The 57,671-nt window shown below is 64.2% G+C and carries 49 protein-coding genes and 1 pseudogene (1 of these 50 running past the window's edge); 24 read left to right on the top strand and 26 right to left on the bottom strand.

Annotated elements, in window-relative coordinates:
* A protein-coding gene (locus ABM562_RS22720) for an SDR family oxidoreductase (protein WP_460423400.1) crosses the window boundary here: on the top strand, positions 1–599 show its 3' portion. Its footprint begins 226 nt before the window's first position; only the last 599 of its 825 coding nucleotides appear in the window; the start codon falls outside the window, past its left edge; it ends in the stop codon at positions 597–599.
* On the opposite strand, the gene ABM562_RS22715 is transcribed toward ABM562_RS22720, so the two are convergent.
* The 5 genes from ABM562_RS22715 to ABM562_RS22695 form a co-directional block, all read right to left on the bottom strand.
* Entirely contained in the window at positions 596–1,390 is a 795-nt protein-coding gene (locus ABM562_RS22715) for an SDR family NAD(P)-dependent oxidoreductase (protein ID WP_115085381.1), read from the bottom strand. The two genes, ABM562_RS22720 and ABM562_RS22715, sit on opposite strands and share 4 nt — an antisense overlap.
* 37 nt (positions 1,391–1,427) lie before the next feature.
* Positions 1,428–2,882 carry an efflux transporter outer membrane subunit gene (locus ABM562_RS22710; RefSeq protein ID WP_460423398.1) on the bottom strand — a complete coding sequence of 485 codons (1,455 nt, stop codon included), beginning with the start codon at positions 2,880–2,882 and terminating at the stop codon, positions 1,428–1,430.
* Entirely contained in the window at positions 2,879–3,949 is a 1,071-nt protein-coding gene (locus tag ABM562_RS22705; protein WP_115085379.1) for an HlyD family secretion protein, read from the bottom strand. Before ABM562_RS22705 ends, ABM562_RS22710 begins: the two co-directional genes overlap by 4 nt.
* A 23-nt stretch (positions 3,950–3,972) precedes the next feature.
* The gene (locus tag ABM562_RS22700) at positions 3,973–5,514 is read right to left on the bottom strand and encodes an MFS transporter (protein WP_115085378.1); all 1,542 of its coding nucleotides are present in this window, start codon (positions 5,512–5,514) and stop codon (positions 3,973–3,975) included.
* Positions 5,515–5,624: 110 nt separating this feature from the next.
* Positions 5,625–6,530, bottom strand: a complete 906-nt coding sequence (locus ABM562_RS22695) for a LysR family transcriptional regulator (protein WP_460423396.1) — start codon at positions 6,528–6,530, stop codon at positions 5,625–5,627.
* A 162-nt stretch (positions 6,531–6,692) separates the two neighbouring features.
* Between ABM562_RS22695 and ABM562_RS22690 the strand changes: the two genes are divergently transcribed.
* On the top strand, positions 6,693–7,145 hold the full coding sequence (locus tag ABM562_RS22690; protein ID WP_115085376.1) for a universal stress protein: 453 nt from the start codon (positions 6,693–6,695) through the stop codon (positions 7,143–7,145).
* Positions 7,146–7,152: 7 nt separating this feature from the next.
* On the opposite strand, the gene ABM562_RS22685 is transcribed toward ABM562_RS22690, so the two are convergent.
* Genes ABM562_RS22685 through ABM562_RS22670 form a run of 4 tightly spaced genes read right to left on the bottom strand, consistent with a single transcriptional unit; the run spans position 7,153 to position 11,930 of the window.
* Complete coding sequence (locus ABM562_RS22685; protein WP_115085375.1) at positions 7,153–8,019, bottom strand: efflux RND transporter periplasmic adaptor subunit; 867 nt, start codon at positions 8,017–8,019, stop codon at positions 7,153–7,155.
* 11 nt (positions 8,020–8,030) lie between these two features.
* Positions 8,031–8,231: a DUF1656 domain-containing protein gene (locus ABM562_RS22680; RefSeq protein WP_028943216.1), complete on the bottom strand. Its 201-nt coding sequence runs from the start codon at positions 8,229–8,231 to the stop codon at positions 8,031–8,033.
* Positions 8,221–10,407 carry an FUSC family protein gene (locus tag ABM562_RS22675; RefSeq protein ID WP_115085374.1) on the bottom strand — a complete coding sequence of 729 codons (2,187 nt, stop codon included), beginning with the start codon at positions 10,405–10,407 and terminating at the stop codon, positions 8,221–8,223. Before ABM562_RS22675 ends, ABM562_RS22680 begins: the two co-directional genes overlap by 11 nt.
* On the bottom strand, positions 10,404–11,930 hold the full coding sequence (locus ABM562_RS22670; protein ID WP_233674208.1) for an efflux transporter outer membrane subunit: 1,527 nt from the start codon (positions 11,928–11,930) through the stop codon (positions 10,404–10,406). Before ABM562_RS22670 ends, ABM562_RS22675 begins: the two co-directional genes overlap by 4 nt.
* Before the next feature lie 186 nt (positions 11,931–12,116).
* On the opposite strand from ABM562_RS22670, the gene ABM562_RS22665 reads away from it, so the two are divergent.
* Together ABM562_RS22665 and ABM562_RS22660 are read left to right on the top strand one after the other, a co-directional pair.
* Positions 12,117–13,064, top strand: a complete 948-nt coding sequence (locus ABM562_RS22665) for a LysR family transcriptional regulator (RefSeq protein ID WP_045197201.1) — start codon at positions 12,117–12,119, stop codon at positions 13,062–13,064.
* 73 nt (positions 13,065–13,137) lie between these two features.
* On the top strand, positions 13,138–14,109 hold the full coding sequence (locus tag ABM562_RS22660; RefSeq protein ID WP_115085372.1) for a 2-hydroxyacid dehydrogenase: 972 nt from the start codon (positions 13,138–13,140) through the stop codon (positions 14,107–14,109).
* A 14-nt stretch (positions 14,110–14,123) separates the two neighbouring features.
* Here ABM562_RS22660 and ABM562_RS22655 read toward each other — a convergent pair whose 3' ends face one another.
* Positions 14,124–14,504, bottom strand: a complete 381-nt coding sequence (locus ABM562_RS22655; protein ID WP_460423393.1) for a hypothetical protein — start codon at positions 14,502–14,504, stop codon at positions 14,124–14,126.
* A 172-nt stretch (positions 14,505–14,676) separates the two neighbouring features.
* Here ABM562_RS22655 and ABM562_RS22650 point away from each other — a divergent pair, with 172 nt between their 5' ends.
* Positions 14,677–15,186: a DUF2165 family protein gene (locus ABM562_RS22650; protein ID WP_460423391.1), complete on the top strand. Its 510-nt coding sequence runs from the start codon at positions 14,677–14,679 to the stop codon at positions 15,184–15,186.
* Between the two features lie 87 nt (positions 15,187–15,273).
* On the opposite strand, the gene ABM562_RS22645 is transcribed toward ABM562_RS22650, so the two are convergent.
* Positions 15,274–16,176: a DMT family transporter gene (locus ABM562_RS22645; protein ID WP_460423390.1), complete on the bottom strand. Its 903-nt coding sequence runs from the start codon at positions 16,174–16,176 to the stop codon at positions 15,274–15,276.
* Positions 16,177–16,313: 137 nt separating this feature from the next.
* Here ABM562_RS22645 and ABM562_RS22640 point away from each other — a divergent pair, with 137 nt between their 5' ends.
* The 3 genes from ABM562_RS22640 to ABM562_RS22630 all read left to right on the top strand — a co-directional run bounded on the left by ABM562_RS22640 (position 16,314) and on the right by ABM562_RS22630 (position 20,112).
* A complete protein-coding gene (locus ABM562_RS22640; protein ID WP_134061398.1) occupies positions 16,314–17,189 on the top strand; it encodes an AraC family transcriptional regulator in 876 nt (291 codons plus the stop codon).
* A gap of 329 nt (positions 17,190–17,518) precedes the next feature.
* Positions 17,519–19,603, top strand: a complete 2,085-nt coding sequence (locus ABM562_RS22635; RefSeq protein WP_460423388.1) for a YadA family autotransporter adhesin — start codon at positions 17,519–17,521, stop codon at positions 19,601–19,603.
* Positions 19,604–19,677: 74 nt separating this feature from the next.
* Positions 19,678–20,112 (top strand): outer membrane protein assembly factor BamE, encoded by a 435-nt coding sequence (locus ABM562_RS22630; RefSeq protein ID WP_460423386.1) that lies wholly within the window; start codon positions 19,678–19,680, stop codon positions 20,110–20,112.
* A 61-nt stretch (positions 20,113–20,173) separates the two neighbouring features.
* Here ABM562_RS22630 and ABM562_RS22625 read toward each other — a convergent pair whose 3' ends face one another.
* From ABM562_RS22625 to ABM562_RS22595, 7 genes are all read right to left on the bottom strand, one after another.
* Entirely contained in the window at positions 20,174–22,576 is a 2,403-nt protein-coding gene (locus ABM562_RS22625; protein WP_460423384.1) for a TonB-dependent siderophore receptor, read from the bottom strand.
* A 105-nt stretch (positions 22,577–22,681) separates the two neighbouring features.
* On the bottom strand, positions 22,682–23,656 hold the full coding sequence (locus ABM562_RS22620; RefSeq protein WP_115085365.1) for a FecR family protein: 975 nt from the start codon (positions 23,654–23,656) through the stop codon (positions 22,682–22,684).
* Positions 23,653–24,216 carry an RNA polymerase sigma factor gene (locus tag ABM562_RS22615; protein WP_115085692.1) on the bottom strand — a complete coding sequence of 188 codons (564 nt, stop codon included), beginning with the start codon at positions 24,214–24,216 and terminating at the stop codon, positions 23,653–23,655. Before ABM562_RS22615 ends, ABM562_RS22620 begins: the two co-directional genes overlap by 4 nt.
* Before the next feature lie 22 nt (positions 24,217–24,238).
* Complete coding sequence (locus ABM562_RS22610) at positions 24,239–24,565, bottom strand: DUF3325 domain-containing protein (RefSeq protein ID WP_115085364.1); 327 nt, start codon at positions 24,563–24,565, stop codon at positions 24,239–24,241.
* Positions 24,565–26,124, bottom strand: coding sequence for a PepSY-associated TM helix domain-containing protein (locus ABM562_RS22605; RefSeq protein ID WP_460423382.1), 1,560 nt, complete (start codon positions 26,122–26,124; stop codon positions 24,565–24,567). Before ABM562_RS22605 ends, ABM562_RS22610 begins: the two co-directional genes overlap by 1 nt.
* Positions 26,121–26,426 (bottom strand): DUF3649 domain-containing protein, encoded by a 306-nt coding sequence (locus ABM562_RS22600; protein WP_045197184.1) that lies wholly within the window; start codon positions 26,424–26,426, stop codon positions 26,121–26,123. The genes ABM562_RS22605 and ABM562_RS22600 overlap by 4 nt, the downstream gene beginning before the upstream one ends.
* Before the next feature lie 75 nt (positions 26,427–26,501).
* The gene (locus ABM562_RS22595) at positions 26,502–28,469 is read right to left on the bottom strand and encodes a ligand-gated channel protein (protein ID WP_233674200.1); all 1,968 of its coding nucleotides are present in this window, start codon (positions 28,467–28,469) and stop codon (positions 26,502–26,504) included.
* A 219-nt stretch (positions 28,470–28,688) separates the two neighbouring features.
* On the opposite strand from ABM562_RS22595, the gene ABM562_RS22590 reads away from it, so the two are divergent.
* From ABM562_RS22590 to ABM562_RS22575, 4 genes are all read left to right on the top strand, one after another.
* Positions 28,689–29,183 carry a sigma-70 family RNA polymerase sigma factor gene (locus tag ABM562_RS22590; protein WP_233674199.1) on the top strand — a complete coding sequence of 165 codons (495 nt, stop codon included), beginning with the start codon at positions 28,689–28,691 and terminating at the stop codon, positions 29,181–29,183.
* Complete coding sequence (locus tag ABM562_RS22585) at positions 29,180–30,112, top strand: FecR domain-containing protein (protein ID WP_460423379.1); 933 nt, start codon at positions 29,180–29,182, stop codon at positions 30,110–30,112. Before ABM562_RS22590 ends, ABM562_RS22585 begins: the two co-directional genes overlap by 4 nt.
* A gap of 90 nt (positions 30,113–30,202) precedes the next feature.
* The gene (fecA, locus tag ABM562_RS22580; RefSeq protein ID WP_460423377.1) at positions 30,203–32,542 is read left to right on the top strand and encodes a TonB-dependent Fe(3+) dicitrate receptor FecA; all 2,340 of its coding nucleotides are present in this window, start codon (positions 30,203–30,205) and stop codon (positions 32,540–32,542) included.
* A 178-nt stretch (positions 32,543–32,720) separates the two neighbouring features.
* Positions 32,721–33,125, top strand: coding sequence for an HPF/RaiA family ribosome-associated protein (locus tag ABM562_RS22575; RefSeq protein WP_115085358.1), 405 nt, complete (start codon positions 32,721–32,723; stop codon positions 33,123–33,125).
* Positions 33,126–33,305: 180 nt separating this feature from the next.
* Here the strand turns inward: ABM562_RS22575 and ABM562_RS22570 are convergent, their stop codons facing one another.
* Positions 33,306–33,773 carry a phosphate-starvation-inducible protein PsiE gene (locus ABM562_RS22570; RefSeq protein WP_093379589.1) on the bottom strand — a complete coding sequence of 156 codons (468 nt, stop codon included), beginning with the start codon at positions 33,771–33,773 and terminating at the stop codon, positions 33,306–33,308.
* Positions 33,774–33,944: 171 nt separating this feature from the next.
* Positions 33,945–35,126, bottom strand: a complete 1,182-nt coding sequence (hmpA, locus tag ABM562_RS22565; protein WP_134061388.1) for an NO-inducible flavohemoprotein — start codon at positions 35,124–35,126, stop codon at positions 33,945–33,947.
* 153 nt (positions 35,127–35,279) lie between these two features.
* Between hmpA and norR the strand changes: the two genes are divergently transcribed.
* The 4 genes from norR to ABM562_RS22545 all read left to right on the top strand — a co-directional run bounded on the left by norR (position 35,280) and on the right by ABM562_RS22545 (position 38,950).
* The gene (gene norR, locus ABM562_RS22560; protein ID WP_134061387.1) at positions 35,280–36,833 is read left to right on the top strand and encodes a nitric oxide reductase transcriptional regulator NorR; all 1,554 of its coding nucleotides are present in this window, start codon (positions 35,280–35,282) and stop codon (positions 36,831–36,833) included.
* Between the two features lie 80 nt (positions 36,834–36,913).
* Entirely contained in the window at positions 36,914–37,813 is a 900-nt protein-coding gene (locus tag ABM562_RS22555; RefSeq protein ID WP_115085351.1) for a chemotaxis protein, read from the top strand.
* A gap of 79 nt (positions 37,814–37,892) precedes the next feature.
* On the top strand, positions 37,893–38,204 hold the full coding sequence (locus ABM562_RS22550) for a hypothetical protein (RefSeq protein WP_115085350.1): 312 nt from the start codon (positions 37,893–37,895) through the stop codon (positions 38,202–38,204).
* The gene (locus ABM562_RS22545; protein WP_115085349.1) at positions 38,183–38,950 is read left to right on the top strand and encodes a YkgJ family cysteine cluster protein; all 768 of its coding nucleotides are present in this window, start codon (positions 38,183–38,185) and stop codon (positions 38,948–38,950) included. The genes ABM562_RS22550 and ABM562_RS22545 overlap by 22 nt, the downstream gene beginning before the upstream one ends.
* A 6-nt stretch (positions 38,951–38,956) precedes the next feature.
* On the opposite strand, the gene ABM562_RS22540 is transcribed toward ABM562_RS22545, so the two are convergent.
* Positions 38,957–40,000: a methyl-accepting chemotaxis protein gene (locus ABM562_RS22540; RefSeq protein ID WP_415842521.1), complete on the bottom strand. Its 1,044-nt coding sequence runs from the start codon at positions 39,998–40,000 to the stop codon at positions 38,957–38,959.
* Between the two features lie 258 nt (positions 40,001–40,258).
* Positions 40,259–40,540: pseudogene (locus tag ABM562_RS22535) on the bottom strand (PAS domain-containing protein); the annotation flags it as partial.
* A 269-nt stretch (positions 40,541–40,809) separates the two neighbouring features.
* Between ABM562_RS22535 and ABM562_RS22530 the strand changes: the two are divergent.
* From ABM562_RS22530 to ABM562_RS22500, 7 genes are all read left to right on the top strand, one after another.
* Positions 40,810–41,976, top strand: a complete 1,167-nt coding sequence (locus ABM562_RS22530; RefSeq protein ID WP_115085347.1) for an efflux RND transporter periplasmic adaptor subunit — start codon at positions 40,810–40,812, stop codon at positions 41,974–41,976.
* Positions 41,973–45,065, top strand: a complete 3,093-nt coding sequence (locus ABM562_RS22525; protein WP_460423373.1) for a multidrug efflux RND transporter permease subunit — start codon at positions 41,973–41,975, stop codon at positions 45,063–45,065. The genes ABM562_RS22530 and ABM562_RS22525 overlap by 4 nt, the downstream gene beginning before the upstream one ends.
* Before the next feature lie 9 nt (positions 45,066–45,074).
* Complete coding sequence (locus ABM562_RS22520) at positions 45,075–45,749, top strand: heavy metal response regulator transcription factor (RefSeq protein WP_115085345.1); 675 nt, start codon at positions 45,075–45,077, stop codon at positions 45,747–45,749.
* Positions 45,724–47,106 carry a heavy metal sensor histidine kinase gene (locus ABM562_RS22515; protein ID WP_115085344.1) on the top strand — a complete coding sequence of 461 codons (1,383 nt, stop codon included), beginning with the start codon at positions 45,724–45,726 and terminating at the stop codon, positions 47,104–47,106. Before ABM562_RS22520 ends, ABM562_RS22515 begins: the two co-directional genes overlap by 26 nt.
* 218 nt (positions 47,107–47,324) lie before the next feature.
* On the top strand, positions 47,325–47,540 hold the full coding sequence (locus ABM562_RS22510; protein WP_115085343.1) for a hypothetical protein: 216 nt from the start codon (positions 47,325–47,327) through the stop codon (positions 47,538–47,540).
* A 206-nt stretch (positions 47,541–47,746) separates the two neighbouring features.
* Complete coding sequence (locus ABM562_RS22505) at positions 47,747–49,078, top strand: OprD family porin (protein WP_115085342.1); 1,332 nt, start codon at positions 47,747–47,749, stop codon at positions 49,076–49,078.
* A 194-nt stretch (positions 49,079–49,272) separates the two neighbouring features.
* Entirely contained in the window at positions 49,273–50,766 is a 1,494-nt protein-coding gene (locus ABM562_RS22500) for a GGDEF domain-containing protein (protein WP_134061419.1), read from the top strand.
* Here the strand turns inward: ABM562_RS22500 and ABM562_RS22495 are convergent.
* Complete coding sequence (locus tag ABM562_RS22495) at positions 50,763–51,239, bottom strand: PA2169 family four-helix-bundle protein (RefSeq protein WP_115085341.1); 477 nt, start codon at positions 51,237–51,239, stop codon at positions 50,763–50,765. The genes ABM562_RS22500 and ABM562_RS22495 overlap by 4 nt on opposite strands.
* Before the next feature lie 203 nt (positions 51,240–51,442).
* Here ABM562_RS22495 and ABM562_RS22490 point away from each other — a divergent pair, with 203 nt between their 5' ends.
* Positions 51,443–51,673, top strand: coding sequence for a DUF3820 family protein (locus ABM562_RS22490; protein ID WP_233674192.1), 231 nt, complete (start codon positions 51,443–51,445; stop codon positions 51,671–51,673).
* Here ABM562_RS22490 and ABM562_RS22485 read toward each other — a convergent pair whose 3' ends face one another.
* From ABM562_RS22485 to ptsP, 3 genes are read right to left on the bottom strand one after another with little or no spacing between them, the layout of a single operon-like run.
* On the bottom strand, positions 51,674–53,410 hold the full coding sequence (locus ABM562_RS22485) for a PTS fructose-like transporter subunit IIB (RefSeq protein ID WP_460423369.1): 1,737 nt from the start codon (positions 53,408–53,410) through the stop codon (positions 51,674–51,676). It lies immediately after the preceding gene.
* Positions 53,407–54,357, bottom strand: coding sequence for a 1-phosphofructokinase (pfkB, locus tag ABM562_RS22480; protein ID WP_460423367.1), 951 nt, complete (start codon positions 54,355–54,357; stop codon positions 53,407–53,409). The genes ABM562_RS22485 and pfkB overlap by 4 nt, the downstream gene beginning before the upstream one ends.
* Complete coding sequence (gene ptsP / locus ABM562_RS22475; protein WP_460423366.1) at positions 54,357–57,215, bottom strand: phosphoenolpyruvate--protein phosphotransferase; 2,859 nt, start codon at positions 57,213–57,215, stop codon at positions 54,357–54,359. The genes pfkB and ptsP overlap by 1 nt, the downstream gene beginning before the upstream one ends.
* Positions 57,216–57,671: the final 456 nt, after the last annotated feature.

Here is a 57,671-nt window from a genome sequence, read left to right as displayed (position 1 = left end):
TGATCAACAACGCCGGCTACGGCGCCATGGGCCCCCTGCTCGATGGCGGCGTCGAGGCCATGCGACGGCAGTTCGAGACCAATGTGTTTGCCGTGGTCGGTGTCACCCGCGCACTGTTCCCGGCCTTGCGTCAGAACAAAGGCCTGGTGGTGAATATCGGCAGTGTCTCCGGGGTCCTGGTCACGCCGTTCGCCGGTGCCTACTGCGCCTCCAAGGCTGCGGTGCACGCCCTGAGCGAAGCGTTGCGCCTGGAAGTGGCGCCGTTTGGTGTGCGCGTGATGGAAGTGCAACCCGGGGCGATTGCCTCGCAGTTCGCCAGCAACGCCGGGCGCGAAGCTGAGCAATTGATCGAAGAACACTCGCCCTGGTGGCCGCTGCGCGAAGGCATCCGTGCCCGCGCCCGCGCCTCCCAGGACAAGCCGACCCCGGCCGCCGACTTCGCCCGGGGCGTACTCAAGGCCGTGCAGCAGCCAGAGCCCACGGCACTGGTGCGCCTGGGCAACGGCAGCCGCGCCTTGCCGCTGCTGCAAGCCTGGCTGCCCCAGGGCTTGCTGCAACGGGTGCTGAAAAAACGCTTCGGCCTGGACCGCGCGCTCTAGGCGATTGAACGCACCACGCCACCATCGACGCGCATGGCCGCGCCAGTGGTGGCGCTGGCCTGGCGCGAGGCCAGGTAGATCACCAGGTTGGCCACTTCTTCTACCGAAGCCAGGCGCTGGATGATCGAACTGGGACGGTGTTCGGCAATGAAGCCGGCCTCCAGTTGCTCCACCGGCACACCCTGCTCCTCGGCCATCTTGGCGAAGAAGCCGCCGACTCCTTCGGAGCGGGTCGGCCCGGGCAGCACGGCATTGACCGTGACGCCGGTGCCGGCGAGGGTTTCCGCCAGGCCGCGGGACACTGCCAGCAGTGCGGTCTTGGTGGTGCCGTAATGGACCATCTCCACCGGAATCTGCAAGGCCGATTCACTGGACAGGAACAGCACCCGGCCCCAGCCGCGCTCGGCCATGCCCGGTGCGTAATGCCGCGCCAGGCGCACCGCGCTCATGACGTTGACCTCGAAAAACAGCTGCCAGTCTTCATCGGTCAGCTCGAAAAAGCCCTTGGGCTCGAAGATGCCGAGGTTGTTGACCAGGATGTCGGTCTGCGGCACTTCGGCAAACAGCCGGGCGGCGCCTTCGGCACAGCCCAGGTCCGCGGCAAGCCCCGAGACGCGAGCGCCGGGCAGCTTCAGGCGAATGTGCTCCAGGGCCTGATCGACCCGTTCCTGGCTACGGCCATTGATCACCACGTCGGCACCCGACTCGGCCAGGCCTATGGCAATCGCCAAACCGATACCGGCGGTGGAGCCACTGACAATCGCGCGCTTGCCATGCAATGAAATGTTCATACCTGTGTCCTTACGCTGGATGAAAAAAACTGACAGATCAGCCCTGTGCGGCGGTCTGCAACGGCGCACTGAACGGCTGCCATCCGCCCCCCAGCGACTTGTACAAACCGACCAGGGCCTGGGACACCGCCGCCGAGCTTTCGACCCACTGCTCCTGGCTGGCCAGCAAGGCGCCCTGCACGCTGAGCACATTGAGAAAGTCCACGGCGCCCTCGACGTATTGCTGCTGGGCGGTCTGCAGGGCGATGCGGTTCTGCCGCACGGCCTCTTCAAGCAGGTCGCGGCGCAACTGGCTGGCGTTGTACAGGCGTAGCACATCGTCGATTTCGTGCCAGGCGCGCAGCACCACCTGCTGGTAGCGCAAGGCGGCTTCCTGCTGCTGGGCTTCGCGCAACTTGAGCACTCCGCGCAAGCGCCCGCCTTCGAAAATCGGCAGGTTCAACTGCGGGCCGATTGCAAACCGGCGTGAATCCCAGCTTCCGAAATCAGACAACTGCATCGACTGAAAACCAACATTGCCCGACAGACGGATGCTTGGATAAAAGTCGGCCTTGGCCACACCGATGCTGGCGGTGGCGGCATGCAATTGTGCCGCGGCCTGGAGAATATCCGGGCGGCGCTCGGCCAGCTCCGACGGCACGCCGATGGCAAAGCGTTGCTGTGGCGTCGGCATCGCCGCAGGTTCCAGCAGCTCGGCCTGCAAGCTGCGCGGCGGCTCAGCCAGCAGCAGGCCCAAGGCGTTGATCAGTTGCGCCTGGCGCTCTTCCAGGGTTGGCAGGCGTGCCTCGATCGAGGCGACCTGGGCACTGGCCTGAGCCACATCGAGGGCGGTGGCGACACCGTCGCGCAAGCGCATCTGCGACAGGCGCAGGCTGTGCCGGGAGACCTCGAGGTTTTCCCGGGTAACAGCCAGGTTGCTCTGCACGGCGCGCAACTGGATGTAGTTGCCAGCGGTCTCGGCCAGCAGTGACAACAGCACACCACGACGGTCATTCTCAGCCACTTCGACCACCGCATCGGCGGCTTCGACCTGGCGGCGCACGCGGCCCCAGAGGTCGAGTTCCCAACTGGCGGTAAAGTCGCCCTGCCAGAGGTTGAAGGCCGACTTGCCGCTGTTGCCGGACGGGTCATTGAGGCCTTCGGCACTGTTGCGCGCACGGCTGTAACCGCCGCCCAGGTCAACCGATGGGGTCTGCTCGGAAGCGATGCTCATGCGTAGCGCACGGCTTTGCAGCAAGCGCGCACTGGCGATCTGCAGGTCGAGGTTGCGCTGGCTGGCGCGCTCGATCAGGGCGCTGAGCTTGGGGTCGTGAAAGCTTTCCCACCAGCGTTGCTCCAACGGGTCGGCCTGGGCCTGGCTGGCGGCGGGCGTTTCCTGCAGCGCTGCCCAACTGGCGGGGGCATGACTGTCAGGCTTGTTGAAATCCGGGCCCAGGGTGCAGCCGGCCAACAGGCTCAGCAACAACGGGCAAAAGGCGAACGCAGGTTTCATCGGGCGCTGACCTCTTCACCGGTAGCCAGGGTCGCGCCAGTGTCGATCTTCGCCACGACCGACATGCCGACCCGCAGGCGCTCCAGCAATGGCTGGTTGGCGTCGAAGACAATCTTGACCGGAATGCGCTGCACCACCTTGGTGAAGTTGCCGGTGGCGTTGTCCGGTTTGACCGCAGCGAAGGTGACGCCGGTCGCCGGGGCGATACTTTCGACCCGCCCGTGCAGGTATTCATCGGCGAAGGTATCCACACGGATTTGCACCGGCTGCCCGGGCTGCACGTGGGTCAGCTGGGTTTCCTGGAAGTTGCCGACCACATAGGCGTGCTCCAGCGGTACCACCGACAGCAAGCGTGCACCCGGATTGACGTAGGCTCCGACGCGCAGCGCACGCTCGCCGACCATGCCGTCGATGGGCGCGACGATGCGGGTGTAGGACAGGTCCAATTGCGCCCGATCCAGGCTTGCCTGGGCATGCTTGAGGCCACCTGCGGCACTGTCGACCTGAGCGCTGAGAATGTCCACCTGCTTGCGCGCCGCGGCCAGCGCGGCCTGTGAGTTGGCCAGCCGCGCCCGTGCCTGATCGACCCGGCTGCGCGCCTGCTGGGCGTTCTGCACGGTACCGGCACCCTGCTCGGCCAGGCGGCTGTGACGGGTCAGTTCGTGGTTGGCAAAGGCCAGCTCGGCCTGATCGGCGCTGACTGCGGCCTGAGCCTGATCAATCAGTGAAACCTGACGTTCGAGGGTCGCCCGGGCATTGTGGCTTTGCGCGGTGGACACCAGCAGTTGCGCCTGGGCCGCCGCCAGCGCGGCCTGGTAGTCACGGTCATCGATCAGCGCCAGCAACTGGCCGGCCTTGACCTGCTGGTTGTCTTCCACCAGTACCTGTTTGATGAATCCGGCCACCTTGGGCGCGATCACCGTGTAGTCGGCAGACACATAAGCGTCGTTGGTGCTCTGCTCGCTGTCGTGGCCCAGCAGCATCGGGCCGAGCACGCCCGCCAGCCCGGCAACGACCAGGGCGGCGACGAGCAAGGCGGTTTTTTTATGGTTTGTTGTAGTGGTCATGTCTTTCTCTCAAGTCCGCAAACCTAGGCCACCGCACGCGGTGGGTAGATCCGGGTAGGCACAAAAGGAATCAGCACAATCAGCGCCGCGGCCAGCAGCGCCATGCACAGGTAGAGGTCGGCCGAGGTCAGCACCAGGGCTTGTTCGTGGATGCGCCTGGCCAGGCCCGGCGCGCTGCTGTCGGCCAGCGGCGAATTGCCCAGGCTGTCAACCAGCGCGTTGGAATGAAAATGCCGGCGCACGGTAGTCAGCGCCTCGATCAGCCCGGCGGCGACCACCGAGGCCAGGCCCTTGACCGTGTTGAACCAGGCCGAGGCGAACGGCCCGTCCTGCGGGGTCATGCCGCCGGTGGCCAGCATCAGCAAAGGGATCACCGACATCGGCTGGCCAAAGATGTGCAGCAGTTGCAGCAGGTAGAAGTTGTCGCGAATCCACACGCTGGTGAGCTGGGTGCCCAGCGCGCACGACAACGACAGCATGCCCAGCCCCGTCGCCAACACCCAGCGGCAATCCACCGCGCGGATGTTGCACAGCGCCGCTACCAGCGGCAGCGCCAGCAATTGCGGCAAGGCCACCAGCAGCATCAGCGGGCCGGTCTGCGCCGGGCGGTAACCCTGGATCTGCGCGAGGTAGCTGGAGGGGATGATGATCACCGCAGTCAGCACGATCAGCACACCGAACAGGGTCACCAGGGCGTGGGTCAGGTTGCGCACCTTGAGCATCTGCAGCTTGAAGAACGGCAGCGGCTCGGACCACTCGTTGCACAGGAACAGCACCAGCAGTACCAGGCCGCCACCGAGCAGCCAGCAGATCAGCGTCGAGTCGAACCAGCCCATGCGGTCACCCAGGGTCAGGCCGATCACCAGCGTGCAAATGGCCGGCAGGCCGAGCAGCAGGCCGCGCCAGTCGAACTGCTTGAAGCGTTCAAGGCGCAGCGGGTCCTGAGGCAAACCCCAGGACACACAGGCCATGGCCAGCAACGACGGCAGGATGATCTGCCAGAACGCCCACTGCCAGCCGACATACTCGGTCCACAGCCCGGCCAGCGGCGTGCCCAGGTTGGGCCCGAAGGTGGCGGTCAGGGCGTAACCGGCCAGGCCGTAGACCTTGATCCCCGGTGGCAGAAAGCGCAGGGCGACGCTCATCAGCATCGGTGGCAGCGCCCCCGACGCCAGCCCCTGCAACGTGCGCAACAGGAGCAGGCTGGACAGGTTCGGTGCATAGGGCTGCAGCAGGCCGAGCAGGGCAAACACGCCGATGGCACAAAGGGTGAAGCGGCGCAGGGAAAAGGTCGCCGCCAGCCACGGCGAAAAGGCCATGGCCGAGACCGACGCCGCCGAATACACCGCAATCAGCCAGGCGCCTTCATCGGCGCCAATGAACATGCCGCCACGGATATCGGCCAGCGAGGCCTTGGTGACCATCTCGTTCAGGCCGGCGCACAGCACCGCCAGCAGCACCCCGAGCAGGCCGACCAGAATGCGCGTGCCGAAAGCCGCCGGCGCCGCAGCGGCGGCAGCAGGTGGGGGCAGCACAGGTAAGGGAGTCGCGATCAGCGAACTCATGACAGACATCTCCGGACAGACAAGGAACCGGCAGAAGTCTATGAAGGGTCAATGCTAACGAAAACTGACATATTGGCAGTTTACTAGTGCAGCAAACGCAATCGGCCGGTTCAGCGCTGCTCGCTGCAGCAGGCCTTGAGGATCTGGCGCAGCCAGCGGTGCGCCGGATCGTTGTCAAAGCGTGGGTGCCAGGCCTGCATCACCGTCACCCGCTCCATCGGCAAGGGGATGTGGAACGAGCGCAGCGGCAGGCCGAGCTTGGTCACGCTGCTGAGGATGTTGGCCGGCATCGGCAGCAGCAGGTCAGAGTCCGGCAGGGAGAACATCGCCGAATGAAAGCTCGGGGTGATCAGCGCCACCCGCCGCTGCACCTTGTAATTGGCCAGCTCGACATCGATCGGGCCGTTGGCCCGACCACGGCGCGACACGCTGATCTGCGGGTAGGCGGCAAAGCGTTCGGGGGTGATCTCGGCCTCGAAGATCGGGTGATCGTGGCGCGCCAGGCCGACGTAGATGGTGTTGAACAGGCTCTGAATCTTGATCTCGGGACCCAGGTCGATGGTCGAGCTGACGATCAGGTCGGTACCACCGTCGCGCAGTACCGCATCATCGTCGCCACCGCTTTCGGGGACGAAGCGCAGCACGGTATGCGGCGCCTGCTCGTGCATCATCTGCAGCAGTTGCGCGCCATACAGGGCGATGAACAGGTCATTGGTGCGGATGTTGAAGGCCCGGTCGAGGGTCGCCAGGTCGACTTCTTCACGGCTGCGAAACACCAGCCCGGCCTGCTCGACCAGGGCCCGCACCTGCTCGTGCAGGGCCAGCGCCCGCGGTGTCGGCACCAGGCCGCGGCCGGCGCGAACCAGGATCGGATCGCCGATGGCCTCGCGGATCCGCCCCAGGGTCCGGCTCATTGCCGCCGGGCTGAGGTTCATGCGCCGCGCCGCGCCGACCACGCTGCCTTCATCGAGCAGGGCATCGAGGGCGACCAACAGGTTCATATCCGGGATCTGCATTGCCAGGCATCCATGACGTGTAAACAAGGGGCGATCTTAACAGCTCGACAGCGGCCTTCGGTTTGCGCCGCACGCAACTACACAGTGCAGGCCAGGCCATTTATCCGCAGGCCGGGAATCCCCAACAATAGCCGGCTCGACTGTCGCCCACAGGAGCCGCCCATGCTCAGCCCCGTATTGATTGCCATCGATGGATCGCCCGCTTCCCAGCGCCTGGTCGAACTGGCGCAGCAGTACTGCCTGCCCAACTGCCATCGCCTGCTGGTGGTGCTGGCCATCGACAGCGCCTTTGCCCTGAGTGACGGGCCGGGGGCGATCAGCCTGTACGAGCAGCAGGAGTATCCGGCGGCCACCGATGAGCAGCGCCATGCCACCCAGGCCGTGCGCCAGGCCCTGGAGAACCTGCGCGCGCTGGGGTTCGAGAGTGAAGGCAAGCTGGTGCAAGGCGAGCCGGTGGCGGCAATCGTTGCTGCCGCCCGCGAGCTTGAGTGCGAGCTGATCATCGTCGGCCACCGGCACTTGAACCGCCTGGGGCGCTTGCTGGATCCGTCGATCAGCAACAAGGTGATCGATCAGGTCAGTTGCCCGGTGCTGGTGGATTCGCGCCAGGACTGAGCCGCTTTTAACCCTCTTTCTGACCCGGCTTGACCACCACCGTACAGGTGGTCCCCGCCGCCAGCAAAAAGCCCTCCGGCACTTCATCGATATGAATCCGCACCGGCACGCGCTGGGCCAGCCGTACCCAGTTGAAGGTCGGGTTGACGTCGGCGATCAGCTCGCGGCTTTCCGGGTTGTCGCGGTCATAGATGCCGCGCGAGATGCTCTCGACATGCCCCTTGAGCCTTTCGCCGCTCATCATCTGCAGCTCGGCCTGGTCACCCACCCGAACATGCGGCAGTTTGGTTTCCTCGAAGAAGCCGTAGACCCAGAACGAGTCCTTGTCGACCACCGCCATCTTCGGCTCGCCGGTACGCGCGTAGTCACCGCGATGGACGTTGAGGTTGGTGACGTAGCCATCGACCGTGGCAAGGATCCTGGTGCGCTTGAGGTCGAGCTCGGCCGCCGCCAGTTGCGCCTGGGCCTGCTGGTAATCGGCCAGCGCCGAGTTGGCGATGTTGCTGGCATCGTCACGGTTCTCCCGCGAGATCACCAGGTTGTCCATGTCGGCGCGGCGATGGGCGTTGACCTTGCGCATTTCCCAGGTGGCCTTGCGCGAAGCGACCAGCGCCTGGGCCTGGCGGACCGCCACTTCGTAGTGCTCGGGGTCGATCTGCAGCAGCACATCGCCCTTCTTCACCAACTGGTTGTCGCGCACCGGCACATCGACCACATAACCCGGCACGTCGGCAGCAACGTTGATGATGTCGGCGCGCACGCGCCCGTCGCGGGTCCAGGGCGTGTTCATGTAATGCACCCAGAGCTGGCGACCGATCACCACGGCAGCGGCCAGCACGAGCAAGGTGGCGATCAGGCTGAAAAACTTTTTCATCAACAGGGGTCTCAACGGTAGAGAGTCAGGGCCATGGAACCGAACAGGCAGATAAACAGGCACAGGCGCAGCAACGCCGGGTGCCAGAAGAAGCGGTAGCCGTCATGGCTGGCGATAAACCGGTCCAAACCCCAGGCAAGCCCGGCGGCGAACAGGAACATCAGGGTCATGGTCGGCATGTAGACGCCATGGAAGGCGATTTCACGAGGCATGGGGCAGTCCTTTGGCCGGGGCCAGTTCGGCCAGCGGCGACTGAGGGTCGAGCAACGAAGTACGGATGAAATGCAGGTAGCTCTGCACCCGGCGCAGGGCCGAGGTGTCGAAGTGGCGGGCGAACGGCTCGTCGGTGGCCTGCACCCGGCTGATGGCGTGATCCACCGCCACCAACGCACGCTCGTGGTTGCTCGCGCTCGGCTGCATGAACAGCCGCGCCAGCGCCCGGCCCATGACCCGGATGGCCTGGCGCCAGGGCTGCGATTCGGCGTAGCACGGGTGCACCGGCAAAATCGCCTGCTCCTTGCGCAGCTCGATGATCGCGTGACCGACCTCAAGCACCACGAACATCCAGCGCAGCAACTTGCTCTGCACCCGCGGCTGGCCGACCGCCAGGCCATAGGCCTGGTGCAGCAGGTCGCGGGTGCGGCTTTCGAAGCTCGAACCCAAGCCGCGTAGGCGCCCGGTGATCGCATACAGCACCTGGGCACGCAAATCCTGCTCCAGGCGGCTCCACAACCAGCGGCTGTTGGGCGGCAGGATGATTGCCCCGGCAGCGGCGCAGACCAGCATGCCGATGACCATGGCGATGTAGTCGTTGATGAAGTTGTAGGGGTTGTAGATGGTCAGGTTGTCGGGCACGGAACCGGTGGCAAAAAAGATCAGCAGGCCCAGCCCGTAACCGGCATAGGCCGGTCGCGAAGCGAGGAACGCGCCGAACACGAACACCGGCGCCAGCACCAGGCACAGCAGCGGGAAACCGTCGATCCAGGGGAACACGAAGAAGGTTTCGAAGAAGCCGACAAAGGCGCCGAACAAGGTCCCGCAGGCCATCTGGAACGACATGCGCTTGGGGTTTGGCGTGGCCGCCGAGAGGCCGACGGTGGCCGCGGCGATCAGCGTCATCATCGCCCCGCTCGGCCAGGCGGTGAGTATCCAGAAGCTGCCCAGCACCAGCAGGATGAACGAGGCGCGCACACCGGCGGCCAGTGAGGCCATCCAGTTGGTCTGCGCCACATAGGGCTCATCCCACTGCTCGCGGGCATGGTTGTGCTCGGTCAGCGAAGCGTGGGTCTGGGCGTAGCTGTGCATGTCGTCGACGAAGCGGTACAGCAGTTCGTAGGCGGTGTGGAAGTCCAGCAGGTCGGCATCGCTCGGGCCGCTCTCGACATACGCCGCACGCAGGGTGCGCACGCGCTCCGGCAAGCCTTCCTTGTAGGCGGCCAACTGCTCGGCCAGGCGCGCCGCATCACCCTCGGTAAGTCCGCGACCGGCATAGCCGTCGAGCAGCTCGGCCAGGGCGGTGAGCCCCGGCTCGATGGCGGTGACGATCTGCAGCGGCCCACGCAAACGCAAGCGCTCCAACAACTGGTGCAAGGCGTTGAAGCGCGTGGTGATGGCCATGAATTCGCTGTTCATCCGCCCCAGGCGCCCGTTGCGCCGGCGCATGTGCGGGTCTTCGAAGGCGGTGACACTGCGCAGGCTTTCCAGGCCCACGGCCTCGGCGATAAAGCGCACGTTGCTGCTTTCGAAACGGTCGCGCTGGCTGTCGCCGCGCAGGCCCTCGGCAACGAAGCCGGCAAACACGCCGAAGCGTTGGTACAGGGCGTTGCGCATCGAGGCGCTGGCCGACTGCGGCAAAATCGCGGCGCTGACCAGGGTCGAAACCAGAATCCCCAGGGAGATTTCCAGCACCCGCCACACCGCGGCCATGAACGCGCCGTCGGGATGCTGCAGGGCCGGCAGGCCGACCATCGCCGCGGTGTAACCGGCGAGAACGAAGCCATAGGCGCGGAAGGTGCGGTAGCGCATGGCGCCGGCCGAACACAGGCCGACCCAGATCGCCAGACTCGGCAGGAACAGCTCGGTGTTCTGCGGAAACAAGGCGATCAGCGCGACCATCATCGACGAGCCGGCCAGGGTGCCCAGCAGCCGGTAGAAGCTCTTGGCGAACACATGGCCGCTCTGCGGTTGCATGACGATGAACACGGTGATCATCGCCGTGCGCGGCTGCGGCAACTCCAGGCGCATGGCCAGCCACAGGGTCAGGAAGGCGGCGCTGAGAACCTTGAAGATGTACACCCAGGTCACCCCGTCGGTGCGCACCCATTCAAAGAACCCGCGACGCCACTCCAGGGTGGCCAGCCAGCGAAACGGCAGAGTCAGTGCGCTCATTCGGCATGGCCCGGCTTGTCGAAAATCGCCAGGGTCGCCGGGGTTTTCGGTGCCTGTTGCCGGTCTGCTTCCGGCACATCATGGCCCGCGCCCAGGCCGCCGCCCAGGGCCGTGACCAGTTCGGCGTGGGCACTCAGGCGTGCGGCCTGGACCTGCTGCTGGATCTGCTGCTGGCGGAACAGCATCGTCTGCGCGTTGAGCACATTGAGGTAATCGGTCAGGCCGCGCTGAAAGGCGATCATGGCGATGTCGTAGGTCTTCTGCGCCGAGGCCACCGATTCGGCGGCAAAGTGCTGCTGCTCGTGCATCGACTCACGGCGGATCAACTGATCGGAAATCCCCTTGAGCGCCTCGACCACGGTCTGGTTGTAGCGCGCCACGGCGATGTCATAACCGGCCGAGGCAACCCCCAGTTGCGAACGCAGGCGACCGCCATCGAACACCGGCAGGCTGATCGCCGGGCCGACGTTGTAGTTGAACTTGCGCCCGGTCAGAAACTCCAGCGCCCCGCCACCGGTGGCCATGAAACCGAGGCCACCGACCAGGTCGACGTTGGGGAAGAAACCGGCATGGGCGACATCGATACCGCGGGCCTGGGCCGCGACCTGCCAGCGGCTGGCGACCACGTCCGGGCGCTGGCCGACCAGCTCGGCGGGCAAGGCCGAGGGCAATTTCAGCGCGGTACCCAGCGCCAGCTGTGGACGCTGCAGTTGCGCACCCTCGCCTGGACCTTTACCGGCCAGGGCTGCCAGCTGGTTACGGGCCAGGGCGATTTCTTCATTCATTGCATCGAGCTGACGGTGGGTTTCCGGCAGCGGCGTCTGCGCCTGGCTGACTTCGAAATGGGTGCCGATGCCGCCGGCCAGACGCCGTTCGGCCAGGGCCAGGATTTGCTCCTGCTGCTCAAGCTCGGCCTTGACGATATCGCGCTGGGCAAAGTGCAGCGACAGCTGGATGTAAACCTTGACGATATTGTTCTGCAGCTCGAGCTGGGCCTGGCGGGCCTGGGCCACGCTCATGTGGGCCATGTCCACGGCCTGCTCGCTGGCATTGCGCTCACGGCCCCAGAGGTCGAGGGCGTAGCTGAAGCCGAGCGCGGCATTGTTGTCCCAGGTGTTGGAACCGGACAACGCGCCGGGGCCATAGAACTGGTCTTCCGGCCAGTTGTGGCGCTTGAGCGTCGACTGGCCATTGACCTGCAGTTTTTCCGCCGACTCGACCACCCCGGCCATGGCCTTGGCTTCGCGCACACGGGCGGCGGCCATGGCCATGCTCGGGCTGTCTTGCACGGCCAGGGCGATCCAGCGATCGAGTTGCGGGTCGCCGTAGGCCCGCCACCATTGCTGGTCGGGCCAATGGGCGTCGCGGGCGGCTTCACGGATCGCCGCGTCGGTGGTCAGGGTATTGGCTTGCAGCGTCTTGCTTTGCGGGGCAATGCCCCAGGTTCCGATACAGCCGCTCAAGGTCAAGCTAAAGGCACAGGCACTGAGCGCATTGAGCGCTCTGATGATGCGACGCGGCACAGCTGCAAATTCCCGACGTAGAAGGTGGATGACGCTTGGAGACGCAATTCTAGGGGGCTGCCGCACTGGCGATAAGCGTGCATTACTGCGAATCTTTGTTACGAAAACAGCGATAATCCGGCTTTAGTCTGAAGACCGCCTCGGTTACTTCATGTCACAATTTGTCGTCTACTTTGAGAGCGACCCATGGACACCCTGCAAAACATGCGTGCTTTTAGTTGCGTCGCGCAAGTCGGCAGCTTCACTGCCGCGGCCGTGCAACTGGATACGACCACCGCCAACGTGTCGCGGGCGGTCTCCAATCTTGAAGCCCATCTGCAAACCCGCTTGCTCAACCGCACCACCCGGCGCATTGCCCTGACCGAAGCCGGCAAGCGCTACCTGATGCGCTGCGAACAGATCCTCACCTATGTCGAGGAAGCCGAAGCCGAGGCCAGCGATGCCCACGCCCGCCCCGCCGGGCAGCTGAAGGTGCATTCGATGACCGGGGTAGGCCAGCATTTCGTCATCGACGCCATCGCCCGCTACCGCGAAACCCACCCGGACGTAACCTTCGACCTGACCATGGCCAACCGCGTGCCGGACCTGCTCGACGAAGGCTATGACGTGTCCATCGTGCTGGCCAGCGAGCTGCCGGACTCGGGGTTTGTCTCTCAGCGCCTGGGCATCACCTACAGCATCGTCTGCGCCTCGCCCGAGTACGTGAAGCGCCACGGCATTGCCCACAAGCCCAGCGACCTGCTCAACCACGCCTGCCTGCGCATGGTCAGCCCGGTGATCCCGCTGGAGAAATGGCTGTTCGACGGCCCCGAAGGCCAGGAAGTGGTCAACATCACCCAGGCGCCGTTCCAGGTGAACTCCGCCGACGCGATGAAAACCGCGATCCGCAGTGGCATGGGCGTCGGCGTGTTGCCGATCTACTCGGCCATAGAGGGCCTGCGCGATGGCTCGCTGGTGCGGGTGATGCCCGAGTACCGCCTGCAGGAGCTCAACCTGTACGCGATCTACCCGTCGCGCCAGTACCTGGATGCCAAGATCAAGACCTGGGTCGAGTACCTGCGCAACTCGCTGCCGGAGATTCTCGCCGCCCATGAAGCGGACCTGAAAACCCACGAACTGCGCATTGCCACCTGAAATCTTGCTGCACAGCGGCGGTGGAGAATGATAGCGTGCTACCCATTCTCCACCGCCCGCAGAGATTTCGCCGATGAAAAAGACCGTCCTTGCCTTCAGCCGCATCACCCCGGCGATGGTCGAACGCCTGCAGCAAGACTTCAACGTGATCGTGCCGAACCCCAAGCTCGGCGACATCAGCGCCCAGTTCAACGAAGCCTTGCCCGAGGCGCATGGCCTGATCGGCGTCGGCCGCAAACTCGGCCAGGCACAGCTGGAAAACGCGAGCAACCTGGAAGTGGTCGCCAGCGTCTCGGTGGGTTATGACAACTATGACCTGGCCTACTTCAACCAGCGCGGCATCGCCCTGACCAACACCCCGGATGTGCTCACCGAAAGTACCGCGGACCTGGGCTTTGCCCTGCTCATGGGTGCGGCACGGCGGGTGGCCGAGCTGGATGCCTGGACCAAGGCCGGGCAATGGCAGGCCACCGTGGGCCCGGCGCAGTTTGGCAGCGACGTGCACGGCAAGACCCTGGGCATCGTCGGCCTCGGTAATATCGGCGCGGCCATCGCCCGGCGTGGGCGCTTCGGCTTCAACATGCCGGTCCTCTACAGCGGCAACAGCCGCAAGCCGGCCCTGGAACAGGAACTGGGCGCGCAATACCGCAGCCTCGATGAGCTGCTGGCTGAGGCTGATTTCGTCTGCCTGGTGGTGCCATTGGGGGCGCAGACCAAACACCTGATCAGCACCCGTGAACTGCAACTGATGAAGCCGAGTGCGTTTCTGATCAACGTGTCCCGTGGCCCGGTGGTCGATGAGGCGGCGCTGGTGCAAGCCTTGCAGGCCGGCACCCTTCGCGGTGCCGGGCTGGATGTGTACGAGAAAGAGCCGCTGAGCGAATCGCCGCTGTTCCAGCTGAAAAACGCCCTGACCTTGCCGCACGTAGGTTCAGCCACCGCTGAAACCCGTGAGGCCATGGCCAATCGCGCGATTGATAACCTGCGCAGCGCGTTGCTGGGTGAACGGCCGCGGGATCTGGTCAATCCGCAGGTGTGGAAGTAAGGCGTTACGTATAGCTAATCAACAACCCTTACCGTTACCAGTGGTGAGATCTGCGACGGCAGGCTGAGCACCATCAGATTGAAAAACAGCACACCTGTACCGCCCAGCGCGCTTTGCAGATAGCGCCTGGGCAGTACGAAGTCATGCCCGCGATAGTCTTCCCAGCGTTCGATTGCATAGGTTTCCCCGTAGTTTTCCGGCGCCCCTTCCGGTGGAAAGCCAATCCAGCCAAGCAGCAAGGTTGCCCCCTGAGAGCCCTGCAGGCCTGGCAAGGAATAACCACTGAGCGTCAGCCCCTCATCCCCCACGTGGGAAAGGCTGATGGTCCAGGCCGCGTCTTTGAGCGTGGGCGGCGCGACCACCGGTTTATCGGACTTGCCAATCATCACTTCCATGACCGTTGCTCCGAACGCTGCGAATGTGTTCTGCAAGCTACGCCGTTGGAACGCCATTGAAACCTGGCATTTTTACTAGGTAGCGCTAATCAGCTGCAACGGCTACATGGTTGTAACGAAACCTGAACCCGCAGACTCCATCAGTCTGTTTGAGCCTCAGGACAACAACAGCATGGAAACCTTATCGACTCACGGATTGATCCGCCTTGGCAAGATCCTGGTCACAGCGTTCATCGGGATCTTCAGTGCCTTGGTGGTATTCGGCAACCTCACCGACTACGCCAGCAACTTTCTCTTCGTCCAGCACACCTTGAGCATGGACACGACCTTCCCGGGCAATGCCCTGCTCTACCGATCGATCACCTGGCCACCCCTGCACCATCTGTTCTACTGGCTGATCATTGCCGCCCAGGCCCTCTGTACGATGTGCTTTGTGATCGGTGCCTGTCAGTTGTTCAAGCACCGATGTGCCGACGCCCGAGACTTTCACCAGGCCAAACGCTTCGCCGTTATGGGGTGCCTGCTGGGGCTGCTGATCTGGTACCTGCTCTTCCAGGTAGTGGGCGGTGAATGGTTTGCCATGTGGCAATCTACCCAGTGGAACGCCCTGGCCACTGCGGGGAGGATCGTCGATTTTCTGTTTGCCACGCTGATTTTCATCAGCCTCAAAATAGATGATTGAGGCCGGTTGCCAACAATGCTCCTGCTTGAGCCGGCCCCTGTGGGCTGGCTGTACCGGCCTCATCGCGGGGCAAGCCCGCTCCCACCGCTACCTCAAGGCCACGACCGGCTCGACCACCTTGGGCCGGGGCTTGCGAAACACCAGGACGTTGCCCAGCATCACCAGCACCAGGCCTGCCAACGCCGGCGCCGTCCATTGATAACCTTCGTAGAACGCCGAGACGTTCAACGCCACCAGCGGGAACAGCACCGTGCAGTAAGCGGCCCGCTCCGGCCCCATGCGTCCGACCAGGGTCAGGTAGGCAGTAAAGCCGATCACCGAGCCCGGGATCACCAGGTACAACAGCGAGCCGATGTAGCGCGTGTTCCACTCCATCGCAAACGGGATGCCATTGACCAGGCAATACAGCCCGAGCATGGTCGCGCCATAGAGCATGCCCCAGGCATTGGTGGTCAGCGGCCGCAGGCCAGCCTTTTGTTGCAGGCTGGAAAGCATGTTGCCGGCTGAGAAGCATAGGGTGCCCAGCAGGGCCAGGCCCAGACCGATGATGGTTTCGCGGCTGGCGGCATGCCCGGACAGTTCCGGCCAGAACAGCAGGCCCAGCCCGGCCAGGCCCAGTGCGCCGCCGGCCAGCACATTGGCAGCAACCCTCTGCCCAAAGAACACCCGCGCATTCAGCGCGTTCCACAAGGTGGCGGTGGAGAACACCACGGCGATCAGGCCACTGGGGATCCACTGGCTGGCGGTGAGAAAGCACATGAAGTTGACGCAGAACAGGCACAGCCCCTGGGCCAGGCAGATCAGGTGGCCGCGGCGGTTCACCGGTTGCAGGCGGCGGCTGAGCAGCAGGATGAAAAACAGCACCAGCGCCGCCAGGGCAAAGCGGTAGACGATCGACACCGGAATGGCAACCACCCCCAATTGCAGCTTCAGGGCAATCCAGGTAGTCCCCCAGATCAGCACAGTGAGCAGATATAACGACAGGTTCATGGCGGCACTCCTCGATTCCAGGCCACCAGTGTGCAACTGCACCCTCAGCCGGCACTTGCACATTCTTGCGCTTTTGCGCAGGCAGCAGCTGTCAGCCCCGGCCTGGCGGAGTACGATGGCCCACAGAGGTAAGGACCATGACGCCGTTGGACCAGCTGCAAGTCTTCAAAGCCATGCACGACTCACCCCATGCCCGCCTGGAACACAGCGCGCACCTGGGTGACGGCCTGGCTGCAGCCCTATGGAACAACCGCCACGACGCCCGCGACTACGAAGCCCCCAGCCATCACACCCTGTCGTGTTACATCGCCGACGGCACCGGCACCTTCCGCCGCGATCGTCCCGGCCACACCGGCGCGCCCGACAAGCTGTGCATCATGCCTGCAGGGTCGGCGTCGCACTGGGTGGTCAACGGCTCGATCCGCCTGGCGCACCTGTACATCAGCCAGGAACAGTTCGCCCTCGGCTGCGTCAGCCTGCTGGACCGCGAACCCCGTGAGCTGCAACTGCAGGAAGCGACCTTTCTCGACGACCCTGAGCAGGCCCGACGCTTTCGTCAGTTGATCGCCCTGGACTGGGACGAGCCCGCCGAGCGCCTGCTGACCAGCAGCCTGGCCCACGAGATTCTCGACCACGCCCTGCTCAGCCAGGTCGGCCTGCGCCAGGGCCTGCGCCTGAAGGGCGGGCTGGCCGCGCACCAGCGCCGGCAACTGAGCGAATATGTCGAAGGCCATCTGGATCAACCCCTGAGCCTTGGCGAGCTGGCGGCGCTGTGCAACCTCTCCGAGTACCACTTCGCACGGATGTTTCGCGAAAGCTTCGGCCTGCCGCCGCACCAGTACCTGCTGGCCCGGCGCCTGGCCAAGGCGCGTCAACTGCTGCGCTATAGCCAACTGCCGCTGGGCGAAGTAGCCCTGCTGTGCGGCTTTGCCAGCGCCAGCCATTTCAGCAACCGCTTCCGCCAGGCCCTGGGCGCGACGCCCGGTGCCTACCGAACCGCGCTCAAAAGCTGATACCCCCCGCCTCACAAGCCCTCACCAGGACGCCCGCTCCCTGGCGCTGCCCCGGCACGCCGGGCCGCCGTCTGCTCATTGAATTTATTCATAATCTCGATCAAAACAATCGAATTAGTGAATACGTCTGCGCACCTTAAGCTTCGCCTCCTTCATCTTCCTAAGCCGAAAACGTGCGCTGAACGGGGTGAAAGAACAGCGGAGCTTCGCTGTTTGGTTATTGGGGAATTAACAAGAATTCAGAGAAATTCGTGCCTAACAAAAACCATTTATTCATCAGGACAATTCCAGCGGCCTGCTTACGCGGCCCCTAAAACCAGGACAGCACCATGAGCGACGTACAGACTCCCAGCCACTTGCGACAGCGGCACTCCCTGCAGCGATCGAGCCTTTATCTTTCATTGCTGGCAGTGCTTTCGCCACTGGCTCAAGCGGACTCAGTCTCAGGGTTTGGCACCGACAACACCTACGGCGCCGGCGCCGTAGACCCCGAAATCACCAGCAACGCGGGAAACTCGGCCTACGGTTTCAATGCCGGTGCCAAGGTTACGGGCAAGCACAACACGACGGTCGGATCGAACGCCGGGGTCAATGTCGAAGGCTCATTCAACAGCGCTGTCGGGCGCAACGCGGGCAGTAACGTGGTTGGTGACAACAACACCTACGCCGGTAACGATTCCGGTAATGGCGTCAAGGGTCGGGGCAATACCGGATTCGGCATCAATGCCGGTCGCACCGTCAACGGAACGGGCAACAGCGGTTTAGGTGCAAACGCCGGGCAGAACATTACCGGCAACTTCAACTCCGGCGCCGGCAACAACGCAAGCAATCGGGTCAACGGTAGCTTCAACAGCGCCAACGGGGCATTTTCCGGCTGGAATGTGACCGGCGACACCAATACCGCGACAGGCGCACACGCCGGAAAACAGGTTAACGGCAGCTCCAACTTCGCCGCAGGTTTCTCCGCCGGCAACAACGTAAGTGGCGACAACAACATTGCCATCGGCAGAACCTCAGGCTCGAAGATCAGCGCCAACGACACGGTGGCCATCGGCACCGACGCCAGCGCCACGGCCTCCGACGCGGTTGCCCTGGGTAACCGCGCAAGCGCGATCAATCACAATGACGTGGCACTGGGTGCCGGCAGCCAGACCGCCGCCGCACAGCCGACAGCCGGCGCGGTGATCGACGGTAACGCCTACATCTATGCAGGCAGCAAGCCTGCCAGCGTGGTCAGTGTCGGCGCCCAAGATGCCGAACGCCAAATCAGCAACGTCGCGGCCGGACGCGTCACCGGCACCAGCACCGATGCGATTAACGGCAGTCAGCTGTTCGCTACCCATCAGGCGGTCAACCTGGTGGGCAGCCGCTTGAACAGTCTCGGCGGTGACATCGCCAATTACTTCGGCGCCGGTGCCGTGTACAACCCGTTCACCGGCAACATGTCTGCACCGAGCTACCTCATCCAGGGCTCCAACTACAACAATGTCGGCGACGCGTTCAAGGCAGTGAACACCACACTGACCAGCCTGGACACCCGGATCACCGATCTGCGCGATAAGAGCCCCGTGCAGTACAGCAACCCGCAAACGCCTACCCAGGCAAACCCCTATGCGCCCGGCTCGGGAGGCGCGGGTGGAAGCTCAAGCGCCGGTTCGGTCAACGGCATTACCCCCACTCAGGACGTCACCCTGGTCGGCAACGCCCCGGGCCAACCCGTGAGCCTGCACAACGTGCAGGATGGCGTGGTGGCGCGCGACAGCAAGGACGCGGTCAATGGCGGCCAACTGCACCAGACCCGACAGCACCTCCACAATCAGGGCAATAGCGTCGCCAACACCCTGGGTGCAGGCTCGCGCTATGACGCAAACACCGGCAAGGTCAGCAACCCGACCTACACCGTGTATGGCAACAACACCAGCAATGTAGGCGAAGCTATCGACAAGCTGCAGACCGGCGCGCCGGTTCAGTACTCGGATGCGCACGGCGTAGCGACACCTGATGTGCCCTCCAATGACGTCACCTTGTCCGGCAGAAACAGTGGCCCTGTCGCTGTGCACAACGTCGCGCCAGGCATCCAGGGCACCGATGCGGTCAACGTGAATCAACTGCACTCGGCAATCAGGGGCGGCACGCAAGGCCAGTTCGACCAGATCCGTTCGGACGTCAACAACCTGCGCAAGGATGCGATGGGCGCGGCTGCCGGTGCCATGGCCATGGCCAGCATGCCCCAGGCCTATCTGCCCGGCCGAAGCATGCTGGCTAGCGGCATGGCCACGACCGGTGGCGAGGCCTCGATGGCCGTGGGCCTGTCGACGCTGTCCGACAACGGCAAGTGGGTGTTCAAGGCCAATGGTTCGGCCGACACCCGCGGGCAGATGGGCGTTGGCGTCGGTGCGGGCTTCCACTGGTAAACGGCAAGGCAGTTGCCCGCTACAGGGCAACTGCCACGGGTCAATCAATCACTCTGATTCCAACGGATTTCGACATGAACAAACGTTCGATTTTGCCTGCTGCCCAATGGGCTGCCTTACTAGCAATCGGCGCCGTGCTGGCGGCTTGCGGTACATCCCGACTAAGCCAGATTACCGAGGACGGGCATCTGCAAGCCCATACCGAGCCGGTCTGGCCCTCCGTCGAGGACAACCACTGGCAGCCGGAAGGCAGCCTCCCTGACCTTGATAACCTTGGCCGCATGATGCCGGGACTGAGCAAGCCTCAGGTCTACGAGCTGTTGGGGCGCCCGCATTTCGCCGAGGGGCAAGTGGCCGTACGCGAATGGGACTATGTCCTCAGGCTGCCTAGCGGTAACGGCACTGAATATAGAACCTGCCAATACAAGATCCTGTTCGACCGGAACATGAAGACCCAGGATGTTTTCTGGTTGCCCGCGCAATGCGCCGAGCAACTCAAGCACGGGTAACCGGGTTACCCCCCTGGCCAGCGCCACAGCCGTGAACGAAGTTCGAGGTGTGGCGCAGCGGCTAGAACTCCAGGGTGCTGTACAGGCTGACCTGGCGCGCATCACCCACCGAGACAAAGTTGCGGTTCACCGCCGAGCTGTAATAGGTGCGGTCGAACAGGTTCTTCACGTTCAACTGCAAGCGCACCTTGTGCTCGTCCAGGCGGGTTTCGTAACTGGCGAAAGCATCGGCGACGGTGTAGCCCGGCAGCTCGAAATCATTCTCGGCGTTGCCCGCCCGCTCACCGACGTAGCGCGCACCGGCGCCCAGGCGCAGGCGGTCGCCACCGAACAGGCTGCCAGCGTCATACACCGCCGACAGCGAGCCGCTGTGGCGCGCCGCGTTCTGCAGGCGATTGCCTTCGAGCGTGGGGTCCTGGGTAACTTCGGCGTCGGTAAAGGCATAGTTGCCGATCAGGCTCCAGCGCTCGCTCAACTGGCCGGTCAGGTCCAGTTCGACGCCCCGCGAGCGTACCTCGCCGGCGTTGCTGTAGAGGGTGTCGCCGGTTGCCGAGTCGAAGTTGGCCACCAGCACGTTGCGCTTACGAATGTCGAACAGCGCCAGGGTGCCGGTCAGCGCCCCCGGCATGTCGAGCTTGGCCCCCAGTTCCCAGGATTTGCCTTCTTCCGGTTCGATACCCGAGTCCAGCACCAGGCCGCCGGTCAAGGGAGCGATACTGGAGTTGGGCTTGAACGATTCGGTGTAGCTGCCATAGAACGACAGCTGCTCGTCAACCTTGTACACCAGGCCCACCCGCGGCACCCAGGCCTGGCCGTTGTTGTTGGTGTTGGCCTTGAACGGCCGCCCGCGCCCGGCGATTTGGTCGTACATCTGGTAGCGCGCACCGGCGACCAGAATCCAGTGCTCGTCGAGGTGGATCGAATCCTGGAAGAACAGCGAGTCGCTGCGCAGCTTGTCGGTCTGCGCGCTGTCGCTGTCACGCACGCTGGTGCCCTCGACTTCGCGGCCATACACCGGGTTCAGGTAACTGAAGGTACTCAGGCTGCTCTGGCGGATCAGGTCGGCGCGGTAGACTTTGCGGTACTCGTTATCCAGGCCGAACAGCAGGTCATGCTGCATCCCCGCCAGTTGCACCTTGCCCTCAAGACTGACGGTGGCAAAACGGTCGCTGCTGAGCGCGCCGTGGGTACCGTCCATGCTCCGGGTCAGGGTGCCGCGGGCAGCGTTGACGGCGGTCACCCGCACCTGGCTGGCGTCGTAGGTTTCGCGGTTGTAGCTGAAACCGAAGTGAGCTTTCCAGTCGTCCGCAAGCTGATGGTCGACTTCCAGGCGGTAGAGGTCCGAGCGCCCCTCCATGTCATTGAACGGCTCGTCCAGGCGCCGCGTGCTGGGGATATCCAGCGGGTGGTTGGTGCGCGGATCGATGGCCGTGCCACGGTCGAACGGATAGAGAAACTCGCGGTGCTCGTAGGCCAGCAGCACCTGGGTGTCTTCGCCGAACCAGGCCAGCGACGGCGCCACCAGCGATTCGCGGTGGGTACCGAAGTTGCGCCAGTAGTCTTCGTCTTCATGGTCGAGCACCAGGCGGTAGGCGAAGTTGCTCTCGCCCAGCGCGCCGGTGCTGTCCAGGCCGCCGCCGCTGCCGTTCTTGCCGCTGCCATAGGTGGAGCCACGCAGGTTCAGGGCGTTGTAGCGCTGCAGCTGTGGCCGCTTGCTGACCACATTGATCACCCCGCCCGGGTCCTGGATGCCATACAGCAACGAGGCCGGGCCCTTGAGCACTTCGACCCGTTCGGTGGTGGCGTTAAGGCTGCGCCCCTGCACGATCGGCATGCCGTCGCGCATGATCGAACCGTCGCGGTTGTCGCCGAAGCCGCGTTTCATCACCGTGTCCTGGGTGCCGCCGAAGTTGTTGCCCTGGGTCACGCCGCTGACATTGGCCAGGGCGTCGTCGAGGTTGCGCGGGGCCTGGTCCTTGAGCACCTGGGCCGGCACCACGTTGATGGCCTGGGGCGTCTCCATGATCGAAGCCTGGCTGCGCATCACCGAGCTGTTTGGCGGCGGCTGGTAGCTGTAGTCGGCATCGGCTTGCGAGTTCACCGTGGTCGCGTCGAGCTTGAGCGCAGCGCTGGTATCCAGCGGTTCGAGGGTCAGGGTGCGAGCGTCGACGCGGCGAAAGACCAAACCGGAACTGCCCAGCAGTTGCTGCAAAGCCTGCTCGGCAGTCAGGCTGCCATTCAGGGCCGGGGCGTTGAGCATCGGCAGGTCGGTGGTGTAGATCACGCTTTGCCCGGTCAGCCGGCTGAAGTCGTTGAGCGCCTGCACCAGTGGCTTGCTCGCCTGGGCAAACACGTAGACCTGCTGCGCGGCAACGGCCCCCAGGGGTAACGCGCTACCCGCAGCCAGAGCCGAAACACTGAGCCAGATTGAAAAGCTACGCGCTGCCAAGGGTGTGAACTTCATGACCGGTGACCTGTGAAGGAGTGACGTTTATGCGAATGAATCGCACTTTCACTCACTACACGGTTGTCGCGCGAACTTACCTCATCACTTTTCTGAAAATATTTTTCAGCGGATCAGGGTGACCCGTTCCAGCAGGGTACTGCGCTTGAAGCCCAGCACCGCGCCGAGCGAATCCAGCGCCGCCAGCGGCTGGCTGGCCGGGAAGCTGCCGCTGACCTTGCGTTTGCCCAGTTCGCTGTCGAGCAGCATGATGCGCCCCGGGTAGTAGCGAGCCAGGTCGTCGATCACCGTGCTCAGCGGCACCTGATAATAATTGAGCCAGCCTTGGCGCCAGGCCAGGCGCGACTCGCTGTCCACCGCTTCGACCGCGCTGGCGGTGCCGTCGCGATAGCCCACCTGCTGGCCGCCGCTCAGTTGTTGCTGCACGCGCCCCGGCGCGGCCGTCACCGCCACCCGGCCATCGAGCACGGTGACCCGCGCGCCGCCATTGTGCTTGCGCACCTCGAAGCGCGTGCCGAGCACACGGGTTTGGCCTTTTGCCGCCTCGACCACGAACGGCGCGCCGGTGTGGGTGACATGAAAGAACGCCGCGCCGCGGCGGATCGTCACTTGGCGCTCACCGTCGCGAAAATCCACTGACACCGCACTGCCGGCATCCAACGTCATGTGCGAGTTGTCCGCCAGCACCACCTCTTCGACCTGCCCCGCCGCCGTGACGTAATCCGCCTGCAGATCATCCAGCCAGTACCCTGGATGCCAGCCCGCAGCAGTCCCCAGCGCCAGCACCAGGCAAGCGGCTGCAGCGAAGGTGGCAATGCGGCGCCAGGTGCGTCCCGGCGCAGGTTGCTGCATGGCGCGCAAATAACCTTGCAGGGCCTGGTCATCCTCGCTCGCCAAAAGGCTCGCCGGCCCCTCACTCAGGCGCCACACTGCCTGGGCCTGGGCATAGGCGCGGCCATGGGCCGGGTTGGCCAGCAACCAGCGCTTGAACTCGGCGCGCTCGGCCAGTTGCGGTTGCTCGTTGATCCGGCTCAGCCAGTTCAGGGCGGCTTGTTCGTGCTCGGCGGTGATTTCACTCATGGTGCTTTCCCTGGCATGCGCGTACTGGCTGGCGGCAGCGCAACACTCGCCTTGCACGCCTCCAGGGCACGCATCATATGTTTTTCCACCGCGCTCTGAGACAGGTCCATGGCCTTGGCGATCTCGGCGTACTTGCGCCCATGGATACGGTTGAGCAGAAAGATCTGCCGGGTACGCTCGGGTAGTTGGCGCAATGCCGCTTCGATGCGCTGCAGATCGCTGTTCGCCTCCAGTGCCAATTGCGGTTCGCTGACATGATCGTCGGCCACTTCCCGCTGCAAGCTGTCGTTGACCCGCTCGCGGGCACCTTCGCTGCGCAGGTGATCGATGGCGATGTTGCCGGCGCAACGCAGCAAGTAGGTATCGAGCGCCTCGACCTTGACCTGCGGGCGCCGCCAGAAGCGCAGGAACAGCTCCTGGACCAGGTCCGAGGCCGTGGCCCGGCAGCCGATGCGCCGGTTGACCAGGGCTTCCATCTGCGCCCGCTGGGCGAGGAACACCTGCACAAAACGCGCGCGCCCGCTCGCCGCGTCGGTGTCGTTGGCACCGTCGGTGGGCAGATCGAGCGGCTCGTTGACCAACTTACAGCGAAGCCACGGCCGTCAACGGCGCCAGCACCACGCTGGCCGCCGCCAGGCACAGCAGCAGCCGCGGCTGGTAGGGCAAGAGGAACACCCAGAGGGTAACGCCGGCCATCAGCACCGCGAACAGCTCGACCAGGCCCATGGCCCAGCCGCTGTGACGCACGGCCAGCAGCAACGCCAGGGCCAGCAGCACCCAGCCCGCCACCCGCAACGCCTTGAGCCGGGTACTGCTGGGCTTGTGCCCAAGCAGGTCCTTGTAGTGCTTCTCCATCGCCAGGCACAGGGCGGCGAAGCCGGCAAAACCAAACAGGGCAATGGCCAGCATCAGTTCACCTCGCTTTCGATCAGCTTGCCGGGCGCGGCCTTTGGCGCACGCTTGGCCGCCACTACCGGCGCCCGCCACATCTTGCTGGCAGCCCATGCCAGGAACAGGCCGCTGGCCAAGGCGGTCAGGTCGAAACCGGCCATGGCCCAGTCGCCGACGGCGAGCGAGTGGTTCAGGCCCTGGCCGGTGGTCAGGCCGTTGAGTAGTGGCAAGCCCGCCCACATCAGCGCACCGAATCCCAGTTGCTCGGCCCAGGCACGGCGGCCGCGGCGCAGCATGGCGTGTACCAGCGACAAGGCCCAGAGCAGGAAGAAGCAGTTGGTCTCCCAGTCGGCTCGGCCTTCAAGGCCGAACGGCAACAAGCGGTTGGCCCAGAAGAACGCCGCCACGCCCAGCAGCAGGCCGCTCATGCTGGCAATGTTGAGCACCTCGACGAGGCGGGTGCCGCTCTTGGCATGCTTGAGCTGGCGCTTGCCCAGCCACATGACCAGGCCAGTGCCGATCACCGCCGTGCCGGCCAGGCCGAAGAAGAAGTACAGCCAGCGCAGCCAGGGGCCGGCGAAAATGCCCATGTGCAGGCCGTACATGCCGCCGGAAATCAGCACCGGCGTGGCCTCGATCTGGCTGCCGCCCTCAAGCGTGCCATTGACCCCGTCGAACAGCCAGCCACCGCCGCGCTGGTGAGCGATGCGGTCACCGGCATGGCGGGCGAACCGGACCCGGGCGTTCTGGTCACCGGGGTTCTGTACCTCGACCCAGGCCAGGTTGGCCCCGGGCGCCTGCTCCTGGACCTTGGCGTACAACTGCGGCAACGGCAGCAACGGCGCCGCAGTACCGGCAGCCTGTACCTGGCTCTGGCCGCCGAACAGGTCGTTGAAAAAGCCACGGGTGTTGTCGCCATAGCTGGCGATGATGCTGGCCGGCATGACCATGGCCATGAAGATCACCAGGCTGCTGTAGCTGATCATCAGGTGGAACGGCAGCACCAGCACGCCAATGGCGTTATGCCCGTCGAGCCAGGAACGCTGGCCCTTGCCCGGACGGAAAGTGAAGAACTCCTTGAAGATCTTCTTGTGGGTGATGATCCCGGTCACCAGGCCCAGGAGCATGATGAACGCGGCAAAGGTCGACAGCCAGCGGCCCCAGGGGTGAGGCATCTCCAGCTGGAAGTGGAAGCGGTAGAAAAAATTGCCGCCACGGGTCTCGCGCGCCTGCAATTCGGCGCCGGTGGCAGGGTCGAGGGTTTTGGAAGTAAAGTCGCGGCGCCCGCCACCGGCCTTCGGCCAGCTCACGCTCAGCGCCGGTTCGCGGGCATTGGGCAACTCGATGAACCAGCTGCCTGCGGTCGGCGCATGCTCTTGCAGGTAGCGTTGGGCGAGGTCCAGGCTGGCCGCCGGGTCCAGCGCCCGGTTGGGCACTTCCGGCTGGGTCCAGTGGCTGATTTCTTCCTTGAAATAGGACATGGTCCCGGTCAGGAAAATCGCAAACAGCAACCAGCCGAAAATCAGCCCGGTCCAGGTATGCAGCCAGGCCATGGCCTGGCGAAAGCCCTCTTTCATGGGTTTTTCATCCAGTAGGCCAGGCCGCTGATCATCGCCAGCACCAGGCTCGGCACCAGTACCCCCAGCCAGGCCTGCCAGGCGCTACGACAGGCGAAGCACCAGAGAAAGGCCACCAGGTAGAACAGGAACGACAGCATCATGCCGCTGATCACCGCCTCGGCGCGCGGCACCGGCAACAGCAGGGTGATGCAGACGCTGGCCATGGCCGCCAGCAGGTAGCCACCGAACACGGCAGCCAGGCTGCGGGAGGTCACGGCCAGGCGATAGCTGATGGGTAGCCCGGCGGCTTTGCTTTTCATGGCATCCGTCCATTACGAGAAGCGCACAATAATAATGATTTATATTCTCATAAGCAAAGCCGCGGGCCAGACGGATCAGAACGACAGGTCGACGCCCATGGTGTAGCGGCGGCCGTCCAGTACGGTCTGGTAGTTGTCGTAGTCCACTTCCTTGTTGAAGACGTTGTACACACCCGCCAGCAGCTTGACGTTCTTGGTCACCCGATAGGTGCCGCCGAAGTCGACGAAGGTGTACGACGGCGTGCCGTCGGACATGGTGCTCCGGCCCAGGTAGTCCGAGGTTTTGCCGCGGTAGTTCAGGCGCGCCCAGGTACCCAGCTGATCGGTGGCCTGCCAGTCGAGGGTGGCGTTGAACATGTGCCGCGGCATCTGGTTCAGGGCCTTGCCTTTCTGCGGGCCGCTCTTCTGCTCGGAGGCGGTGAAGGTGTAGTTGGTGGCCAGCGAGACGGTCTGGGTGATGTCCCAGTCCAGGGTCGCTTCAATGCCACGCATCTGCGCTTCATCGACGTTGACCCGGTCACTGATGAACTTGTACGAGGTACCGCCGATCTGGCACTGGCCCGAGGCATTGCCGGTGCTGTCGGTGCAGCGGCGGGTCTCGGTGATCTTGTCCTTGAAGTCGGTGTTGAACAGGGTCAGGCCGGTGGAGAAACCTTCGAGGTTGTCCCAGATGAAGCCGATTTCCTGGCTCAGGCTCTTCTCCGGCTTGAGGCTGGAGTTACCGACGATGATTGCCGGGTCGCCACCGCCACCGGTGATCTGGCCCCAGTCATCCACGGCGGCGCGGATGTCCGGCGAGCGATAACCACTGGATACGCCACCCTTGATGGTCCACTGCTCGGTCGGGTGATAGACCCCGTACAGGCGTGGCGACCAGTGGGTGCCGTAGTTCTCGTCGCGGTCCATGCGCAGGCCGCCGGTCAGGGCGAAGGCTTCGGTCAGGCGCCATTCGTCTTCGGCAAACAGTGCCCACGACCAGCGGGTCAGCTGGTTGACGCTGGCCGCCGAAGCCAGTTGGTTGCCCTCGTCGCTGAGGTCTTCGTATTTGTACTGGCCACCGAAAGTGGTGATGTGCGAATCGCTGAAGAACGATACCTGCGAATTGAGCACGGTGTTTTCCAGTTCCATGCGCCGGCCGGGGTTCTCGATCTTCTCGCGCTGCAGGTAGCTTTCGCTGGTGAGGCTGTCCCAGCGCCCGGAATGGGTGATGGAGAAATTGGTGCGGTCGTAGTCGTTGCGACTGTCGGATCGGCTCGCCGAACGGCCTTTGTGCGAGTTGCGCTCCTGCTCGGACTTGCCCGCTTCCAGGGTGATGTCGTTGTGTTCATCCGGGGTGAACGACAGCTTGGCCGTGGCGCTGTCGGTGCTCTGCTCGTTGAAGCCGTTGACGATATGGTCTTCGTCGCGGCGCGAACGCTGGCCGTACAGCTGCAGGCCGACCAGGTTGTCGACCAGCGGCCCGGAGATGAAGGCATTGGTGCTGTTGTAGTTGCCCGAGTCGGAGCGGTCCTGGAAGGTCGCTTCGGTGCGGATGCCGCCGTACCACTGCGGGGTAACCTTGCGGGTGATGATGTTGATCACCCCGCCCATGGCGTCGGAGCCGTACAGCGACGACATCGGCCCGCGCACCACTTCGATACGTTCGATAGCTTCCAGCGGTGGCATCCAGCCCTGCTCGATACCGGCGCCGTCACTGTTCGGGCGAGTGGCACGCGAGTCCTGGCGTTTGCCGTCGACCAGCATCAGGGTGTACTTGGAGGCCATGCCGCGAATGCTGATGTCGCTGGAGCTGGCGCCACCGGTGACCACCACGCCCGGCACATCGCGCAGGGCATCGGTGACGTCACGGTAGGATTTGTTCTCGATCTGCTCGCGGGTAATGACCGAAATCGACGCCGGCGCATCCTTGATCTGCTGGGAGAAACCCGACGCGGTCACCACCATGTTGTCCAGCTCCAGCGGTTGGGTCTGGGCAGTGGCGTTCGCGGTGTACAGCGAGCAGAGGGTGAGCGCGAGGCAGGATTTGCTGAAAGTCGGGGACACGAGGACCTCTCCCTGAGAAATGTAAAGGTTGCGTAAATTCATCAAGGGAGCGAATGCTAGTTATTCTCAAATGAGAGTAAAGCGTATTTACGTTTTTTACATTTTCCCGATCCTCTGCTATGCCCGTCAGTCAGCCGCCGATTGCCGAGTAGTGGCACTTTTCACTACAATGCGAACAATTCTTATTCTGTTGCGCATCCCGGCGCCGGAGTGTTCACGGTGCCCAGCGCTCCCTCTTCCTCGCTCGAAGGCCTCTACCTCGACCATCACAACTGGCTGACCGGCTGGTTGCGCCGGCGTCTCGGCTGCCCCGACAGCGCCGCGGACCTGGCCCAGGACACCTTCATGCGCCTGCTCCAGGCCCGCCAAACGCCGCTGCTCAACGAGCCGCGGGCGTTCCTCACCACCGTGGCCAAACGTGTGCTGTGCAACCACTACCGCCGCCAGGACCTGGAACGCGCCTACCTCCAGGCACTGGCGCAGCTGCCGGAAGAACTGGCGCCATCGGAAGAACACCGGGCAATTATTTTCGAGACCCTGCTTGAGCTCGACCGCCTGCTCGACGGCCTGCCCTTGCCGGTCAAGCGCGCCTTCCTGATGGCTCAGGTCGATGGCCTGAGCTACAGCGCGATCGGTGTGCAACTGGGCATCTCCCTGGCCACGGTCAAGCGCTACCTGAACAAGGCGGCCATGCGCTGTTACTTTGCCCTGTGAACGGCCATCAGGAATTTTCCCCGCAGGTGGCCGAACAGGCCGTGCACTGGCTGATCGAGATGCAGGGCGGTGCTTTCGATGCGCGTCAGCAGCAGGCCATGCAGCAGTGGTTGCAGGCCGACGACAATCACCAGCGCGCCTGGGAACACATTCAGCGGGTCAACCAGCGCTTGCGTGGTTTGTCGTCGCCGCTGGCCCACGCCGCCTTGCAGGCGCCGCGTTCGACCAGCCGCCGACGGGCGCTGAAAACCCTGCTGATCCTCGGCGTCGGCAGCGCCAGTGGCCTGGTTTTGCAGCAGCACAACCCACTGCCGACGCTACTCGCCGATTACCGCAGCCCGGTCGGCGAGCGGCGCCGCCTGGCCCTGGACGACGGCAGCCAGTTGCAGCTCAACACCCGCAGCGCCGCCGATGTCCGTTTTGATTCCCGCCAGCGCCTGGTGCGCCTGCTTGAAGGTGAACTGCAACTGACTGTGGCCCGTGATACGCGACCACTGCAATTGCTCGGCGAACATGGCCTGCTGAACCTGAGCAGCGGTCGCTACAACCTGCGTCAGTTCGCCCAGTACAGCCAGTTGACGGTGTTTGAAGGCAGCGCCAGCCTGGCTGGCAATCTCTTGCCCAGCGGCCAGCAAGCGCGTTTCAACGGCCCGCAATGGCAGGCCAGCCAGGCGCTGGACAGCAACGTCGGGGCCTGGGTCGACGGCATGCTGGTGGCCGCGCACATGCCCCTGGGCGCGTTTCTCGACGAGCTGGGCCGCTACCGTCGCGGGCAGCTCAACTGCGCGCCAGAAGTGGCCAATTTGCTGATTTCCGGCAGTTATCCACTGGCTGACAGCGAGCGCATTCTGGACATGCTCGAGGTGGCGCTGCCGGTGCGCGTCAGGCGCTTTACCCGCTACTGGATGACGGTCGAAGCGCGTGCCTGAAACTTTTTTCAACTGACCTGAGCCGTTTTCAATTCTCGCGTGACAGAGAAGGCAGAACCCTTTGCTTTGACCTTCTCAAGGACCTCCTGCATGCCCCTTCGACCGAGTCCACTTGCCCAGGCCCTGCGCGCCCTGCTGCTGGGCGCCAGCCTGAGCGTTGCCGCTGTTGGCGCACACGCCGCCCAAGCCCCTGCGCGCACTTACCAGATCGCGCCGACCAGCCTGGAAAACGCCCTGAACCAGTTCGGCCGCGAAAGCGGTGTGCTGATCTCGTTCGGCTCGCAGGTCACCCGCGGTGTGCAGAGCCCCGGCCTGCAAGGCCAGTACAGCCCGCAGCAGGGTCTGGATGCACTGCTGCAAGGCAGCGGCCTGCAAGCCCGCGCCGAAGGTGACAACGCCTTCAGCCTGCAACCGCTTGCCGCCGCCAGTGCGCCGGTCGAGCTCGGTGCCTCCACCGTGATCGGTGACTGGCTGGGTGCGGCGCAGCAGGACAACGTCTTCGAACATGCCGGTGCCCGCGACGTGATCCGCCGCGAAGAATTCGAACGCAGCGGCGCCACCACTGCGCGCGAAGTGCTCAACCGCATCCCCGGCGTCAACGCCCCGGAGAACAACGGCACCGGCAGCCACGACATGGCGCTGAACTTCGGCATTCGCGGGCTCAACCCGCGCCTGGCCTCGCGCTCGACGGTGCTGATGGACGGCATCCCGGTGCCTTTCGCCCCCTACGGCCAGCCGCAGCTGTCGTTCGCCCCGATCAGCATGGGCAACATGGACGCGGTGGACGTGGTGCGCGGCGGCGGAGCGGTACGCTATGGCCCGCAGAACGTCGGCGGCATCGTCAACTTCGTGACCCGGGCGATCCCCGACGAGCCGACGGTCAAGGCCGGTTTCCAGACCCAGACCAGCCCGTCATCCAGCCATGACGGTTTCAAGACCAACGCCAACCTGCTCGCCGGTGGCACCAACGCCAACGGCCTGGGCGGCGCCCTGCTCTACTCCGGCAGCCGTGGCGGCGACTGGCGCGAGCACAGCGACACGCAGATCGACGACCTGATCCTCAAGGGCAAGTACCAGCTCGATGAGGCCAACAGCCTGCACGCCATGGCCCAGTACTACGAAGGCGAAGCACAGATGCCCGGCGGCCTGAACGTTGCCGACTACGATGCCGACCCGTACCAGTCGACCCGCCTGCAAGACAAATTCTGGGGGCGGCGGACGATGTTCAACTTCGGCTACGACTACAAGGAAGACGCCCGCCAGTTCAGCGTCAACAGCTTCTTCACCAAGACCCTGCGCAGCGGCTACCTGGACCAGGGCAGCTTCGTCTCGCTGTCGCCACGCGAGTACTGGGTACGCGGCATCGAAACGCGCTTCTCCCAGGGCTTTGCCCTCGGTGAGAGCTGGCACGAAGTCGGCGTCGGCTACCGCTACATCAACGAAGCCGGCCATGAACTGCGCTACCGCGAACCGATCGCCGCCAACCAGCTGCCGACCACCGCCAGCCGCAACGACCGCGACACCCGTGGCAGCACCGAAGCCCACGCGATTTTCCTCGATGACCGCATCGACATCGGCCAGTGGACCATCACCCCGGGTATCCGCTACGAAATGATCGACTCCGACCAGTCCAACAAGCTCAACGGCCAGCGCTACCAGGGCGACTACAACACCGCCCTGCCGGCGCTCAACGTCATGTACCACCTGACTGACAGCTGGAACCTGTACGCCAACACCGAAGGCTCGTTCGGCAGCGTGCAGTACAGCCAGATGCCCAACCGGGTCAGCAGCGGTGAAGTAAAACCGGAAAAAGCCCGCACCTGGGAACTGGGTACCCGCTACGACAACGGCAACCTGCAGGCCGAAATCGGCGCGTTTCTGATCAACTTCGACAACCAGTACGAAAGCAACCAGACCAACGATTCGGTGATCGCCCGCGGCGAAACCCGCCACCAGGGCATCGAGACCAGCGTCAAGTACGCCCTCGAAGGCCTCAACCCGGCGCTGGCAGGTTTTGACGTGTACGCCACCTATGCCTTTGTTGACGCTAAAATCCGCGAAGACGGGTCTAACAAGGGTAATCGTGTGCCCTTCTCGTCACGCCACAAAGGCACCCTGGGCGTCGGCTACAGCGAAGGCCAATGGAAGCTCAACCTCGACAGCACCTACCAGAGCGACCAGTTCGCCGACAACGCCAACACCTCGGCCGAAAGCGCCGACGGCAGCACCGGACGCATCCCCGGCTACATGCTGTTCAGCAGCCGCGCGGCCTACGATTTCGGCCCGCAACTGGCGAACCTCAACGTCGCCGTGGGGGTGAAGAACATCTTCAATCACCAGTACTACACCCGCTCGTTCGACGACAACAACAAGGGCAAGTACGTGGGTGAACCCCGTACGGTATACCTGCAGACCTCCGTCGCGTTCTGATCCAGCGCATGCAAAAGCCCGGCCTGTGCCGGGCTTTTTGCTACAAGATATTTTTATTTCAAAAGGGCTTGAATTGTTCGGCCAAGTGCCTGACCTTGTAGTCAAGAGGCGATGGTTCTCACAGGCCGCAAAGGCCCCATCGATTCTCTTGCGAGCTAGCTGAATAAGGGATTGAACTATGCAAATCCAAGTCAATAGCGACAACCATATTCAAGGCAACATCCGGCTGGAAGAGTGGGTCCGCAGCACGGTAGAAAGCACGCTCGAACGATTTGACGAAGACCTCACCCGCATCGAGGTCCACCTGCGCGACGAGAACGGCGACAAGCCTGGTCCGCACGACAAACGCTGCCAGATGGAGGCACGCCCAAAAGGCCATCAACCGATTTCCGTAAGCCATAAATCCGCATCCCTCGACCAGGCTGTCGAAGGCGCCGCAATCAAACTGAACCACGCCCTGGAGCACTTCTACGGCAAACTGCGCAGCAAACGCGCGGTGGCCCAGCAAAGCATCGACGGCGCCCAGAATGACGGGCTGTTGCAGGAAGAGTTTCTGGAGAACGAGCAAGCTCGCATCAACTGAACAAGCAGCAACGCAGACGGTAAAAAGGCGAGCCCAGGGGGCTCGCTTTTTTTTCCGAAGTAGGAGCGGGCTTGCCCCGCGATGAGGCCAGTACAGTCAGCTGATCAGGCGTTGCCTGGACTGCGACCGCTACGCGCTCGATCGCGGGGCAAGGCCCGCTCCCACAGGGTCCAGTGCCTGTTACTTCGCTTCCTCGATCTCCTTGCCACTAGCATCGATAGCCTTGGTCGACGGGTAGCGGTACGAGGCGTAGCGCACCACCAGGATCGAGAACGCCAGCAGCAGGATGCCGCCGCACACGTACAGCAAACCGGCGTCCGGCGCCTTGTGGTGCGACACGTCGCCAATCAGCAGGCGGGTCAGAGCGGTGATCGCCACATACAGCAGGAAGCGGATCGGCATGTGGTTGGTCTTGAAGTAGATCCCCACCATGGCGCCGAGTTCGAGGTAGATGAACAGCAGCAGGATGTCGTCGACGCTGACGCCCTTGCCGAGCATCTCGATAAAGGTGACCACGGCCGCGTAGGCGGTGATGCCACCGATGCCGAACAGGGCCAGGTAGTGGAACGCTTCGACGCACAGGTTGCCCAGCGAATCGGCCGAGCCATGCAGGCTCTTGCGCAGTTTGTCAGCCCAATTGATGCTCACGATACGGTTTCCTTGATACGGCTGGAAGGATGATGCGGCAAGCGCATGACGCTTTGTCTGCATGCAGTAAAAAGGCCAGGCCCCCTGCTTGAGAAGGCGACCGATTGCCGCAAGGCACAGCCATCGCTGGCTGTGCCCCTATCCTTTCAGTTCGCGGTTACCGAAACGTGTTTACTCCAGCGCAGACGCCGGGCCGAAGAACTCGTAGCGGCTTTGCTGCTCTGGCACGCCCAGGCCCTTGAGGTGGCGCTTGATGCTGGCCATAAAGGCTTTCGGGCCAAGGAAGTAGGCGTCCACATCACGCTCTTGCGGCAACCACTGGCCGAGTTGATCGGCGCTGAGCAGACCCACTGCATCCGCCGGCTGGCTGACACCGTCGTCTTCGGCATAGCAGTAGAAGCGCTTGACCTGCGGGTGGCGCGCCGCCAGTTCATCGACCCAACCACGGAAGGCATGCACCGCGCCGTTGCGCGCGCAGTGGATGAAGTGCACCAAACGACCGCTTTCCAGCGCTGCTTCGAGCATCGGCAGGGTCGGGGTGATGCCGACGCCGCCGCTGATCAGCACCAGAGGCTTGGCGCTGGCACTCAGGGTGAACTCGCCCGATGGCGGGAACAGGTTGATAGTGTCGCCTACCGCCAACTGCTCGTGCAGGTAGTTGGAAACCTTGCCGCCCGCTTCGCGCTTGACGCTGATGCGGTACTGGCCGGCATTGCTCAGGGCCGACAGCGAGTAGTTGCGGCGCTGTTCCTGACCGTCGATGAACAGTTGCAGGCCGATGTACTGGCCGGGCTCGGCCTGCAGGATCGCACCACCATCAACCGGGGCGAAGTAGAAGGAGACGATCTCGCTGCTCTCCTCGACCCGCTCGACCAGCTTGAATGCTCGCGCACCGCGCCAGCCGCCAGGGGCCGCGGCTTTTTGCGCATAAACATCGCCTTCAGCGCCGATGAGGATATCGGCCAGTTGCTGATAGGCCGCGCCCCAGGCTGCGATCACTTCGGGGGTGGCAATCTCTTTGCCGAGTACTTCTTCGATGGCGCGCAGCAGGCAGCTACCGACGATCGGGTAATGTTCCGGAAGGATCTGCAAGGCCACATGCTTGTTGATGATCTGGCCGACCAGGCCGCCCAGCTGTTCGAGCTGGTCGATGTGCCGGGCGTACATCAGCACGCCGTTGGCCAGGGCCCGTGGCTGGTCGCCGCTGGCCTGGTGCGCCTGGTTGAACAGCGGACGCACTTCGGGGTACTCGCTGAGCATCAGTTTGTAGAAATGGGTGGTCAGCGCTTCACCGCCGCTTTCCAGCAGAGGTACGGTGGCTTTGACGATTGCACGATCCTGGGCATTGAGCATGGATGACTCCTGAGCCTGTGGCTTCTTGATGAATGCCTTGGTTATTACAGCTTTCGTGCCAACTTTTTAATCCTTATAAATCAATGACTTAAAAATTAAAGAGTCATAAGGACAACACTTGCGATATAGTCATTTTGACCCACAGGAGTCTTTATGACCGCAAAATCCCTGCTCACCGCCTTGCTGCCGCTGGTCAGCGACCTGTCCCGCGAACTGCCCGAGCGCGAACGCTACCGGCGCCTGCTCGAAGCCATGCGCAGCCTGCTGCCGTGCGATGCCGCCGCGCTGCTGCGCCTGGACGGCGAATGGCTGGTGCCGCTGGCGGTGGACGGCTTGAGCACCGACACCCTCGGGCGGCGCTTCAAGGTCGATGAGCATCCACGCTTTGCAGCGATCCTCAGCCGCAACGAGCCGACCCGCTTTGCCAGCGACAGCGAGCTGCCCGACCCCTACGACGGCCTGGTCGAAGGTCTGCACCAGCACCTGGAGGTGCACGACTGCATGGGCTGCCCGTTGTTCGTCGATGAACAGCCCTGGGGCCTGATCACCCTCGATGCGCTGGACCCGGAGCAGTTCCAGCAGGTCGAGCTGGATGCCCTGCAAGCCTTTGCCAGCCTGGCGGCGGCCACGGTCAACGTCGCCGAGCGCATCGAGCACCTGGCCTTGCGCGCCGAAGATGAACACGCGCGTGCCGAGGTCTATCGCCAGGCCAGCGGTCAGCAACACAAGGAACTGATCGGCCAGAGCAAGACGCACAAACGCCTGCTGGAGGAAATCCGCCTGGTCGGCAGCAGCGACCTGACGGTGTTGATTACCGGCGAAACCGGGGTTGGCAAGGAGTTGGTAGCCCAGGCCATCCACCAGGCCTCGAGCCGCGCCAACCAGCCGATGATCAGCCTCAACTGCGCCGCACTGCCCGACACCCTGGTCGAGAGCGAGCTGTTCGGCCATGTGCGCGGCGCCTTTACCGGTGCAGTGGGCGAGCGCCGCGGCAAGTTCGAGCTGGCCAATGGCGGCACGTTGTTTCTCGATGAAGTCGGCGAGTTGTCGCTGACCGTACAGGCCAAGCTGTTGCGCGTGCTGCAGAGTGGCCAGCTGCAGCGCCTGGGCTCGGACCAGGAGCACCGCGTCGATGTGCGCCTGATCGCCGCCACCAATCGCGACCTGGCCGAAGAAGTGCGCGCCGGGCGCTACCGCGCCGACTTCTACCATCGCCTGAGCGTGTACCCGCTGCTGGTGCCGCCGCTGCGTGAGCGCGGGCGCGATGTGCTGCTGCTCAGCGGCTACTTTCTCGAGCAGAACCGTTCGCGCATGGGCCTGGGCAGCCTGCGCCTGAGCCCCGAAGCCCAGGCCGAGCTGATTGCCTACAGCTGGCCGGGTAACGTACGCGAGCTCGAACACCTGATTGGCCGCTCAGCGCTCAAGGCCCTGGGGCAGCATGCGCAGCGACCGAAAATCCTCACCCTGGATGCCGCCGATCTGGACCTGCGCCCGGTCGAGTCGCTCCCCACACAAACCGAAACAACTCAGTTGAGCGATGCGCCACTGCCCGGCGGCGACCTGCGCCAGGCCCTGGATGACTACCAGCGCCAGCTGATCCAGGCTTGCCTGGAGCGTCACCAGCACAACTGGGCCAGCACCGCCCGCGAGCTGGGCCTGGACCGGGCCAATCTCAGTCGCCTGGCGCGGCGCTTGGGTCTACGCTGATTTCACCGACTGATTAAAGCCACGGGCTGCCGGGTCGATAACCTGGCATCTCCCCCTATTACTCTGCCCTGAAGGTGCCTATGGCGTCGCAAAATGCCCGCGCGGATTCGCTGTCGCTGCTGCTGTTCACCCTGCGCAGCGGCAAGCTGATGGCGATCAACCTGCTCAAGGTCAGTGAAATCATCCCCTGCCCGCCGCTGACCAAGCTGCCGGAGTCGCACCCCCACGTCAAAGGCGTGGCTACCCTGCGGGGCAACTCGCTGTCGGTCATCGACCTGTCCCGGGCCATCGGTGAACGGCCGCTGGAAGACCCGGACGGCGGCTGCCTGATCGTCACCGACATCAGCCGCTCCAAGCAGGGCCTGCATGTGCAGGCGGTGAGCAAGATCGTCCACTGCCTGAGCACCGACATCAAGCCTCCACCCTATGGCTCGGGCAGCAAGTCGTTCATCACCGGCGTGACCCGGGTCGACAACACCCTGGTGCAGGTGCTGGATATCGAAAAGGTCATCCACGGCATCGCCCCGCCGCCCCACGAGGTGGTCACCTCCGAGCTCAGTGCCGAAGACGCCGCGGTGCTGGCCGCCACCAACATCCTGGTGGTCGACGACAGCCAGGTGGCGCTGCAGCAATCGGTGCATACCCTGCGCAGCCTCGGCATCGAATGCCACACCGCGCGCAGTGCCAAGGATGCGATCAATACCCTGCTGGAGTTGCAAGGCACCGAGCGCGAGATCAACGTGGTGGTGTCGGACATCGAGATGTCGGAGATGGACGGCTACGCCTTCACCCGCACCCTGCGCGAAACCCCGGATTTCCAGCACCTCTACGTGCTGCTGCATACCTCGCTGGACAGTGCCATGAACAGCGATAAAGCCAAGGACGCCGGGGCCAATGCGGTGTTGACCAAGTTCTCCTCGCCGGACCTGACCGACTGCCTGATCGTCGCCGCCCGCACCGTGGCCTTCGAAGAGCGCTGATACATACCCGGGAAGCCTTGCGCTTGAATGTGCCTGAAGCTCAGGCACAATTGTGCGTACGTCTTTGCGAGTACCCGCCATGAAAGCCCTCCTCTTCACCCTGCTAGGCTGCGCTGTGTTCAGCAGCGGCGCCCAGGCATCCAGCAGCCAGGCCTGGAGCGATCATGAACAACGCGTGCTGCAAAGCTGCATCGCCGCCAGCCAGCTCAAAGAGGTCAAGGCCCTGGGCAAGGCTGCCGAATTCGACGATCGCGTCGGTTACAGCGCCCTGCTGCTCGAAGGCCGCTACCCGCAAAAACACATGAACAACCGCAAGGGCACCGAACTGTGCCTGTTCGATAAAAAGCGCAAGGCTGCTTTCGTCACCGAATGGACACCTGGCCAACCGTGAACAGCGCACCTGCATCCGATATCCGTTTCGACTGCACCGGCTGTGGCAAATGCTGCACCGGCCATCATGTACCCCTGACCCTGGGCGAAGCCCGGCAGTGGGCTGGCGCTGGCGGCCAGGTCATGGTCCTGGTCGAAGCCTTTCTCGCCAACGGCCTGGGCCTGCCGGCAGAACAGCGCGAGCACGCCATGCGCCGCTCCTGGCTGGTGCCCTGCGGCAGCAGCCAGGCCTGGGTGACCATCACCTTCGCCGCCTTCAATCCCGGCCGCTGCCGCAACCTGGATGACGACAACCGTTGCGGCATCTACGAGATCCGCCCGCTGGTGTGCCGTATCTACCCGATGGAAATCAATCCGCACATCCCGCTGCGCCCCGAAGCCAAGGACTGCCCGAGCGAAGCCTGGCAAAGCGGCCCGGCGCTGATTCACGGCAATCAGTTGGTGGATAAGCGCCTGGCCGAACTGATCGAGCGCTCGCGCCAGGCCGACCGCGACGATATCCGCGCCAAGCTCGCCATCTGCCAGGCGCTGGGCATCGACGTCAGCGCGCTGAAAGGCAATGGCTTTACCGCTTACCTGCCCGACATCGCGGCGCTGGAGCAAGCCCTGCAGCAACCACAGCTGGACCAGCCTGTGGCGCCGTGGACGTTGCACGTCGTCGATCCGGCCTTGAGTGCCGAACTTGAGGCCTGCGGTGCGCAGGTGCGCAGCGAACCGGGCACCTACTACAGCTTCATCGGTTTCTGAACTGCCCTACTGGCAGCGCCGCCAGAATTCATCCGCCAGCCGGCGCAGGTCCTGCGCCAGCCCGGCCACATCAGTGGCGCTCAGATGGCTCTGCTGGCCGACCTGCACGGTGGCTTCGCTGGCCTGGCGGATGCTGATGATGTTGCGGTTGATGCTCTCGCTGACCTGGCTTTGCTGCTCCACTGCCGCAGCAATCTGCAGGCTCATTTCACTGATCTGGTTGACCCGCAGGCTGATGCCGTCCAGGGCACTGGCGGCGCGCTGGGCCTGCTCGACACTGTGCCCGGCATGTTCGCTGCTCTGCTGCATGACCTGCACTGCTTCACGCGCGCCATTTTGCAAGGCGCTGATCATCCGCTGGATTTCGTGGGTCGACTGCGCGGTGCGCTGGGCCAGGCCGCGTACCTCGTCGGCGACCACGGCAAAACCGCGGCCCTGATCACCGGCCCGGGCCGCTTCGATGGCGGCATTGAGGGCCAGCAGGTTGGTCTGCTCGGCAATGCCGCGAATCACCTCCAGCACCCCGGTAATCTCGCTGCTGTGGCTTTCCAGATTGTGGATAACTTCAGTGGCCGAGTTCAACGAGTTGGCCAGGTTCTGGATGGCGCTGCGGTTGAGGTCAACCAACTGATGCCCGGCCTGGGTTTCACCCTCGGCCTGGTCGGCGGCCTGGGAGGCCTGCTGGGCGCTGCTGGCAACCTGGGCAACGCTGGCGGCCATCTGATTGATCGCGGTGGCCACCTGATCGGCTTCGCTCTGTTGTTCCAGGCTGTTGCTGTGGCTGCTTTGCAGCGACTGGGCAAGCGTGCCGGTATGCCCGGCCAGGCGCCGCGAGGTGTCGCCGATACGCCCGACCACCGCGCCCAACTGGCCCTTGAGCATGCGCAGGGCGAAGTCGATCTGGCCGATACCGTCGCGCCGGCCGGTGTACAACTGCTGGCTCAGGGGGTTGTCGGCGATGGCCTGGGCCTGGACGCGCAAGCGCTCGAGCGGGCGCAAGGCAATGAAGATCATCAAGGCCGCCAGGCCACTGGCCAGGATCAGCTCCAGCGCACCTTGCCATGGCAGGGCCGGCAATAGCAGCCGGCTGAATGCGAACACCGCCGCCAGCGCCAGGGTCACCCCGCCCCACAGTTGCCAGGCCAATCCAACCACCGGCAAACGCTGCCACCAGCGACTTCGGCCACTGCGCATCTGGGCGTAGCAGCGCTCGGCGGCCTCGACCTGCTCGGCACTGGGCTTGGTCCGCACCGACTGATACTCCACGGCCTGGCCGTTACTGGAAATCGGCGTGACGAAGGCGCTGACCCAATAGTGATCGCCGTTCTTGCAACGGTTCTTCACCAGGCCCATCCACGAGCGGCCGCTCTTTAGCGTCTGCCACATCTGCGCGAAGGCCTGGGGCGGCATGTCCGGGTGGCGGACGATATGGTGGGCGCTGCCTATCAACTCTTCGCGGGTAAAGCCACTGACCTTGACGAAGTCGTCATTGGCATAGGTGATCTGGCTGGTCAGGTCAGTGGTGGAAAGGATATTGGCGTCACCGGGATAATCCACATTGCGACCGGTCACAGGCAAATTGCTCTTCATCGGAGGCACTCGTTATTGTCGGGAGAATCGGCAGGGCGTACGACTCTAGTGGCAATTTATTGCGCAATCTTGATCCAGCGCAGGATATTGGCACTTGGCCATTACCGCTGATTCCAGGCAGGACTGGCCTTATCGCGGGTCAAGCCCGCTCCTACGGGGGATGTGTACGCCGAACCTGTCCGCGCTGTCAGTTAGCGGTCACTCTGCTGACCTGATTGAGCAGCTATAACGCTAAATACTCACCCCTGCGCCCGCGGTGCCCTGCAAGCATGCGAATCAAGCCTCGTTCCCTCGTTATCTGCGCCCTGCTCATCGCCCTGGCAGGCACCGCCCTGTGGCTGGTGAACCGGCCTGGCAAGGAAAACTCCACCACCGCCGCCGCTATCCCGGTGCGCATCGTCAGCGTCAAGCAGCAGGACGTACCGCGCTTTGTCAGCGGCATCGGTTCGGTGCTATCGCTCCACAGCGTAGTGATTCGCCCGCAGGTCGAGGGGGTGCTGACCCGCGTGCTGGTCAAGGAAGGCCAGGCGGTCAAGCAGGGCGACCTGCTGGCAACCATCGACGACCGCTCGATTCGCGCCAGCCTCGAACAGGCCAAGGCGCAACTGGGCCAGAGCCAGGCGCAGTTGCAGGTGGCCGAAGTCGACCTCAAGCGCTACCGCCTGCTGAGTACCGACAACAGCGTCTCAAAGCAGACCCTCGACCAGCAGCAGGCGCTGTTCAACCAGCTCAAGGCCACGGCGCTGGGCAACCAGGCGGCGATTGACGCCGCCCAGGTGCAACTCTCCTATACCCAGATTCGCTCCCCGGTCAGCGGCCGGGTAGGTATTCGCAATGTGGATGAAGGCAACTTCCTGCGCGTCGCCGATGCCCAGGGGCTGTTCAGCGTTACCCAGATCGACCCGATCGGCGTCGAGTTCTCGCTGCCTCAGCAGTTGCTGCCGACCCTGCAAGGCCTGCTCGCCGCGCAAACCCCAGCCGTGGTGCAAGCCTATCTGGAAGGCGACGGCGACAGCGGCGGCACGCTGCTGGGCGAAGGCAAGCTGACCCTGATCGACAATCAGGTGGCGGCCAACACCGGCACCATCCGGGTCAAGGCCGAGTTCGCCAACCCCGACGCGCGGCTGTGGCCCGGGCAACTGGTGACCCTGAAGCTGCAAACCGCGCTGGATCAAAAAGCCCTGGTAGTACCGCCGCAGGTGGTGCAACGCGGCATCGACGGCCATTACGTGTACCGCCTCAATGGCAACAAGGTCGACAGCATACCGGTCAAGGTGCTGTACCAGGACAGCGTGCTGAACATCATTGCCGGGGTCGAGGTCGGCGACCCGTTGGTGTCCGACGGCCAGTCGCGGCTCAAGCCCGGCGCGCACGTTGAAGTGGCGCCTGATGCGCCGCCGGTGGAAGACGTGGCCAGCGGCAAGGAACGGCCATGAACCCGCGCGGCTCGATTTCCGCCTGGTGCATCGACCGCCCGGTCGCCACCCTGCTGCTGACCTTCGCCCTGCTGCTGCTCGGGATCATTGCCTTTCCGCGCCTGCCGGTGGCACCACTGCCGGAAGCCGATTTCCCGACCATCCAGGTCACTGCGCAACTGCCCGGCGCCAGCCCGGAAACCATGGCTTCGTCGGTAGCAACGCCGCTGGAAGTGCAGTTCAGCGCCATCCCCGGCATGACCCAGATGACCTCAAGCAGCGCCCTGGGCTCGACCAACCTGATCCTGCAATTCACCCTCGACAAGAGCATCGACACCGCCGCCCAGGAAGTTCAGGCAGCGATCAACACCGCCACCGCGCGCCTGCCCCAGGACATGCCCAGCCCGCCGACCTGGCGCAAGGTCAACCCGGCCGACAGCCCGGTGTTGATCCTCACCGTCAGCTCGGCGCAGATGCCGGCCAACGAACTCAGCGACTACGCCGAAACCCTGCTGGCCCGCCAGTTGAGCCAGATCGACGGGGTCGGCCTGATCAACATCACCGGGCAACTGCGCCCGGCGATTCGCGTGCAGGCCCAACCAGAGAAACTCGCAGCATTGGGCCTGACCCTGGCCGACCTGCGCCAGGCCATCCAGCAAACCAGCCTGAACCTGGCCAAGGGCGCGCTGTACGGGCAGAACAGCGTGTCGACCATCGCCACCAACGACCAGTTGTTCCACCCCGAGGAATACGCCCAGTTGATCGTCTCGTACCGCGACGGCGCGCCGGTGCACCTGCAGGATGTCGCCAAGGTCATCAACGGTGCCGAAAACGCTTACGTCAAAGCCTGGTCCGGCGAGCAGCAGGGCCTGAATCTGGTGGTGTTCCGCCAGCCCGGGGCGAACATCGTCGATACCGTCGACCGGGTCATGGAGGCCTTGCCCGGCCTTGAGCAGATGCTGCCGGCGGCGGTGCAGGTGTCGGTGCTCAACGACCGCACCCAGACCATCCGCGCGTCGCTGCGCGAGGTGGAGATCACCCTGATGATCGCCGTGCTGCTGGTGATCGGGGTGATGGCGCTGTTCCTGCGTCAATGGTCGGCGACCCTGATCGTTTCCAGCGTGCTCGGCGTGTCGCTGGTCGCAAGCTTCGCCCTGATGTACCTGTTCGGCTTCAGCCTGAACAACCTGACCCTGGTGGCCATCGTCATCTCCGTGGGCTTCGTGGTCGATGATGCAATCGTGGTGGTGGAAAACATCCACCGCCACCTGGAAGCCGGCGACAGCATGCGCGAGGCGGCGATCAAGGGCTCGGGCGAGATCGGCTTTACCGTGGTGTCGATCAGCTTCTCGCTGATTGCCGCGTTCATTCCGCTGCTGTTCATGGGCGGGGTGGTCGGTCGGCTGTTCAAGGAGTTCGCCCTCACCGCCACTTCGACCATCCTGATTTCCGTGGTGGTGTCGCTGACGTTGGCGCCGACCCTCTGCGCCCTGTTCATGCGCCGCCCGCAGCACAACGCGCATGACACCCCCAGCCGCCTGCTCGGCTGGTACGAGCGCGGGCTGGTCAAGGCCCTGGCCCACCAGCGGCTGATGCTGGGGATCTTCGGCCTGACCCTGGCGCTGGCGGTGATCGGTTACGTGGCCATTCCCAAGGGCTTTTTCCCGGTGCAGGACACCGGCTTCGTGCTCGGCACCAGCGAGGCGGCGGCCGATGTGTCCTACCCGGACATGCTCGAGAAACACAAAGCGCTGGCCAGGATCGTCGAAGCCGACCCTGCAGTACGGGCCTTCTCCCACGCCGTCGGGGTCACCGGCAGCAACCAGACCATTGCCAACGGCCGCTTCTGGATTGCCCTCAAGGACCGCGGTGATCGCGACGTGTCGGCCAGCGAGTTCATCGACCGCCTGCGGCCGAAACTGGCTAAGGTGCCGGGCGTGGTCCTGTACCTGCGCGCCGGCCAGGACATCAACTTGAGCTCCGGGCCGAGCCGCAGCCAGTACCAGTACGTGCTCAAGAGCAACGACGGCCCGGCGCTGAACCTCTGGACCCAGCGCCTGACCGAACGCCTGAAGGCCAACCCGGCCTTTCGCGACCTGTCCAACGACCTGCAGCTGGGCGCCAGCGTCACCCACATCGACATCGACCGCAAGGCCGCGGCGCGTTTCGGCCTGACCACCACCGACGTCGACCAGGCGCTGTACGATGCCTTCGGCCAGCGGCAGATCAGCGAATTTCAGACCGAGACCAACCAGTACAAGGTGATCCTCGAACTCGACGCCCGCCAGCGTGGCAAGGCCGAAAGCCTCAACTACTTCTACCTGCGCTCACCGCTGAGCGGTGAGATGGTGCCACTGTCGGTGCTGGCCAAGGTCGCGCCACCGAGCACCGGGCCGCTGTCGATTGCCCATGACGGCCTGTTCCCGGCCGCCAACCTGTCGTTCAACCTGGCCCCCGGCGTCGCCCTCGGCGATGCGGTGCAGATCCTCGAGCGCACCCAGCGCGAACTGGGCATGCCCGACTCGATCATCGGCACCTTCCAGGGCGCGGCCCAGGCCTTCCAGAGTTCGCTGTCGAGCCAGCCGTGGCTGATCCTCGCGGCGCTGGTGGCGGTGTACATCATCCTCGGCGTGCTCTACGAGAGTTTCGTCCATCCGCTGACCATCATCTCCACCCTGCCCTCGGCCGGGCTCGGCGCCCTGGCGCTGCTGTGGCTGTCGGGCCAGGACTTCTCGATCATGGGCCTGATCGGCATCGTGCTGTTGATCGGCATCGTCAAGAAGAACGGCATCCTGCTGATCGACTTCGCCCTCGACGCCCAGCGCCATCAGGGCCTGAGCCCCGAAGAGGCGATCCACAAGGCCTGCCTGACGCGTTTTCGGCCGATCATGATGACCACCCTCGCCGCCCTGCTCGGCGCCGTGCCGCTGATGTTCGGCATCGGCGCCGGCGCCGAACTGCGCCAGCCGCTGGGCATTGCCGTGGTCGGCGGGCTGCTGGTCAGCCAGGCCCTGACACTGTTCACCACACCGGTCATATACTTGGCCCTGGAGCGCCTGTTCCACCGGCGCCAGATGGCCGTGACCCTGGCGCAAACCGATGCCCGTTGAGAGCCGATCATGCGTGTGCTGATTATCGAAGATGAAGCAAAAACCGCCGACTACCTGCACCGCGGCCTGAGCGAGCAAGGCTTTACCGTAGACCTGGCGCGCGACGGTATCGATGGCCTGCACATGGCGTTGGAAGGTGACTACGCGGTGATCGTCCTCGATGTGATGCTCCCGGGCCTCGACGGTTACGGCGTGCTGCGCGCCCTGCGCGCGCGCAAGCAGACGCCGGTGATCATGCTCACCGCCCGCGAGCGGGTCGAAGACCGCATTCATGGCCTGCGCGAAGGCGCCGACGACTACCTGGGCAAGCCGTTTTCCTTCCTTGAACTGGTCGCCCGCCTGCAGGCCCTGACCCGTCGCGGCGGCGCCCATGAGCCGGTGCAGATCCAGGTCGCCGACCTCTGGGTCGACCTTATCAGCCGCAAGGCCAGCCGCGCCGGGCAACGCCTGGAGCTGACCGCCAAGGAGTTCTCGTTGCTCAGCGTGCTGGCCCGGCGGCACGGTGAAATCCTGTCCAAGACGGCCATCGCCGAGCTGGTCTGGGATATCAATTTCGACAGCGACGCCAACGTCGTCGAGGTAGCGATCAAGCGCCTGCGCGCCAAGCTTGACGGCCCTTTCGAAACCAAACTGCTGCACACCATAAGGGGCATGGGCTATGTTCTGGAAAACCGTGCCGACTAACTCCATCGCCCTGCGCCTGAGCGCGCTGTTCACCCTGGTCGCGCTGGGCGTGTTCCTGCTGATCGGCACGGCGCTGTACAAGCAGGTCGACCGCAGCCTCGACCTGCTGCCCACCGCAGAGCTTGAAGCGCGCTTCAGCGTGCTGGAGTCATCGCTGACCCGCTACGACACCCGCGAGCACTGGCTGAAGATCACCAACAAGCTCAACCTGCTCAGCGAAGAAGACCGGCGCATCCGCTTCTGGGTGGTGAGCGGCGCCAGCCCGTTCGAATACGGCCAACCCGACGCCAGCCTCCGCAACTTCGCCCAGGGCCCGCTGGGCATGCGCGACCTGCACCTGGCCGGCAGCCCCTATCCGTACAAGGTGCTGGTCAGCGAACTGCCGGCCATGGGCACGCGGCCGGCCCTGCGCTTTTTGATTGGCATCGACACCGAGACCTTCTGGCACACCCAGCACACCTTGCTGGTGGCAATCATCAGCCTGTCGGTGTTCGGCGTGGTGCTGGCCTCGTTGCTCGGTTACTGGGTCGCGCGGGTTGGCCTGCGGCCGCTGCTGGCGCTCTCGGCCGAAGCCCAGAAGCTGGCGCCACCGCGCCTGAGCGGGCGCCTGCAACTGGCCGACCTGGCGCCGGAGCTGGCGCAGTTCGCCAGCGCCTTCAACTCGACCCTGGAACGCGTCGACCTGGCCTACAGCCGCCTGGAAGCCTTCAACGCCGACGTCGCCCATGAACTGCGCTCGCCATTGACCAACCTGATCGGCCAGACCCAGGTGGCCCTGACCCGTGGGCGCAGTGCCGAGCACTACTTCGAGGTGCTGCAATCGAACCTCGAGGAACTGGAACGCCTGCGCAGCATCATCAACGACATGCTGTTCCTCGCCAGCGCCGACCAGGGCAGCAAGGCCACGGCGCTGACCTCCACCTCGCTTGCCGAAGAAGTGGCGACCACTCTCGACTACCTGGATTACATCCTCGAAGACGCGCACATCCGCGTGCAGGTCAGTGGCGATGCCCAGGCGCGGATCGAAAAGGCCCAGTTGCGCCGGGCGTTGATCAACCTGCTGAACAACGCGGTGCAGCACACCCTGCCCGAGCAGGTGATCCAGGTGCGCATCGAGGAGCAGGATGGCCAGGTGAGTATCGCCGTGAGCAACCCGGGGCCGGCGATTGGCGAGGAGCACCTGGCGATGCTGTTCGAGCGCTTCTACCGGGTGGATGCGGCGCGCAGCAACAGTGGCAGTGGCAACCACGGGCTGGGCCTGGCGATCGTCAAGGCGATTGCGCTGATGCACGGCGGCAGTGTGTTTGTGCGCAGCCAGGCGGGGGCCAATACCTTCGGGATCTTGTTGCCGGCTTGAGGGCCTCATCGCCGGCAAAGCCGGCTCCCACAATAGATCGGTGCACGCCACTCCTGTGGGAGCTGGCCTTGCCAGCGATGGGCTGCGAAAGCAGCCCCCGGTCAACTATTACCTTTGACGCAACAGTGCTTATCCCAAAAGTCACTGTTTCCCCCACCCATTTCCGACTAATTTACTCAGACCTAATTCACTCTTGCCAAGCAAGAAGGTTATTGCAAATGTCCAACAGTATGGGTGTTGCCAGCGTATTCGTCCTGTCGTCCCTGTTGCTGTCGCCACTGGCCATGGCTGAAGAATCCCAGGCCTTTGTTGCCCGAAATGCCGAGCGTGCCGCCGTCCTCCAGGAAGCCATCGCCGCACAGAAGTCCGAGCAGGCGCAAAGCCTGGAACAGACCGCTTCCAAGGCTGATGCGAGTGACGCCTCCGAAAGCTGATCGGCCCACGTTCCACCCCTTCGACTCCCTCGATGGCCGCACAGGTGACTTGAGCGCCTGTGCGGTTGTCTTTCAAAGCCGCTGCCGATCAGCGGCTTTTTTTTCGTGTGTCGAAAAGTGCCAGCGCTCTGGCTCGTTTGTTCATGACAAGACCGTCTTTCGCACAATAAAAACTGCCGTACATTCACCCCAAGGAGTCCACACCGGTGAACACTGCTTTACGCTTCACCCCGCTGTTCGTTGCATTGGCTGCAACGATGCCCTTCACCGCCCAGGCCGACGAGGAAAAGGCCGAAGGTTTTATCGAAGGGTCGAGCCTCAACGTGCACGCACGCAACTACTACCTGAACCGCAACCAGCTGCTGCCAGGTGTGCGTGACAACCGCGAATGGGGTCAGGGTTTTCTCGGCAAGTTCGAATCGGGCTACACTCCGGGCACGGTCGGGTTCGGCCTCGATGCCTACGCCATGCTCGGGCTGAAACTCGACGGCGGCGGCGGTACCTCGGGCTCGAGCATTTTGCCGATCAACACCAAGGGTGATGGCGAACCGGGCAAGGCCCATGATTCGTTCTCCACGGCCGGTGCTGCGCTCAAGCTCAAGGCGTTTGACACCGTGCTCAAGGCCGGCGACCTGTTCCTCACCAACCCGGTGATCGCCGGGGGCGAGTCGCGCATGCTGCCGCAGACCTTCCGCGGCGTCAGCGTCACCAACAACAGCTTTGACGGGGTGATGCTCGAAGCCGGCCAGGCCAGCTTCACCAAGCCTTACAACCAGAGCGGCCATCGGCGCATCAACACCTTCTACAGCAAGTTGCAGGACGAGCGCGACAGCCGCCACCTGAACTGGGCCGGCGTGGCCTGGAGCGGCGTGCCGAACCTGACCTCGAGCCTGTATGCCGCCGAGCTCGAGGACATCTGGAACCAGTACTACTTCGACGTTGACTACACCTGGCAGGTCAACGAGCTGGTCAGCCTCAACCCCGGCCTGCACTTCTATCACACCCAGGACACCGGTCAGGCGCTGCTCGGGCACATCGACAACAACACCTACAGCCTGCATTTCACCGTCAACGTCGGCTACAACAGCCTTACCGCGGTGTACCAGCGGGTCAACGGCAACACGCCGTTCGACTACATCAACCAGGGTGACAGCATCTTCCTGGACAACTCGCAGATCTACTCGGACTTCAACGGCCCCAACGAGCGCTCGTGGAAGCTCAAGTACGCCTATGACTTCGCCGGTGCCGGGATCCCGGGCCTGAGCTCGGTGGTGTCCTACTCGCGCGGTGAGCTGGACATGAGCAAGGTCGACCCCAATAGCGTCGGCTACGGCCACTGGTACAACGCCGACGGCGAGAACGCCCAGCACTGGGAACGCGACGTCGACCTGCGGTACGTATTCCAGGAAGGCCAGCTCAAGGACCTTTCGGTGCTGCTGCGCTGGGCTTCGCACCGTGGCACCCAGGGCTACTCGCATATCGACAACGATGTCGATGAGTACCGTGTGATCGTTGACTACCCGCTGAACATTTTCTGATCGGCAATGCAGGAGCGAGCTTGACTCGCGATGCGATGTGCCTGGCCCATTGCAATCGCCGGGCAAGCCCGCTCCTGCATTCGTCAGACGACACGATTAAATCCTTGTCCGACAATCCCCAGGCCCCTAGAATACGGCCGCCGCGCAGTAATACCGCACTTTCCAGACGGTCTTCGGCATCAGTGACCATGACGTTGCCCACCCGATCCCAGCGATCCACCCTGTACAAGTCTCATCCGGAGCTGATCCTCAATCTGGGCAGTTGCCTCGCGGTGCTCGCCATCGTTGCCATTGTCACCTTCCTGTTGATGCGCGAACGCAGCAGCGTCGAACAGGCCGCCGCACGCTCGGCCAGCAACATCGTGCAACTGATCGAAAGCGACATCGTGCGCAATGTCGAACTCTATGACCTCTCGCTGCAAGGCCTGATCTGGGCCGTACAGCGCCCGGAACTGCTCGCCGTACCCGCCGAGCTGCGCCAACAGATTCTCTTCAACCAGGCCGTTACCGCACCGGTACGCGGCGATATCCTCTGGCTCGATGCCACGGGCAATGTAGTCGCCGACTCCACCAGCGCCATCCCGCGCCAGGCCAATTTCGCCGACAGCAAAGACTTCCTGCAGCACCGCAACAACCCCAACCTGGGCCTGCTGATTGGCCAGCCATTCAAGGCGCGGCTGGGCGACCTGGACTGGTGCATCAGCTTCAGCCGGCGCATTTCCGGGCCCAACGGTGAGTTTCTCGGGGTTGCTGCCGGCGCCTTGCGCCTGTCGTACTTCAGCACGCTGTTCCAGCGTCTAGATATCGGCAGCGACAGCAGCATCAACCTGATGAACACCGATGGCGCCCTGCTGGTGCGCCAGCCGGGCACGCCCGACGAACCGCGCATCGGCCAGAACTACAGCGACCGGCCGAATTTTCAGCGCATGCGCGCGGATGTCAGCGGCACCTTTGCCGGCGTCTCCACCCGCACCGGCAAAGAACGGCTGTTTACTTTTGCCCGGGTCGGCGACTTGCCGCTGATCGTTATCGTCGCCCACTCCGCCGACGAAGTCTTCGAGTCGTGGCGGCGCACGGCCTTGCTGGTCAGCGTGGCCACCGGTGTGCTGTGCATCGGCATTCTCTGGCTGACCTTGCTGCTGGGCCGCGAATTGCGCCGCCGGCAGAGCGCCGAACAAGGCCTGGCCGCCCTCGCCGCCACCGACAGCCTGACTGGCCTCGCCAATCGCCGGCGCCTGGACCAGGTACTGCGCCAGGAATGGGCACGCAGCCAGCGCAATGCCCGGCCGCTGGCAGTGCTGATGGTCGATGTCGATCACTTCAAGGCGTTCAACGATCGCCATGGTCATCCGGGCGGTGATGCCGCCTTGCGCCAAGTGGCCACAACAATAGCCAGCAGCATCCGCCGCCCGGCCGACCTGGCCGCGCGCTACGGTGGCGAGGAGTTTCTGGTGGTGTTGCCGGAGACCGAACTGGCAGGGGCGCGGTTGTTGGCTGAGCGTATTCGCGCGGCAGTCGAAGCGCTGCCGCCGTTTGGCGATGACACGGCGCCGGTCACCGTGAGCATCGGCATCGGTTGCCACACGCCAGGCACCCAGCAAGATCTTCAGACCTTGCTGGGCGCTGCCGATGAGGCGCTTTACCGTGCCAAGGGCAACGGTCGCAACCGGGTCGAAGCCGCCGCTTAAGAGCGGGCGCGAGCCTCGTTGCGCAGGGCCTTGACCTGGTCATGGTTGCGCTGCACGCCATGGTACTGACGCTCAACCAGGGCATAGACCTCACTGCTTGGCAGGGTGTTGAGGCGGGCCAGTTTTTCCAGGGCGTCCTTGTAGGCTTTCAGGGCATGGTCCTCGCCGCGCTCGACTTCGTTGAGCACAGCGGCTTCATCCTTGCCGGTGAGCATCGACTTCAGGTTGACCCAGCCACGGTGCAGGTCACCGCTGACACTGGTAGAGGTTTCCGGATCGCCACCGAGGCTGCGCACTTGCTGCTGCAGTTCCGCGGCAGCGGTACCGCATTCGCCAGCACGCTGGATGAAGTAGCTTTTCAGCTGGGGATTCTTCACATCCTCGGCAGAGGTTTTGAAACCCTTTTCGCCATCCTTGCTGAACTCGATCAGTTCGTTGAGAACCGAGACGACTTCTTTGTTGGGGGTAGTCATGACATTGCTCCTTTGCATGAGGGAAGATGCAATAGATCGGAGCAGGGTTCGTGCCAGCCTGATAATTGAGAAAATATCGTTTACTTTCAATGACTTGAAATTAAATGAACTTATGACTTCCACGCGTTCTGCATGAACTGTCCTTTGGCCTTCATGCAGATTGCATGTATGTTGGCCTCATCCTTTCAAAGAACAGCGTTGCCATGAACCCGGAAGCCCTCGTCCTGCTGGTCACCCGTGAAATGCCCTACGGCAAGTACCAGGGCCGGCTGATCGCCGACCTGCCTGGTGATTACCTCAACTGGTTCGCCCGCCAGGGCTTTCCCAAGGGCGAGCTCGGTGGCCTGCTGGCGCTGATGCACGAGGTCGATCACAACGGCCTGAGCGACCTGCTGGTGCCCCTGCGCAAGAAGCACCCGCGACCGCGCAGCTGATCAGGCCTTGGCGGGCTGCACCGCCAGTTCCACCCCTTCACCGCGCTTGAGCACGGCATACACCAGCGCCGTCAGCAGGCTGCCGGCGACGATCGCCAGCACATACAGCAAGGCATGGTTGATCGCATTGGGGATCAGCATGACGAACAGGCCGCCATGGGGCGCCATCAGCTTGCAGCCAAAATACATCGACAAGGCGCCGGTCAGCGCGCCACCGACGACACTGGCCGGGATCACTCGCAGCGGGTCCTTGGCGGCAAACGGAATCGCCCCCTCGGAAATGAAGCACAGGCCCAGCACCAGCGCCGCCTTGCCGGCTTCGCGCTCGCTCTGGGCGAACTTGCGCCGGGCAATGAAGCTGGCGATGCCCAGGCCAATCGGCGGCACCATGCCCGCAGCCATGGTCGCGGCCATCGGTGCATAACTCTGCGAAGCCAACAGCCCGACCGAGAACGCATAGGCCGCCTTGTTGATCGGCCCGCCCAGGTCGACGCACATCATCCCGCCCAGCAACACCCCAAGCAGAATCGCGTTGGTGGTGCCCATGCTGTCGAGAAAATGGGTCAGGCCTTCGAGCATGCCGGCCACCGGTTTGCCGACCACGTAAATCATCACCAGACCAGTGAACAGGCTGGCCAGCAGCGGGATGATCAGGATCGGCTTGAGTGCTTCAAGGCTGCTGGGCAGGCGTGCCCAGCGGCTGATGGCCTTGGCGCTGTAACCGGCGAGAAAGCCTGCGACGATCCCGCCGATAAAACCCGCGCCCAGGGTGCTGGCCAGCAAGCCGCCAATCATCCCCGGCGCCAGCCCTGGGCGGTCGGCAATCGAATAGGCGATGTAACCGGCCAGCAACGGCACCATCAGTTTGAAGGCCGCGTCACCGCCAATCTGCATCAAGGCGGCAGGCAGTGTGCCGGGCTCCTTGTAGGCTTCGATACCGAAGACGAACGACAGCGCGATCAGCAAGCCACCGGCCACCACCATCGGCAGCATGAACGACACGCCGGTGAGCAGGTGCTTGTACACGCCAGTTTTTTCGCTGCGGGCCGGGGCTGCGCTGTCGCCTTGCGCGGCAGCTTCTTCGCGGCCTTCGGCCAGGGCTTTCTTCAGCGTCGCCTGGGCCTGCTTGAGGGCCACGCCGGTGCCGCAGCGGTAGATGCGCTTACCGGCAAACCGCGCAGTGGGCACCTCGATATCGGCGGCCAGCAACACCACATCGGCTTCGGCAATGGCCGCTGCCGACAAGGGGTTACGCGCGCCCACCGAGCCCTGGGTCTCGACGCTGAGCTGGTAGCCCAGTTGCTGCGCCGCCTGCTGCAGGGCTTCGGCGGCCATGAAGGTATGGGCGACGCCAGTCGGGCAGGCGGTGACCGCGACGACTTTGGCGCTGCGCTCGACAGGGGCTGCTACCTGCTCGGCTTCGGGCTGATAGACCACAGCCTTGTCGGCCGCTTCACGCAGAAAATTCTCCACCTCCGTCAGGGCTTGCGCCGGGGTGCTCTGGTACAGGCGCTTGCCGGCGAAACGGCGCAGGTCCAGCGGGCCGGTGTTGATCACCAGCACCCAGTCGGCGGCGGCAATCGCGGCTTCGGATAATTGGCGCTCGGGTTGCTGCGGGTCGTGCACTTCGACGCTGGTGCTCCAGCCCTGGCGCTGGGCTGCCGCTGCCAGCAGGCGCGCGCTGAGCACGCTGGACACCTGGCCATTGGGGCAGGCGGTGACGATGGCAATGTTCATCTGCAACCCTCTTGTTGTTCTTCTGTCAGCTGCACCTGGCTTTCCAGCTGCGCCAGTTGCGCCCGGTCATTGATGCCGAAGCCGATCTGGGTCACCGCCTGGGCGGCAATCGCCGTGGCCCGGCGCAGGGTTTGCGCAGGGCTATCGGCGCTCAGCAAGCCATGGACCATGCCCGCCAGCAGCGAGTCACCGGCACCGACGGTACTGGCTACCTTGACCTTGGGCGGCACGGCGCCGAGGGCGCTGCCCTGGCGGAACCAGTTGACGCCCTGCTCGCCCTGGGACACCACCACATGCTCGACGCCCTGGCCGATCAAGCGGGTCGCCGCTTGTTGCTGCTGGGCAAAGTCATGCACAGCGCTGCCCAGCACTTCACCCAGCTCGTCGGTGTTCGGCTTGACCAGCCACGGTGCGCAGGCAAGCCCGGCACGCAAGGCTTCGCCGCTGCTGTCCAGGGCCACTTTCAGGCCCATGGCCTTGAGCCGGGCCAGAAGCATCTGCAGCCACTGCGGGCTGATGCCCCGCGGCAAGCTGCCAGCGACCACCACCGCAGCGTGGCCGGGGGCGATCTGCTCCAGGCGGGTCAGCAGTTCCAGGCGCGCTTGCTCATCGACCTGCGGGCCGGGACCGTTGATATCGGTGACCTGGCCACTGGCTTCGACCAGTTTGATGTTGCAACGGGTCTCGCCTGCCACCCGCACGAAACAATCGGCAAAGCCACGGCGGGCGATCAGGGCCTCGAACGGCGCCAGGTTGTCGCGGCCGAGAAAGCCGCCCACGGTCACGCTATGGCCGAGGTCGGCCAGCACCTGGGCAACGTTCAGGCCCTTGCCGGCGGCGTGGCTGTGCTGCGCCTGGCTGCGGTTGACCTGACCTGCCTGCAGACTGTCGAGGCTGACGGTGAGGTCCAGCGCCGGGTTCAGGGTCAGGGTCAGTATCTTGGCCATCAACGGGTCTCCACCAGTGCCCGCACTGCGCCGGCACTGCCCTGCAGCAACGCTTGGCGCGCCAGCTGCCGGGCATGTTCAAAATTCAGTTCACGTACTTCGGCTTTCACCTCGGCAATGCTCCTTGCCGCAACGCTCAGCTCATCGACGCCAAGGCCGAGCAACAGCGCCACCGCCTGCGGATCGGCCGCCAGCTCGCCGCACACCCCGACCCACTTGCCATGGGCATGGGCGGCGCGCACGGTGATGTCGATCAGCTGCAGCACCGCCGGGTGCAGGCCGTCGGCTTGCGCCGAGAGGCTCGGGTGGCCGCGGTCGATGGCCAGGGTGTACTGGGTCAGGTCGTTGGTACCGATGCTGAAGAAGTCCACTTCCTGGGCCAGTACCGGCGCCAGCAAGGCGGCCGACGGCACCTCGATCATGATCCCCAGCTGCAGGTCGCTGACGGCGATTTCCTCGCGCAGGCGCTCGACCATGGCCCGGGCCTGGCGCCACTCTTCGAGCTGGCCGACCATCGGGAACATGATCCGCAGCGGCCGGTCGCCGGCGGCCCGCAGCAGGGCACGCAGCTGGCTTTCCATCACGTGCGGGCGTTGCAGGGTCAGGCGAATGCCGCGCACGCCGAGGAAAGGGTTTTCTTCCTTGGCGATCGGCCAGTAGGGCAACGGCTTGTCGCCACCGACATCGAGGGTGCGCACCACCAGCGGCCGACCGGCGAGGCCATCGAGCACGCGGCGGTACTCGGCCTCTTGCACGGCTTCGTCGGGGGCTTGCTGGTGGGCCATGAAAATCAGTTCGGTGCGCAGCAGGCCGACGCCTTCGGCGCCTTGATCAACCACCGCTTCGATCCCGGCGCTTTCACCGATATTGGCGAACACCTCGATGGCATGGCCGTCGCGGGTGATCGCCGGCTCCAGGCGCCGGGCCTTGGCGGCTTGCAGGCGTTGCTCGCGACGGTCACGTTCGGCCAGGGCACGTTCGAGTTCGTCAGCGGCTGGCGCCACGGTCAGGCGACCGCGTTGGCCGTCGAGCAGCAGCGGCGTGCCCGGGGCAATCAGCAGCACGGCATCGCCAGCGCCAACGACGGCAGGGATACCCAGGGCGCGGGCGACGATGGCGCTGTGGGCGGTGGCGCCGCCACGGGCGGTAAGAATCCCGGCCACCCGTTGCGGGTCGAGTCGCGCCACATCCGACGGGCCGACCTCCTCCATCACCAGCACATAAGGCTGCTCCGGCGCCGGCACTTCGGCTTCGCCACACAGTTGGGCCAATACCCGCCGACCGATATCGCGCAGGTCGGCGGCGCGCTCGGCGAGCAGCGCATCATGCAAGGCTTCCTGTTGGCGCGCGGCGGCATCGATCACCGCCATCCACGCCGCCGCCGCGCTTTCGCCCTGGCGCAGGCGCTGGTCGACTTCGTCGCTGAGGTCCGGGTCGGCGAGCATCTCCTGGTGGGTGACGAAAATCTCGCGGATGGCCTTGGCCGGGCTGCGCTGGGTCAGCGCTTCGATTTCGTGGTTCACATTGGCCAGCGCTTGCTGCAGGCGTTGCCGTTCAATCGGCAGCGACTCACCGCGCAGCGGGTAGTCGAACTCGCGCAGCACCTGGATATGCGCCGGGCCACTGGCAATGCCCGGTGCGGCGGCAACGCCCTGGATCAGCGCACCGGCTGCAGGTGCGACAAGCTCAGGCTCGGCCATCACCTCGATGAGCGCCTCGACGACCGGCGCCAGCGCCTCCACCTCTTCGCCCAGGCCCGCTTCAATCGCTGCCAGCAGCGCAGGCAAGGCATCGTTGGCAATGGCTGGTTCAGCGATGATTTCCAGAATCTGCCCACGCCGTGCGCCGAGGCTGAGCAGCTTGCTCAGGCTCTTGGCCGACACTGCGGGCTGGGCGCTGTCGATCAGGCGCAGGCGAATCTCGCCTGCAAAATTTTTCGCCAGTTGCGCCAGCTCCTTGGCCGGGCGCGCATGCAAGCCGTGGGCGTTGGCCAGGCCGATACGCGCGCTCGGCCAGTCGGCGGGCAACTCGCCGCCCAGCACTTCCAGTACGGTGCGGCTGTTGGTGGCGCGGCACAGCTCCTGGCCGCGGCCTTCGATCAACAGCGTGCACAAGCGCTCAAGCAAGGCTTGATGCGCAGCGCCGAGGCTGGCCAGGCAGAACAGGCCATGCACCGGCTGGCCGTTGTGGCGCAGCGGCTGTTGCGGGGTGACGAAGGCCAGGCCCGGCTGGCGCACCGCCTGCTCGCTGTGCAGCCACCACAGGCCCTCGCCCAGCGGCAGCGGATCAACCTGCTGCAACACCCCGGCAAAACCGCCGCCAACGCACTCTGCACGGGTCAGCAAGCGCGCGGCGCGCCACACCAGCTCGTCAAAATCTTCGGCGGGCAGCCCCAGGCCGATCATCTGCGCATCCAGGGCCAGCTCTTGCGGCGCGCCTTGCAGCAACTTGAGCAAGGCTTCGGCGGAGCTGGCGCGGCGCAGGGCTTCGGCCAGGTCAGTCTCGCCCAGGGCGCGGGTCAGCAGTTGCAGCAGGCGCAGGTGTTCATCGGAGCGCGCGGCAATGCCAATGGCCAGGTAGACGATCTGGCCATCGCCCCAGTCCACCCCTTCGGGGAACTGCAACAGGCGCACACCGGTGGCATGCACCAGCTCGCGGGTTTCGGGGGTGCCATGGGGGATGGCAATACCTTGGCCGAGGAAGGTCGAGCCTTGCGCTTCGCGGGCTTGCAGGCCGGCCAGATAGCCGTCGGCAACCAGGCCATCGCTGACCAGGCGCTCGGCCAACAGGTGCAGCGCCGCCGACTTATCCACAGCCGATTGGCCCATGGATATCTGCTCCACGGTGAGCTCGAGCATGACCTTCTCCTTTGCAGCACCAGGTGGGTGCTGAGGTATTGTTGTGAATTGTTCAGCGTAAGGCCAGTTGCAATGGCCCTGTCCAGGCGAATGGATCGGCAGAAAATCGCCTGCTGAAACGTTTAATCTAGATTCACGAGCACGTTACTCGATAATGTGCGATCAATGAAGCCCTGCTTGTCGTATTGCTGGAGCTGCACCGCTCCCACAGGTACTGCGCCAACTCTGTGGGAGCTGGCCTTGCCGGCGATCGAGCGCGAAGCGGTCGCAATCCAGGCACCACCTACTTTGTTGGCTGCACTGGCCTCATCGCTGGCAAGCCAGCTCCCACAGGTACTGCGCCAACTCTGTGGGAGCTGGACTTGCCAGCGATCGAGCGCGAAGCGGTCGCAACCCAAGCGCCACCTACTTTGTTGGCTGCACTGGCCTCATCGCTGGCAAGCCAGCTCCCACAGG

This window comes from Pseudomonas sp. ZL2, from assembly GCF_054788455.1.
Note: the sequence above shows the minus strand (reverse complement) of the source record. Positions and strands in the feature narration are given on the sequence as shown.

Coding starts and splice junctions, on each gene's coding strand:
- ABM562_RS22715 (WP_115085381.1), bottom strand. CDS start 1,390: ATGAACATTTCATTGCATGGCAAGCGCGCGATTGTCAGTGGCTCCACC.
- ABM562_RS22710 (WP_460423398.1), bottom strand. CDS start 2,882: ATGAAACCTGCGTTCGCCTTTTGCCCGTTGTTGCTGAGCCTGTTGGCC.
- ABM562_RS22705 (WP_115085379.1), bottom strand. CDS start 3,949: ATGACCACTACAACAAACCATAAAAAAACCGCCTTGCTCGTCGCCGCC.
- ABM562_RS22700 (WP_115085378.1), bottom strand. CDS start 5,514: ATGAGTTCGCTGATCGCGACTCCCTTACCTGTGCTGCCCCCACCTGCT.
- ABM562_RS22695 (WP_460423396.1), bottom strand. CDS start 6,530: ATGCAGATCCCGGATATGAACCTGTTGGTCGCCCTCGATGCCCTGCTC.
- ABM562_RS22690 (WP_115085376.1), top strand. CDS start 6,693: ATGCTCAGCCCCGTATTGATTGCCATCGATGGATCGCCCGCTTCCCAG.
- ABM562_RS22685 (WP_115085375.1), bottom strand. CDS start 8,019: ATGAAAAAGTTTTTCAGCCTGATCGCCACCTTGCTCGTGCTGGCCGCT.
- ABM562_RS22680 (WP_028943216.1), bottom strand. CDS start 8,231: ATGCCTCGTGAAATCGCCTTCCATGGCGTCTACATGCCGACCATGACC.
- ABM562_RS22675 (WP_115085374.1), bottom strand. CDS start 10,407: ATGAGCGCACTGACTCTGCCGTTTCGCTGGCTGGCCACCCTGGAGTGG.
- ABM562_RS22665 (WP_045197201.1), top strand. CDS start 12,117: ATGGACACCCTGCAAAACATGCGTGCTTTTAGTTGCGTCGCGCAAGTC.
- ABM562_RS22660 (WP_115085372.1), top strand. CDS start 13,138: ATGAAAAAGACCGTCCTTGCCTTCAGCCGCATCACCCCGGCGATGGTC.
- ABM562_RS22655 (WP_460423393.1), bottom strand. CDS start 14,504: ATGGAAGTGATGATTGGCAAGTCCGATAAACCGGTGGTCGCGCCGCCC.
- ABM562_RS22650 (WP_460423391.1), top strand. CDS start 14,677: ATGGAAACCTTATCGACTCACGGATTGATCCGCCTTGGCAAGATCCTG.
- ABM562_RS22645 (WP_460423390.1), bottom strand. CDS start 16,176: ATGAACCTGTCGTTATATCTGCTCACTGTGCTGATCTGGGGGACTACC.
- ABM562_RS22640 (WP_134061398.1), top strand. CDS start 16,314: ATGACGCCGTTGGACCAGCTGCAAGTCTTCAAAGCCATGCACGACTCA.
- ABM562_RS22635 (WP_460423388.1), top strand. CDS start 17,519: ATGAGCGACGTACAGACTCCCAGCCACTTGCGACAGCGGCACTCCCTG.
- ABM562_RS22630 (WP_460423386.1), top strand. CDS start 19,678: ATGAACAAACGTTCGATTTTGCCTGCTGCCCAATGGGCTGCCTTACTA.
- ABM562_RS22625 (WP_460423384.1), bottom strand. CDS start 22,576: ATGAAGTTCACACCCTTGGCAGCGCGTAGCTTTTCAATCTGGCTCAGT.
- ABM562_RS22620 (WP_115085365.1), bottom strand. CDS start 23,656: ATGAGTGAAATCACCGCCGAGCACGAACAAGCCGCCCTGAACTGGCTG.
- ABM562_RS22610 (WP_115085364.1), bottom strand. CDS start 24,565: ATGCTGGCCATTGCCCTGTTTGGTTTTGCCGGCTTCGCCGCCCTGTGC.
- ABM562_RS22605 (WP_460423382.1), bottom strand. CDS start 26,124: ATGAAAGAGGGCTTTCGCCAGGCCATGGCCTGGCTGCATACCTGGACC.
- ABM562_RS22600 (WP_045197184.1), bottom strand. CDS start 26,426: ATGAAAAGCAAAGCCGCCGGGCTACCCATCAGCTATCGCCTGGCCGTG.
- fecA (WP_460423377.1), top strand. CDS start 30,203: ATGCCCCTTCGACCGAGTCCACTTGCCCAGGCCCTGCGCGCCCTGCTG.
- ABM562_RS22575 (WP_115085358.1), top strand. CDS start 32,721: ATGCAAATCCAAGTCAATAGCGACAACCATATTCAAGGCAACATCCGG.
- hmpA (WP_134061388.1), bottom strand. CDS start 35,126: ATGCTCAATGCCCAGGATCGTGCAATCGTCAAAGCCACCGTACCTCTG.
- norR (WP_134061387.1), top strand. CDS start 35,280: ATGACCGCAAAATCCCTGCTCACCGCCTTGCTGCCGCTGGTCAGCGAC.
- ABM562_RS22555 (WP_115085351.1), top strand. CDS start 36,914: ATGGCGTCGCAAAATGCCCGCGCGGATTCGCTGTCGCTGCTGCTGTTC.
- ABM562_RS22550 (WP_115085350.1), top strand. CDS start 37,893: ATGAAAGCCCTCCTCTTCACCCTGCTAGGCTGCGCTGTGTTCAGCAGC.
- ABM562_RS22545 (WP_115085349.1), top strand. CDS start 38,183: ATGGACACCTGGCCAACCGTGAACAGCGCACCTGCATCCGATATCCGT.
- ABM562_RS22530 (WP_115085347.1), top strand. CDS start 40,810: ATGCGAATCAAGCCTCGTTCCCTCGTTATCTGCGCCCTGCTCATCGCC.
- ABM562_RS22525 (WP_460423373.1), top strand. CDS start 41,973: ATGAACCCGCGCGGCTCGATTTCCGCCTGGTGCATCGACCGCCCGGTC.
- ABM562_RS22520 (WP_115085345.1), top strand. CDS start 45,075: ATGCGTGTGCTGATTATCGAAGATGAAGCAAAAACCGCCGACTACCTG.
- ABM562_RS22515 (WP_115085344.1), top strand. CDS start 45,724: ATGTTCTGGAAAACCGTGCCGACTAACTCCATCGCCCTGCGCCTGAGC.
- ABM562_RS22510 (WP_115085343.1), top strand. CDS start 47,325: ATGTCCAACAGTATGGGTGTTGCCAGCGTATTCGTCCTGTCGTCCCTG.
- ABM562_RS22495 (WP_115085341.1), bottom strand. CDS start 51,239: ATGACTACCCCCAACAAAGAAGTCGTCTCGGTTCTCAACGAACTGATC.
- ABM562_RS22490 (WP_233674192.1), top strand. CDS start 51,443: ATGAACCCGGAAGCCCTCGTCCTGCTGGTCACCCGTGAAATGCCCTAC.
- ABM562_RS22485 (WP_460423369.1), bottom strand. CDS start 53,410: ATGAACATTGCCATCGTCACCGCCTGCCCCAATGGCCAGGTGTCCAGC.
- pfkB (WP_460423367.1), bottom strand. CDS start 54,357: ATGGCCAAGATACTGACCCTGACCCTGAACCCGGCGCTGGACCTCACC.
- ptsP (WP_460423366.1), bottom strand. CDS start 57,215: ATGCTCGAGCTCACCGTGGAGCAGATATCCATGGGCCAATCGGCTGTG.